Below are 57336 nucleotides of genomic sequence, written 5' to 3'. Positions count from 1 at the left end.
ACATCAGCAACCTGTGGTACCTGAACTACTCGGACCAACCCGCCGCGCGCATGACCGGAATGACCCGCTTTGCGACGTTCTGGGTCGAAGACGGCGAGATCAACGCCCCGGTCAATACCATGCGTTTCGACGACAGCGTCTACAGTTTGCTGGGCACGCAGCTGGAAGCCCTGACCGTGGAGCGCGAGTTGATTTTGTCGACCAGCACCTATGGCGAGCGCCAGACATCCTCGACTCATCTGCCGGGGGCGTTGCTGAGTCGGTTGACCTTGACCCTCTGACATCTGCCTCACTCTCTGCAGGAGCCAAGCTTGCTTGCGATAGCTTCGACGCGGTAAATCAGCCAGACCGCGCGGCCATCATCGCCGGCAAGCCGTACTCCTACAGTTCCAGCTGACGCTGCTGGGCGGCTCGACAGACGGAAGGCGTGCTTCTCGTCCGGAACCGGAGATCGAGGCTTAGGGCGAATGGCCATGAGGCTGGTACACTGCGCGACATTTTGTTTTGCAGGCCCGCCTCGTGACCACCATCGCCACCGCTTTCAACACCTTGCCTCTGTCCGCCGCCATGCTGGCTAACCTGGACTCCCTCGGTTATGCCCAAATGACGCCGATCCAGGCGCAAAGCTTGCCGGTGATCATCAAGGGGATGGACTTGATCGCCCAGGCCAAGACCGGCAGCGGCAAGACCGCCGCCTTCGGCATCGGCCTGCTGAACCCGATCAACCCGCGCTACTTCGGTTGCCAGGCGCTGGTGCTGTGCCCGACCCGTGAGCTGGCCGACCAGGTGGCCAAGGAAATCCGTCGCCTGGCCCGCGCCGAAGACAACATCAAGGTGCTGACCCTGTGCGGCGGCGTGGCCCTGGGCCCGCAGATCGCCTCGCTGGAGCACGGCGCGCACATCATCGTCGGCACCCCGGGCCGCGTTCAGCAGCACCTGCGCAAGGGCACGCTGGTCCTTGATGGCCTGAACACCCTGGTGCTGGACGAAGCCGACCGCATGCTCGACATGGGCTTCTACGACGCCATCGCCGACATCCTCGGGCAAACCCCGGAGCGCCGCCAGACCTTGCTGTTCTCGGCCACCTACCCGACCGGCATCAAGCAACTGGCCTCGGCCTTCATGCGCAACCCGCAACAGGTCAAGGTCGAGACCCTGCACGCCGACAGCCAGATCGAGCAGCACTTCTACGAGATCGACCCGGAGCAACGCCTGAGTGCCGTGGTCAAGGCACTGAACCATTTCCGTCCGCAGTCGTGCGTGGCTTTCTGCTTCACCAAGCAGCAGTGCCAGGAAGTGGTCGATCACTTGAGCTCCAAAGGCATCTCGGCCGTCGCCCTGCACGGTGACCTGGAACAGCGTGACCGTGACCAGGTCCTGGCGATGTTTGCCAACCGCAGTACCTCGGTGCTGGTGGCCACTGATGTTGCCGCCCGCGGCCTGGACATCGACTCGCTGGACATGGTGATCAACGTCGAACTGGCCCGTGATTCGGAAATCCACATTCACCGCGTAGGCCGTACCGGTCGTGCCGGTGAAAACGGTCTTGCGGTCAGCTTTGTAGCGCCCGCCGAGGGCCACCGCGCCCAAGCCATCGAAGTGCAGCAGAAAGCCCCGCTGAACTGGAAGCAACTGGACAACCTGACTCCCAAGAACGGCACCCCGCTGTGGCCGCCGATGGTCACTCTGTGCATCGGTGCCGGGCGCAAGGACAAGGTTCGCCCGGGCGACATTCTTGGCGCCCTGACCGGTGAAGCCGGCATCCCCGGTACCCAGGTCGGCAAGATCGCGATTTTCGACTTCCAGGCCTATGTCGCGGTCGAGCGCAGCATTGCCCAACAGGCCCTGCAACGCCTGAGCAATGGCAAGATCAAGGGTCGTTCGCTGCGGGTACGGATTATCTGATGCGCTCCACCGACGTAATCATCATTGGCGCCGGCGCGGCCGGCCTGCTGTGCGCGTTCACGGCCGCCAACCGCGGCCGTCGGGTGATGCTGATCGACCACGCGAACAAGCCCGGCAAGAAGATCCTGATGTCCGGTGGTGGACGCTGCAATTTCACCAATATGTACACCGAGCCTGGCAATTTCCTCTCGCAAAACCCGCATTTCTGCAAATCGGCACTGGCGCGCTACACCCAGTGGGATTTTATCGAGAGGGTCGGCAAGCACGGCGTGCCGTACCACGAGAAGAAGCTCGGCCAGCTGTTCTGCGACAACAAGTCCAGCGACATCCTCGGCATGCTGCTCAGCGAGTGCGAGCAGGCCGACGTCGATCTGCGCATGGACACCTCGGTGCAACACATCGAGAAACTGGAGCAGGGTTACCTGTTGCAGACCAGCGCTGGCCAACTGCAATGCAGCTCGCTGGTGATCGCCACCGGCGGCCTGTCGATCCCGACCCTGGGCGCCACCGGCTTCGGTTACCAGATCGCCCGCCAGTTTGGCCACAGCGTGTTGCCGACCCGCGCGGGGCTGGTGCCCTTTACCATCACCGACCAGCTCAAGGCCCTGTGCACCGAGCTGTCCGGGACGTCCGCCGATGCCCTGGTCAGCTGCAACGACCAGAGCTTTCGCGAGAACATCCTGTTCACCCATCGCGGCCTGAGCGGGCCGGCGATCCTGCAGATTTCCTCGTTCTGGGAAGCGGGTGACACGGTCGAGATCAACCTCTTGCCCGACCATGACGCCCTCGCCTGGCTGCAACAGCAACAGGCCGAGCGCCCCAACAGCGAGCTGAAAACCCTGCTGGGCGAGTTGTTCACCAAGAAGATGGCGACCTTGCTGGCCGAGCAGTGGTTCGTTTCCAAACCGATGAAGCAATACACCCCGGCAGAACTGGCCGAGGTGGCCGACAAGCTGTCGCGCTGGCAGCTCATCCCGGCCGGCACCGAAGGCTACCGCACCGCGGAAGTGACCCTGGGCGGCGTCGACACTCGCGAAGTGTCATCCAAGACCATGGAATCGCTGAAAAGCCCGGGGCTGTATTTCGTCGGTGAGGTGCTGGATGTCAGCGGCCATCTGGGCGGCTTCAACTTCCAGTGGGCCTGGGCATCGGGGCACGCGGCGGCGCAGTTCGTCTAAGCCGCTGTTGGGTACAGAATTTGCTGGGCTTTTGTAGGAGCCGGGCTTGCCCGCGATAAGGACGCCGCGGTTTTTCAGGGATTGCGCGTCATCGTTCATCGCGAGCGAGCTCGGCTCCTACAGCCTTGGCGCGGCCACCATAACCCGCTAAATTCGACCCATCGCCCAGCAGGCCTGCACCCTTTCATGGCATCGACCTCGTTTCGTCACTCTCTGCGGCGCTTGTGGGCGCTGGATAAATTCAGCTACAGCGTACGGGTCTTTGTCGCCCTGACCGGCGCCATGGCGCTGTGCTGGTTCCAGGACCAGATGACGCTGCTGATTCCCTTGTTCCTGGGCATCATCGCCTGCGCCCTCGCCGAAACCGACGACAGCTGGCAAGGCCGGCTCAACGCGCTGGCAGTGACGCTGGTGTGCTTTACCGTCGCCGCGCTGTCGGTGGAGTTGCTGTTCCCCTACCCGGTCATTTTTGTCTGCGCTCTGGCGCTGGCCAGTTTCGGCCTGACCATGCTCGGCGCGCTCGGCGAGCGCTACGGTGCGATTGCCTCGGCCACCTTGATCCTGTCGGTGTACACCATGATCGGTGTGGACCAGCGCGGCGGCCAGGTCACCGATTTCTGGCATGAGCCACTGCTGCTGGTGGCCGGCGCGGCCTGGTACGGGCTGCTGTCGGTGCTCTGGCAGGCGATGTTCTCCAACCAGCCGGTGCAGCAGAGCCTGGCCCGGCTGTTTCGCGAACTGGGCCGCTACCTCAAGCTCAAGGCCATGTTGTTCGAGCCGATCCGCCAACTGGATGTGGAGGCCCGGCGCCTGGAGCTGGCGCGGCAGAATGGCCGGGTGGTGGCGGCCCTCAACAGCGCCAAGGAAATCATCCTGCACCGGGTCGGCGACGGTCGCCCTGGCGCCAAGGTCAGCCGCTACCTGAAGCTGTACTTTCTGGCCCAGGACATCCACGAACGCGCCAGTTCCTCACACTACCCCTACAACGCCCTGGCCGAGGCGTTTTACCACAGTGATGTGCTGTTCCGCTGCCAGCGCCTGCTGCGCCAGCAAGGCCGCCTGTGCCAGCAGTTGTCCGTGTCGATCCAGCTGCGCCAACCCTTCGTCCATGACGCCAACGTCGGCGAGGCGCTCAATGACTTGCATGCCTCTCTCGAACACCTGCGCAACCAGAGCAATCCGGCCTGGAGAGGCTTGCTGCGTTCCTTGCGGGCACTGGCCGCGAACCTGGGGACCCTCGACCGGCTGCTGAGCGATGCCAGCAACCCCGACGCGCTCGCCGATGCGTCCGACAGCAGCCTGCTGGACCGCTCGCCACGCAGCCTGGCCGATGTCTGGAGCCGCTTGCGGCTGCAACTGACACCGACCTCGCTGCTGTTTCGCCACGCCTTGCGCCTGCCGCTGGCGCTGGCGATCGGCTACGGCATGGTGCACCTGATCCACCCGACCCAGGGCTACTGGATCATGCTCACCACCCTGTTTGTCTGCCAACCCAACTACGGCGCCACCCGCCTGAAGCTGGTGCAACGGATTATCGGCACCGTGATCGGCCTGACCATGGGCTGGGCACTGTTCGACCTGTTCCCCAACACCACCGTCCAGGCGTTGTTCGCCGTGACCGCCGGGGTGGTGTTCTTCGTCAACCGCACCACCCGCTACACCCTGGCCACCGCCGCGATCACCTTGATGGTACTGTTCTGCTTCAACCAGATCGGCGACGGTTACGGGCTGTTCCTGCCGCGCCTGTTCGATACCCTGATCGGCAGCCTGATCGCGGGCCTGGCGGTGTTCCTGTTCCTGCCCGACTGGCAGGGCCGCAAGTTGAACAAGGTGCTGGCCAACACCTTGAGCTGCAACAGCACCTACCTGCGCCAGATCATGCAGCAGTACGCCAAGGGCAAAAGCGACGACCTGGCCTATCGCCTCGCCCGGCGCAACGCCCACAACGCCGATGCGGCACTGTCCACCACACTGTCGAACATGCTGATGGAGCCCGGCCACTTCCGTAAGGAGGCCGATGTGGGCTTCCGCTTCCTGGTGCTGTCACACACCTTGCTCAGCTACCTGTCAGGACTGGGCGCGCACCGCGACACGTCGCTGCCGGAACCGGTACGCGAACAGTTGCTCGACGGTGCCGGCGAGCGCCTGGCGCGCAGCATCGACGAAATCGCCAGCAGCCTGGCCAGCAAGCAACCGGTGGCGATCCACAGTGACGAGGAGGAGGCGCTGGCCAATGCGCTGGAACAGATGCACGACGAGATCGACGAAGGCCAGCGGCTGGTACAGACCCAGCTCGCGCTGATCTGCCGTCAGCTCGGCCCGTTGCGGACCCTGGCCGCGCACCTGATCAAGGAACCGGCGAGCTGATTCACATGCTGCAACATGCCATTATTTTTTGTCGCACGAACCCGGGTCCATAATTGCCTGATCCACTCATGCCCAATCAGGAAGACACATGCCTATCAGCTGGTTATGCAAACATCACACGGACCTTGGCAAGGAACAGCTCTACGAAATCCTGCGGCTGCGCACACAAGTGTTCGTGGTCGAGCAGAAATGTCCCTACCTGGAAGTCGATGGGCTTGATCTTGAAGGCGACACCCATCACCTGATGGCCTGGAAAGACGACAAGCTGGTGGCTTATGTTCGCCTGCTCGACCCCGAATCACAGGGCGGCGATGTGGTGATCGGCCGTGTGGTCATCACCGAGGATGTACGAGGCCAGGGGCTTGGCCACGGTCTGATGGTCAAAGCGCTGGAGCAAGCCGAGAAGCGCTGGCCGGGCGTGCCAATCTACCTGTCCGCCCAGGAGCACCTGCAACGTTACTACGGTCGCTACGGATTCAAGGTGGCGGGCGAGGAATACCTGGAAGACGGCATCCCGCACATTGGCATGCGTCGCGAAGCCGATCAGGGGTAACCCAAGACCTGCTTGATCTGGCCCAGGTGGCTGGCGATCCACTGCTTGTCGATCGCGCCCCAGTCGCGAATGCGATAGCTGCCCGCATGGTTGCGCAGGCCTTGCTCTTGCTCGAATTCGCAGTGCACATCCAGATCAGCCAGCGCCGCGATGGTGTCCTGGGCCGTGCGCCGGGGCATGCCGGTGTGCTCGGTGATCGCCGGCACGCTGGTGGCGGTCTGGCTGTCGATCAGCCAGGCCACATAAAGGCGACGGTAGAAGCTGCTTTTGGTCTTGCTGACTTCCATGAGGCATTCCTTGTCAGTCGATGGGCAGGTCACGCCAGGTCAGGTAGACGCGCAGGTCGAATTCAAGCTGATGGTAGCCCGGCTGCATGTGTTCGCAGAGTTGGTAGAAGGCCTTATTGTGCTCGGCCTCCTTCAGGTGCGCCAGTTCGTGCACCACGATCATGCTCAGAAACTGCGGCGCGGCGTCCTTGAACAGCGACGCGATGCGGATTTCCTTCTTGGCCTTGAGCTTGCCGCCTTGCACGCGTGACACCGCCGTGTGCAGGCCGAGCGCGCGGTGAGTCAAGTCCAGGCGGTTGTCGAAAAGGACCTTGTCGAGGTTTGGCGCGTTGCGCAGGTGCTGCTGCTTGAGTGCTTGCACATAACTGTAGAGCGCCTTGTCGCTCTGTACCGCATGGCGCTCCGGATAGCGCTCTTGCAGGTAGTCGCCCAGACGCTTTTGCGCGATCAGCTGTCGCACCTGATCTTGCAAGGTGGGCGGGTAGGCTTGCAGGTACTTCAGCGCAGTCATGGACAAGTGTCGGTTCGGTAAAGCCGTCAGTCTACCGAACCTGGTTCCGCCAAACTACCGCGTCGCCCAGTCAAACTGCGCCGAAAACGAGCTGACCTCCTGCGGCGCCAACGGCTGCGACACCAGTGGCCCCTGCGCAAACTGGCAGCCATTGGCCCGCAGCCATTGGGCCTGGGCCCGATTTTTTACCCCTTTGGCGATGACCGTGATGCCGTAGGCGCGGCACAGCTCGATGATGCAGCGGGCCAACACCGCATCCTGCGACGAGTCGGGCAACCGCGCAATCAACTGCCGGTTGAGCTTGACCGTGTCCAGCGGCAGATCGCGCAACAGGGTCAGGGAGCAGTTACCGACGCCGAAATCATCCAGTGCCACGGTCACCCCCAGCTCGCGCACCAAGTGCATCTGCTTGCGGGCGTCAGCGAGGTTGTAGAGCAACGAGCTTTCGCACACGTCGACTTCCAGCTGTCGGGCCAGCAACTGATGGCGGGTCATCACCTCACGCAGTTGCTCGACCAGGTTGGGCATGGAGAACTGCACGTTGCTCAGGCTCAGGCTGAGCCGCACGTCACTGTCGACGCTGGCCTGCCAGGCGTGGCGATGCATGGCGCTCTGGTGATAGATCCAGCTGGCCAGGCGGGTAATCAGACGGTTCTCTTCGAGCAGCGGAATAAACAGCGATGGCGGCACGTCCCCGACGCTCGGGTGCTGCCAACGCAGGAGCGCTTCGAAGCCGCGCAGGCGGCCATCACTCAAGGCCACCTGGGGCTTGAACAGCAAGGTGAAATCCTTGTGCTCAATGGCGGTTCGCAAGCTGCTCTCAAGCATCATGCGCGAGCGCGCGCGGCCGTCCAGGTCTTTGTCATAGAAACGGTATTGCTGGCGGCCGGCTTTCTTGGCCGCGTACATCGCTGCGTCCGCAGCGCGCAGCAAGCCTTCCAGGTTGGCCCCGCAGTCAGGGTAAGTGGCGATGCCGATGCTGACGCCCAACACCACTTCAAGGCCATCGATCTGCTGACAGATCGACATGCGCTCGATCAGCTTTTCCGCCACCTTGGCGGCTTGCTCGGGGTACTCGAGGTTTTCCAGCAAAGCGGTGAATTCGTCCCCGCCCAGCCGCCCGATAACGTCGTAGGGGCGCAGGCAGTCCTTGAGCTGTTCGGCCACCCAACACAGCACCCGGTCACCGGCGGCATGACCGAGGGAGTCGTTGACACGCTTGAAACCGTCCAGGTCCAGGTACAACAGCGCCTGCGCAGTGTCCTGACGCTCGGTGCGCACCAGCACGCTTTCGACGGCCTGAGTGAATCCGCGACGGTTCAACAGGCCGGTCAAGGGATCGGTGACCGCCTGAACCTCCAGCTGCTCGTGGCGGTTGCGTACCACCGACATATCCAGCACGGTGACCACCATCGCCCGCTGCTCGCCGGGCAACGGTGCACACGAGAGCGCCACCGGAACCTGCTGGCCAGCGCCAGTGCGAAGGATCGCATCGTGAAGACGCAAAATGCTCTGTTGGCTGAAGGCACGATAGAAATCAGACTCACGCCAATCAGGCACCGCTGGCGTGTGAACGAAACTCAGCAGGTTGGCGCCTTGCAGTTGCTCGACCGGCGCACTGAGCAGCCGCGAGATGGCCGCGTTGGCGAAGTTGATGCGGCCGCTCTCGTCGACCACCAGAATGCCTTCGGCGGCGCTCTCCAGCACCGAAGCATTGAACGCCCGGGCCGCTTCGAGCTCATGGGTCAGCTGCTGCAGGGCCCGGCGGTTGCGCTGCTGCTCCAGCAGAGTTCGCACCTTGGGCCGCAGAATGTCCGGGTCAAAGGGCTTGAACAGGTAGTCCACCGCGCCACTGGCGTAGCCCTTGAGCACGGCAGCCTGAGACTGCTCGTTGGCGGTGAGAAAGATGATCGGGGTCAGGCGCGTGCGCTGGCTGCCGCGCATCAGCTTCGCCACTTCGAAGCCATCCATGCCGGGCATCTGCACATCCAGCAGGACCAGATCCACATCATGCTCGAGCAACGTACCCAGGGCCTCCAGCCCCGAGCTCGCCGTCAGCACCCGCCAATCATGGCGCTCCAGGAGAGCGCGCATGCTCAGCAGGTTTTCCGGGTAATCGTCGACCACCAATAGAACCGAGCCGCTGTCAGACGGCTGAGGGTAAGCACGTTCCATGCTGCTTCTCGTCTATATCGCGCACACCGTGCATCGAAGTGAAATCTGAAGCGTAACTCTAGACGGGAAATATGAAACAAGAGCAAGGCACGTTGCCATCACTGAACAAACATCTCCCCTCCCCGACTAACGGTGGGCCCGCAGCAGCATGCCAATCCCTTGGCGTGCACTAATTAGCCAGTATGTTGGCGTCAACCTTTCGACGAAATGCCGTTAACAGGCGCAGGGCCAGGCGCTATAAAGAGTCCCGAAACGGTCCGAGCCTTATTGCTCGCGTCTGATGTCCGGCCCTGGGGGCCGCTTGCCTGGAAGCTGAAATGATCGACCTCGCCACCTGGAACCTGAGCATTCCCACGGGCAACCCGCCCGCCACCATCGACACCCCTCGCCTGGTCAACGGGTACAAGGACAAGTATTTCCACTCCGACACCGGCACGCTGTTTTTCTGGGCGCCGGTGACCGGTTCGAAAACCGAAAACGCGATCTACCCGCGCACCGAGCTGCGGGAAACCTACTCCAACGGCAAGCTGCACAACTGGACCTACCCCAGCGCCGACAACTTCCTGCGCGCCACCCTGGCGGTCAACCAGGTGCCCTCCAGCGGCAAGATCGTGATCGGCCAGATCCACGCTTATAAAAGCACCAAGCCGTTGCTCAAGGTCGAGTACCAATACAAGGCCACCAAGAAGACCGGCAATATCGTCGCCAAGGTCCGGATCCGCCCGGACGATGATGATAGCCGCGTGATTATCGTGGCCGAAGGGGTGCCGCTGAATCAGGCGTTCAAATACATCATCCACTTGAGCCCCGGAGGCGCCTTGGGGGTTTCGGCGGCTAACGGGCACTGGGACAGCGCGATCAGCAAGACCTGGCGCACTAAGCTGCTGTATTTCAAGGCGGGGGTGTATACCCAGGACAATACCGGGTACACCAGCGAAGGTGGGAAGGCGACGTTTTCGAAGCTGGATATCGATCACGACAAGATCTGAGATCGGTGTAGGCCGCCGATAAAAAAACCCGCATCTCTGCGGGTTTTTCACATCCACCAGGCCTTAGTTGACCTTGGCGTTCAGATCACCTTTCAAGTAACGCTGGTACATGCCTTCCAGCGAGATCGGCTTGAGCTTCGAGGCGTTGCCAGCGGTGCCGAAGGCTTCGTAACGGGCGATGCAGACATCACGCATGGCAGTCACGGTGGCGCCGAAGAATTTACGTGGGTCGAATTCACTCGGGTTGGTAGCCATCAGGCGACGCATGGCACCGGTGGATGCCAGACGCAGGTCGGTGTCGATATTGACCTTGCGCACGCCGTACTTGATGCCTTCAACGATTTCTTCAACCGGCACACCGTAGGTTTCTTTGATGTCGCCGCCGTACTGGTTGATGATCGCCAGCCACTCTTGCGGAACCGAAGAAGAACCGTGCATCACCAGGTGGGTGTTAGGGATGCGCTTGTGGATTTCCTTGATGCGGTCGATGGCCAGCACGTCACCGGTAGGCGGCTTGGTGAACTTGTAGGCGCCGTGGCTGGTGCCGATGGCGATGGCCAGGGCGTCGACCTGGGTCTTTTTGACGAAGTCGGCTGCTTCTTCCGGGTCGGTCAGCATCTGGCTGTGATCCAGAACGCCTTCGGCGCCGATACCGTCTTCTTCGCCAGCCATGCCGGTTTCCAGCGAACCCAGGCAGCCCAGCTCGCCTTCAACCGAAACGCCGCAGGCGTGCGCCATGGCGACGGTCTGCTGGGTCACACGGACGTTGTATTCGTAGTCGGTCGGGGTCTTGCCGTCTTCGCCCAGCGAGCCGTCCATCATTACCGAGCTGAAGCCCAGTTGGATGGAGCGCTGGCAGACGTCAGGGCTGGTGCCGTGGTCCTGGTGCATGCACACCGGGATATGCGGGAATTCTTCGATGGCGGCCAGGATCAGGTGGCGCAGGAAGGGGGCACCGGCGTATTTGCGCGCACCGGCCGAAGCCTGGACGATGACCGGGGAGTCCGTCTTGTCAGCCGCTTCCATGATGGCGCGCATCTGCTCAAGGTTGTTGACGTTGAAAGCTGGAACGCCGTAGCCAAATTCAGCGGCGTGGTCCAGCATCTGGCGCATGCTAATGAGTGCCATTTTTTGTGTCTCTCCCGAACGAAGGTCGTTAATTTGCAAGCCTGCCGCAGCGGCGGCCGCTATTCAAGTCAGTAGACAGGCTAACGCCTGTCTGTGAATTTCTGTGTAGCCACCTCGGCTCACGGACAACCGCGCGCCTGCTGTTGATGCTCGGCATCGTATTTATCAAGGCTCTCGGGCCCCGCCCGCTTGTTGATGACTGGCGCGGTTTCCGCCTGCCATTCGGACTGGTAGCAACCACCTTGCGGCCGCCCATCGTCCTTCTGTGGCGCCGGCTGCGAAGACCCGCAGCCGCCCAGCAAGCCGATAACGATTAACAGCGGCAATGCCTTGAACATCAGGACGCTCCCTTTGCCGTGGGTCGATCGAATCAGGCCTTGGCCCGTTGTTCCAGAACTTCAACAGCCGGCAGCACCTTGCCTTCGACGAACTCGAGGAACGCACCACCACCGGTGGAAATATAGGAAATGTCGGACGACACGCCGTATTTGTCGATGGCCGCCAGGGTGTCGCCACCGCCAGCAATGGAGAACGCGGAACTATCGGCAATGGCCTTGGCCAAGGTCTTGGTGCCGTTGCCGAACTGGTCGAATTCGAACACGCCGACCGGGCCGTTCCACAGGATAGTCTTGGACGACTTCAACAGTTCGGCGAACTGCTCTGCGGTTTGCGGGCCGATGTCCAGGATCATGTCGTCATCGGCCACATCAGCGACCAGCTTGACGGTCGCCGCAGCGCTTTCAGCGAATTCCTTGGCAACCACCACGTCAACCGGCAGCGGCACGTTGACCTTGGCAGCAATGGCCTTGGCGGTTTCGACCAGATCCGGCTCGTACAGGGACTTGCCGACTTTATGACCGGCAGCGGCCAGGAAGGTGTTGGCGATGCCGCCGCCGACGATCAGCAGATCGCAGATCTGGCTCAGGCTGTTGAGCACATCCAGCTTGGTCGACACCTTGGAGCCGGCAACGATCGCGGCCATTGGCTTGGCCGGGGCACCCAGGGCCTTGCCCAGTGCATCCAGCTCGGCGGCCAGCAGCGGGCCTGCGGCAGCAACCTTGGCGAACTTGGCCACGCCGTGGGTCGAACCTTCGGCGCGGTGAGCGGTGCCGAAGGCATCCATCACGAACACGTCGCACAGCGCAGCGTATTGCCGGGCCAGTTCGTCGGCGTTCTTTTTCTCGCCCTTGTTGAAGCGCACGTTCTCGAACAGAACGATGTCACCTGCCTTGACCTCGACACCGTTCAGGTAGTCGGCCACCAGTGGAACGTCACGGCCCAGGGCCTTGCTCAGGTAGTCAGCGACGGGCTTGAGGCTGTTCTCGGCACTGAACTCGCCTTCAACAGGACGGCCCAGGTGCGAGCACACCATTACCGCCGCGCCTTTTTCCAGCGCCAGCTTGATGGTCGGCAGCGAAGCAAGAATCCGCGCATCGCTGGTCACCACACCGTCCTTCACAGGCACGTTGAGGTCTTCGCGAATCAATACGCGCTTACCTTGCAGATCGAGGTCGGTCATCTTCAACACGGTCATAATGCAGTCCTTCGGGGCCGTTACGGTTTTTGCAAGCTGGGTTGATGAATGACGTGCAGATAGTGCTCTGCTACGTCGAGCATGCGGTTGGCGAAACCCCATTCGTTGTCGAACCAGGCCAGCAGGTTCACCAGCCGAGGGCCGGAGACCAGTGTTTGGCTCGCATCGACGATTGCCGAATGTGGGTCATGATTAAAGTCACAACTGGCGTGTGGCAACTCAGTGTAGGCCAGCAAGCCCTTTAGCGGGCCACTGGCGGCCGCCTCGCGGAGCACCCGGTTGACTTCGACCGCGTCAGTGTCGCGGGCGGTCTGCAGGGTGATGTCCAGGCACGAGACGTTCACGGTCGGCACACGTACCGCTTTGGCCTGAATTCGCCCGGCAAGTTCCGGAAGCAGTCGTTCGATGCCACGCGCCAGACCAGTGGACACCGGAATCACCGACTGGAAGGCCGAACGCGTGCGGCGCAGGTCCTCGTGGTGATAGGCATCGATCACCGGTTGATCGTTCATCGCCGAGTGGATGGTGGTGATCGACACGTACTCCAGGCCAAAGGCCCGGTCGAGCACGCGCAACAGCGGTACGCCGCAGTTGGTGGTGCAGGATGCGTTGGAGACCAGCCGCTCCTGGCCAGTCAGGCAATCCTGGTTAATGCCGTAGACGATGGTGGCATCCACGTCGGCCTCGCTGGCCATGGGCTGCGAGAACAGCACCCGTGGAGCACCGGCATCAAGAAAACGCTGGCCATCTTCGCGGGTGTGGTAGGCGCCGGAGCATTCCAGCACCAGGTCAACACCCAGGGCGGCCCAGTCGATGCCTTCGGGGGTGGCGCTGCGCAAGACTTTGATGGAGTCGCCATTGATATGCAGGCAGTCACCCTCGATTCGCACCTCGCCGGGGAACCGGCCATGGGTGGAGTCGAAGCGTGTCAGGTATTCGAGGCTGGCCTGATCGGCCAGATCATTGAGCGCGACAATTTCAAACCCGGCCTTCGCCCCGCGCTCGACCAACGCACGCAAGACACAACGACCGATGCGGCCGTAGCCGTTCAGAGCAACTTTGTAGGGACGCGGTTGGGGCATTGGGGGTCTCGATTACCGGTGTAACACTTCAGGATTGTGGTGTCTGTGATATCGCCATCGCGGGCAAGCCTTGCTCCCACATTCCCCGCTCCACATCTGTGGGGTGGCTTTTGTGGGAGCAAGGCTTGCCCGCGATGACAATGGACCAGACGACACAAGGTCCGGACTTAGTCTTCCAGCAGTTCTTCAGCCTGACCCAGGATGTTCTCCAGGGTGAAACCGAACTCTTCGAACAGCGCCGAAGCAGGTGCCGACTCGCCAAAGGTGGTCATGCCGATGACGCGGCCTTCCAGGCCCACGTACTTGTACCAGTAGTCGGCGTGGGCTGCTTCGATGGCAATCCGCGCACTGACCTGCAGCGGCAGGACCGACTGCTTGTAGCCCGCGTCCTGGGCATCGAACACCGAAGTGCAGGGCATGGAAACCACGCGCACCTTGCGGCCTTGCTCGGTCAGTTTGTCAAAGGCCTGAACGGCCAGACCGACTTCCGAACCGGTTGCGATCAGGATCAGCTCCGGCTCGCCAGCACAGTCCTTGAGTACGTAGCCGCCGCGGGCGATGTCGCCCAGCTGCAGCGCGTTACGGCTCTGGTGCGTCAGGTTCTGGCGGGAGAACACCAATGCCGACGGACCGTCGTCACGTTCGATAGCGTACTTCCAGGCCACGGCCGATTCGACCGCGTCGCATGGACGCCAGGTGTCGAGATTCGGCGTGCAGCGCAGGCTGGCCAGTTGCTCGATTGGCTGGTGAGTCGGGCCGTCTTCGCCCAGACCGATGGAGTCGTGGGTGAACACATAGAGCACGCGCTTCTTGATCAATGCGGACATGCGCACGGCGTTGCTGGCGTACTCCATGAAGATCAGGAAGGTTGCGCCGTACGGTACGAAACCACCGTGCAGGGCCACGCCGTTCATGATCGCGCTCATGCCGAACTCGCGCACGCCGTAGAACATGTAGTTGCCGCTGGCGTCTGTAGCGCTGACGCCCTTGCAACCTTTCCACAGGGTCAGGTTGGAACCGGCCAGGTCAGCCGAACCGCCGAGGAATTCCGGCAGCAGCGGGCCGAATGCGTTCAGGGCATTCTGGCTGGCTTTGCGGCTGGCGATGTTTTCGCCCTTGGCCGCGACTTCAGCGATGTAAGCGTCGGCTTTTTCCGAGAAGTCGGCCGGCAGGTCGCCGCTCAGGCGACGAACCAGCTCGTTGGCCAGCTCAGGGAAGGCCGCGGAGTAGGCCGCAAAACGCTGGTCCCACTCGGCCTCGGCGGCAGCGCCGGCTTCCTTGGCGTTCCACTCGGCATAGATATCGGCCGGGACTTCGAACGGGCCGTGGTGCCAATTCAACGCTTCACGGGCCAGGGCGATTTCCGCGTCACCCAGCGGCGCACCGTGGCAGTCTTCCTTGCCCTGCTTGTTGGGCGAGCCGAAGCCGATGATGGTCTTGCAGCAGATCAGCGTCGGCCGATCGCTCTTGCGCGCGGTTTCGATGGCGGTCTTGATTTCGTCGGCGTCATGGCCGTCGACATTGCGGATCACCTGCCAGTTGTAGGCTTCGAAACGCTTTGGCGTGTCATCGGTGAACCAGCCTTCGACTTCGCCATCGATGGAGATGCCGTTGTCATCATAGAAGGCGATCAGCTTGCCCAGACCCAGGGTACCGGCCAGGGAACTGACTTCGTGGGAAATGCCTTCCATCATGCAACCATCACCCAGGAACACATAGGTGTGGTGATCGACGATGTTGTGGCCTTCGCGGTTGAACTGGGCCGCCAGCACCTTTTCCGCAAGGGCGAAGCCCACGGCGTTGGCCAGACCCTGACCCAGGGGACCTGTGGTGGTCTCGACACCCGGGGTATAGCCGTATTCCGGGTGGCCCGGGGTACGGCTGTGCAGCTGACGGAAGTTTTTCAGGTCGTCGATCGACAGGTCGTAACCGGTCAGATGCAGCAACGAATAGATCAACATCGAGCCGTGACCGTTGGACATGATGAAACGGTCACGGTCGGCGAACGCCGGGTTGCCTGGGTTGTGCTTGAGGTAGTCACGCCAAAGTACTTCGGCGATATCCGCCATGCCCATCGGGGCACCCGGATGGCCGCTGTTGGCTTTTTGCACGGCATCCATGCTGAGGGCACGAATGGCGTTGGCACGCTCACGACGGCTGGGCATCGCTTATCTCCTGGGGCTTAAAAGTAGTACGACAGAAAAAAGACGCGCATTTTCGCCCACTCCGAGCCCTCTGGGCAATGACGGATAGTCGCAGGCGCACTATTTTCCTGCACCGATGGCGCGAATCACCAAATTGTCTGTGATTTGGACCGTCCGACAGCAGATTCGGCTCCGTCCATCGTGCAATATCAAAAAGTTTTGATATTGCCCTTGCGGGTCAGGCGCCCCCTCACTAGACTGCCGCCCCATGAACCTGCGCGTACCCTCGATTGGCCACGAACACAGCGATCAGCTGGCTGCCCTGTGCAAGGCCGGCGGCGACCCGCTGCGGCTCAATGTGCTGCGCGTACTGGCCAGCGATTCGTATGGCGTACTGGAGTTGGCGCAGATTTTTGCCATTGGTCAGTCCGGCATGAGCCACCACCTCAAGGTCCTGGCCCAGGCCGAGCTGGTGGCAACGCGCCGTGAAGGCAATGCGATTTTCTACCGCCGTGCGCTGCCCGACACCGTCAATCTGGGCGGCAAGCTGCACACGGCGTTGCTCGAAGAAGTCGACGGCCTGCACCTGCCACTGGACGTGCTGGCCCGCATCGGCCAGGTCCAGCAGCAACGCGCCGCGGCCAGCCAGGATTTCTTCTCGCGGGTCGAGGAAAAATTCCGTGCTCAGCAAGACCTGATCGCCGGATTGCCGCAGTACCGCGAAAGCCTGCTGGCGCTGCTCGACAAGCTGAGCTTCGGCCCTGAGGCTTGCGCCCTGGAAGTCGGCCCCGGTGACGGCGGCTTTCTGCCGGAGCTGGCGCGCCGCTTCAATCAGGTCTGGGCCATGGACAACAGCCCGGAGATGCTTGAACTGGCCCGGCAGGTCTGCCAGCGCGAAGCATTGACAAACGTCACCCTGCAACTGGCCGACGCACTGGGCGAGTTGCAATTGCAGGCCGATTGCGTGGTGTTGAACATGGTCCTGCACCATTTCAGCGCACCGGACCAGGCCCTGCGCCAGCTGGCCAACCGGGTCAAACCCGGCGGCAGCCTGCTGGTCACCGAGTTGTGCAGCCACGACCAGAGCTGGGCCCGACAGGCCTGTGGAGATCTCTGGCTGGGGTTTGAACAGGAAGATCTGGCCCGTTGGGCCACAGCCGCCGGACTGATTCCCGGTGACAGCCTTTATGTGGGCTTGCGTAACGGTTTCCAGATACAGGTTCGCCATTTCCGGCGGACGGCTGGCGACACTCACCATCGGTAAATTTAGGAACCCGTCGAGATGAGCGAATATTCCCTTTTCACCTCCGAGTCCGTGTCCGAAGGGCATCCAGACAAAATCGCCGACCAGATTTCTGATGCGGTGCTGGACGCCATCATCGCGCAAGACAAATTCGCCCGCGTCGCCTGCGAAACCCTGGTGAAAACCGGTGTCGCGATCATCGCTGGCGAAGTCACCACATCGGCTTGGGTCGATCTGGAAGAAATCGTTCGTAAAGTCATCGTCGACATCGGCTACAACAGCTCCGACGTCGGCTTCGACGGCGCGACTTGCGCGGTGATGAACATCATCGGCAAGCAGTCGGTCGACATCGCCCAGGGCGTGGACCGCAGCAAGCCTGAAGATCAGGGCGCCGGCGACCAGGGCCTGATGTTCGGCTACGCCAGCAACGAAACCGACGTGCTGATGCCAGCGCCGATCTGCTTCTCGCACCGCCTGGTCGAGCGTCAGGCCGAAGCGCGCAAGTCCGGCCTGCTGCCATGGCTGCGCCCGGATGCCAAGTCCCAGGTCACCTGCCGTTACGAGAATGGCCGCGTTGTCGGGATCGACGCCGTTGTTCTGTCGACCCAGCACAACCCGGAAGTGTCCCAGAAAGACCTGCGTGAAGCCGTCATGGAGCTGATCGTCAAGCACACCCTGCCTGCCGAACTGCTGCACAAGGACACCCAGTTCCACATCAACCCGACCGGTAACTTCATCATCGGTGGCCCGGTGGGCGACTGCGGCCTGACCGGTCGCAAGATCATTGTCGACACCTACGGCGGCATGGCCCGTCACGGTGGCGGTGCCTTCTCCGGTAAAGACCCGTCGAAGGTTGACCGTTCGGCGGCCTACGCCGGCCGCTACGTGGCCAAGAACATCGTTGCCGCGGGCCTGGCCGAGCGTTGCGAGATCCAGGTTTCCTACGCCATCGGTGTTGCTCAGCCGACGTCGATCTCGTTGAACACCTTCGGCACCGGCAAGCTGTCCGATGACAAGATCATCCAGCTGGTGCGCGAGCACTTTGACCTGCGCCCGTACGCGATCACCACCATGCTCGACCTGCTGCACCCGATGTACCAGGCGACCGCTGCCTACGGCCACTTCGGTCGTACCCCGGTTGAAGTGACTGTTGGCGACGACACCTTCACCACCTTCACCTGGGAACGCACCGACCGCGTCGAAGCACTGCGCGCATCGGCTGGCCTGTAACAGGCTGCTGCTGCTGAAAAAGCCCCGACCGGGTGACTGGTCGGGGCTTTATTTTTGGTTTGGAGAAAAGGACTACCAACTGCCGTAGGGAATGCCGAAGCGCTCGATATAGCGCCTGGATCTTTCGCTGACCGGGTAGGCGTAGCGGCCTTCGTTCTTGCCCAGGAAGGGGCCCAGCGGTACCACATCGCCTTCCGCACGCGCGATTTTGATCGGCTTATAGCACTCATCAAAAGTCCAGGCCTGGACAATACCGCCGGGGGCAAGCCCCAGCGTCAGACTGGCGTAATACGGCGACTCTCTATCTGGATAGTTGGGACATCGTCTGGATGTGGTTTTTTTCATGATTTGCCGTGCTTCGTCCGGGATTTCGACCCAGGCATCGTAAGTTTGCGGTTCGGCCAAGGACTGCCAGCGCACATAAATACGCTGTGGGAGCTCCGCTCCAGTTACGAGGTGGCTCTTAGCCCCGAACCCGGACCAGTCCGTTGCAGACACCCCCTCTCTTTTCGGCTCGCCTCCATGTAAGCCACCGCCGCGACGATGAAACACCCTGTTCGAGGTATCAACGACCGCACTGTGCTCCACATAAGCGTGCATGTAGAAAGGCGCGGTAAATTTCAGATCCCACCAAGGTGAATGGGGATCTCGCTCTGCCGATAATGGGTCCAATACCCGACAGCCAGTACTCAGTAGAATACTCACCAATATAAGTAGTGCTCGCATCACCAGTACCCTCCCACGGGTGCATGCGGATGAAGTACGCGTTTGGAGTTCTTGCTGGGGGCATTAACGTAGAGCAGCAGCCCTGTGCGAGGTTTACTCCCCTGTAAAGCAGTGGGTGGGTTCCAATGAGCAGAGGCGTGAATGTAGCGGAGCTTGAGCAGGTGCGCTTCTTGCGAGGTCATACGATATTCACCTCGCACAAGGCGCTCGCAGTAGGGGCGAAGCTCGTCTGGAATGATGAGATCTGGATCTTCGGATATGTCCACGAAGGGTACCCCTTTCTGTTTCGCCAACGCATGCATCACCCTCAAATACACCCTCGACAGCTCGCCTTGGACTTGGCGCCTGAGTTCAAGACCGACAAATACCTGCTTTTGGCGAATGCCCAGCCGGTCCTGCGAATCAACTGGCAAAAGCTTCGAAGCCGGCGTGACTATCTCAAGCATCTCGGCGGGCCAACCTGCGGCGCGATATTCGTCATAAGCCCGAAGGGCGAATTTGTAGATGCTGGTATGTTCCAGCGGCGTATCAACGCTTACTGACTCTGCCAACATCGGCGATATCAGCACCCGCTCCTCTGCGCTCGCGTGGTAACCGCCGCCTATATCCGAATGCACGCCAGGAAACACAAGTTCCTCATGGTCGGGGCCGACCCGATTCAGTGCGAAGTTCACGCGAACTTCATCACGAGCGACCAGATGCACCACATTCGGGAACCGATTACGCGGCAGGTGAAGATTTATCCCTGGCGCATGAGGACTGCGGACATAACCGAAATTGGTCCAGCCGCCAACCGAAGCAACGGTGTCGAACAGGCCAATGAAACCGACTTCAAGATCGCGCTGGTAATCAACTTCGAATGATTGAGTGAACGCCATCTTATTATTTTTCAATACCGCTTGCAGCGGCCCATTTCCGCCGAGGGCGATTTCATTGGCGAAGTGGCGAGCGGCAGCAGCACCTCGGCTGAACCCAAAGATATCAAAAATCAGATGACTAATTTTGCATGACGGATTTTTCCCCTTAAACGTTTTAACTTCAGTGCTAACTCGCGCAATGGCATGCTCCACACGGCCCGCAACGCCAGTCTTACCGCGCCCCATAGCGGCTCCCAGCAGACTGTCCTTTTCGCCTGCCACAGTACCAATGCCACCAACATAAATGGATAGGAAGCCCTGCGCCCCACCCTCTTCAACCTTATCTAGTGCGTAGTACAGGTCACTCAACTTCTTGATATTCGTCACATCATTCCCATAACTGCTGTCCGGATCGCTCATATAGGGCTTGCACACAACAGCCGCCTCATCAGCCGACACCGCCATCTCCGAGTTGCACTGCGCTCCCAACATCGAGTTAGTGGCGTTATTCCCCGTCCCATCGAAGAACACCCCAATGCGCAGGGTAACCGCTACCACCGCCTCATCTTCCATCTCGACTTCTTCCTCTTCCTCCTCGTATTCCTCTGTTTGCATCGAATCGCGATAAGTCCTGCCAGGTCGGAGCACCGCAGGTGGACTCAATGCCCGATCCTCGCCTGACGAATGCCCCGCAGCCCGCACCGTCGCACCCTCGATAGAAGAAATACGCTGGCTGGAGACCAGACGATGGCTACCCGGTGCACAGCCGCAAGCGACTTCATGCCCGTCATGCGCGGCAGGCTGACCGTCGATGATCCAATAGGGGTTGCCTTCGATGATTTGCCCTTCAAGCCCACACGCCGGGCAGAAGACCGGCGTGCCGAGTACCGCCACGGGAACATTCTCGATGATGTACAGCGGCGACCCGCTCAGCACTTTGCCGCCGGTCGTGGTGGTATCACCCTGGATAACGAAATAACACGTAGCCATGCCGACCTCCTTCTCACAATGGAAGGGAGCATGGGACGGCTAATCCGACTGGGGGCGAAAGCAGACCGATCTGCAAGAAACGAAGAAATATCCGAAAACGCTGTGTCGGCGGGATGGCCTGCTGGTACCGGTCATCAAGAACGTCGACCAGAAGAGCCTGCTGCAACTGGCTGGCGAAGCGGCGGCCCTGGCTGAAAAAGCCCGGACCAAAAAGCTGTCGGCTGACGACATGCAAGGCGCTTGCTTCACCATTTCCAGCCTCGGCCACATTGGCGGCGCTGGCGATCCTGGGTGTCTCCAAGGCAACCATCCAGCCGGTCTGGGACGGCAAAGCCTTCCAGCCGAAGCTGATGCTGCCCCTGTCGCTGTCGCTGTCCTACGATATCCGCACCATGCTGCTGTAATGCTGTGCTGGCTCCCTGCCCTGCGGGGAGCCACGCCACACCGTTTTCGAGCTGCCACGCTCGTACCTCAACCCCGCCTAGGCGGGGCTTTTTTTGCGTGCGCCACCGCGATCTCCCGCCCTACAAGCAAGGCTGACAACCCCAATCTCACAGGCCATGGCACGTTGCAACAAATGTGGGAGCGGATTTATCCGCGAAGCGCCGCGCGGGCGGCGCTCGATTTCGGCAGCGCCGGAAAACCCCAGGCAAGCGCTTGGAAGCCTTGATACGGTCCTCAGGCAACCCTCTTCATTCTGATGGAGGAGGCGAGGGGGCCTGCCAGCAGATCGCAAGAGCCGTGGGAGGTGCCTACCTTGGTTTTTCCATTGTTCTTGAGATCGAGCGCCGCCCGCGCGGCGCATCGCGGATAAATCCGCTCCTACATTTGTTGCAACGTGCCATGGCCTGTGAGACTGGGGTTGTCAGTCTTGCTTGTAGGGCGTGAGATCGCGGTGGTGCAGGGGCCGCTGCGCGCCCCATCGCGGCTAAAGCCGGCTCCTACCGGAGGGAGAGGGTGTGCATACATATCTGCTCACCAAGTTCCAGCGCACCATCGCGCTTCCATTTCTAGGCTACGAGTTCCCTCTTCGTCGAGTAAGGACACTCGCCATGCCAAGACCCTGGATCGGTCTGCTGTTGCTCTGCTGGATACTCACCGCCCAGGCCGCTCACTGCCCAAACTGGTCAGCACCCCAGGCCCGGCAGGAAATCACCCGGCTCAGCGAGCGCCTGAGCGAATGGGACGACCATTACCATCGCCTTGGCATTTCGCTGATCCCCGACGAGCTCTACGACCAGAACCGCACACGACTCACCACCTGGCTGCGTTGCTTTCCGGATACCGGCCAGGTGCCGCCCGAACCCCTGAAGACAGCGGCTGGCCCTATCCCGCACCCCTTCGCCCACACCGGTTTGAAAAAGCTTGAAAACGCCAAGGCCGTCGAAGACTGGCTGCGTCATCGTAGCGAGGTCTGGATTCAGCCCAAGGTCGATGGCGTGGCCGTCACCGCGATTTATCGCAGTGGCCGGCTGACGCAACTCATCAGCCGCGGCAATGGTCGCCACGGCCATGACTGGAGCACTCACATCCCCACCCTCTCAGGCGTTAATCGAGAGCTGCCGCAAGCGCTCGATCTGGTCCTGCAGGGTGAGCTGTACTTGCAGCTGGACAGTCATGTCCAGGCCGAGGCTGGCGGGCTCAATGCACGCAGCAAAGTAGCCGGACTGATGGCGCGCAAACAGCTGACAAATGACGAGGGTGCGACGCTGGGCCTGTTCATCTGGGGTTGGCCGCAGGGCCCTGAAACCCAGCTCGAGCGCCTGCAACGAATGGAGCAATTGGGCTTCGTCGAACCCGTACTGTTCAGCATCAAGGTCGACGATCTGTTTGAAGCGGCAAGGTGGCGCGATCGCTGGTACCGCTCACCCCTGCCCTTTGCCACCGACGGCGTGGTGTTGCGCGAAAGCCGTCGTCCGCCCGCCGAGCGCTGGCGGGCCGCTGCGCCGTACTGGATCGCGGCCTGGAAGTACCCGTTCGCGCAGGCGCAAACACGGGTCCGCGAGGTTCAGTTCAATGTCGGGCGTACCGGTCGGATCACGCCGATGCTGACCGTGGAGCCGGTACAGTTGGATGACCGCCAGGTTCGCCAGATCAGCCTCGGTTCGCTTAAACGCTGGCAACAGCTGGATATCCGCCCGGGCGATCAAGTCAGCATCAGCCTGGCCGGCGCCACCATCCCACGGCTGGATACGGTGCTCGAGCGCCGCGAACCCCGGCCCGAGATCAAGCCGCCCCAGGCTGGCACTTACCATGCCTTGAGCTGCTGGGAACCGAGCGCCGGGTGCGAAGGCCAGTTCCTCGCCCGCCTGAACTGGCTGGGCGGCAAACAGGGCCTGGCGATCCCCCACGTCGGGCCGGGCACCTGGCAAACCCTGATCGACAGCGGCCGGATCAAAGGGTTGGCTGATTGGGTCAGGCTCGAAGTCGATGACCTGATAGACATTCCCGGCATCGGTGCGCTGACCCGTACGACGCTGGCAGACGGGTTTCGCAATACTCGGCAACAACCTTTCCAGCGTTGGCTGACCGCGCTGGGTGTGCCGGCCCCACGGGGGCTCGATCTCGGTAACTCGTGGTCTACACTGGCTGCGCGTACGCCGCTGCAGTGGCAGGCTGAACCAGGTATAGGCCCGGGGCGCGCCACACAATTGGTGGCATTTTTTCGCGACCCTCAAGTTATTCGGCTTAGCGAACAATTACGCCGTGCCCAAATCGAGGGTTTCTAATTTTGCGTTATCCCGGCACCATCTCCACCAGAGACGCCAATCCAGCAGGAGCGGCCGAATGAACAACCGCAAGTGCCACGCCCCCCCATGAGCGTGGCCTTGTCAGTATGGAGCCACCATGACCCTGTTTCCCCGCCTTGCCTTGATTGCCGCCTGTGGGCTGCTGGCCATGCATGTGTCTGCCGCCGAAGAACAACCCGGCCTGACCGGGTGCGCCGCCAAGCGCCAGGCCATCAGCACGCAACTCGAGCAAGCGCGTGCCCACGGCAACAGCGAACAGCAGGCTGGCCTGGAGAAGGCCCTCAGCGAAGTCACCGCCAACTGCACTGACGCCTCCCTGAAAAAGGAGCGTGAAAACAAGGTGCTCGAGGCTCGCCACGAAGTCGGCAAGCGTCAGGCGGACCTGGACAAGGCGATGAAAAAAGGCGACGCCGAGAGGATCAACAAGCGCAAGGACAAACTCGCCGAGTCGCGCAAGGAGCTGCAACAGGCACTGGACGAGCTGGACAAGTAAGCCGTAGCTGGCTCAATGGTCGCGAAACTCCTGGTGGCAGGCCTTGCAGCTGTCTTCGACCTTCTGCATGGGCGCCGCCAGCGCGCTGGCCTTGAGCGGCTGGCCGCGGGACGCAATCACCAACTCACCGGTGGTCGACTCCAGCGCCTGGGCCAGTGCTTGAAAGCGCGCCTGCTTCTGCCAGACGTCGGCCTTGGCACTGGTATGATCGGCCTCTTGCACCTGCGGGAAATGCTTCCACGGCTCGCGAGACAAACTGTCCAGCTTGACCGCGCCATCGGCGAATGTCTGCCCGTCGAAGGCCAGCCGCCCACGCAGCATGCCACCCAGGTCTTCGCTGGTCTTGAGCATCTGCTTGAAGATGGCCTTGCGTTGCCCCAGCGGCGAATTGGGATCGACTCCGCCGCAGGCGGTGAGGGTCAGGCAGGCCAGCAAAAGGATGGAAAGTCTTTTCAAGGTCATGATGGCGTCTGTTTCATGAATCGGCCGCCAGTATCCCCGTGTCACCCCTAAAGACCAATAGCCTTATTAATATCAAGGGCTGCACGCGGTAGACAGCCGCCAGCCCGGCGAGGAACCACGCCCATGAATACCCCGATGCGCCGCCTGCTCTGGGCTGCCCCGATCATCGCCTTGCTCGCTGGCTGCAATGGCGGCGATGACAAACCTGCCACCCACGCCATCGCCACCTACAAGCAAGGGGCCTGGGCAGATTTGCCAGCCGTTGCCGACAACGACCTGATGGCCGGCTTCGGCGCCTGGCGCAGTGCCTGTGCCCGCTTGAAGAGCGACCCGATCTGGGCCGCGCCCTGCAGCGCGGCGGCGGGCGTGCCGGAAACACCGGCGGCGATTCGCGACTTCCTCAAATCGCAACTTCAGGTCTACGGCCTGCAATCGGCCGAAGGCAACGCCAACGGCTTGATCACGGGTTACTACGAGCCGGTCTACAAGGGCAGTTTGAGCGCCACAACCGAGGCGTCGGTGCCGGTCTACGGCGTGCCGGACGACCTGGTGGTGGTCGCCCTCGACAGCGTTTATCCGGAACTCAAGGGCAAGCGCCTGCGTGGTCGGCTCGAAGGCCGCACGCTCAAGCCTTACGACGACGCAGCCGCCATCAACAGCAACGGTGTGAAGGCGCCGGTACTGGCCTGGTTGACCGACCCGATGGACCTGCAATTCCTGCAAATCCAGGGCTCGGGCCGCATCCAGCTCGACAGCGGCCGCCAGTTGCGCATCGGCTATGCCGACCAGAACGGCCACCCCTACCGCCCGATCGGCCGCTGGCTGGTGGAGCAAGGGCAGTTGAAGAAAGAAGAAGTGACCATGGGCAAGATCCATGACTGGGCGACCGCCAACCCGAGCCGGGTTCCGGAGCTGCTGGCCAGCAACCCGAGCTACGTATTTTTCAGCACCCGCCCGGACAGCAACGAAGGCCCGCGCGGTTCGTTGAACGTGCCGCTGACCGCCGGTTACAGCGTGGCGATCGATCGCAAGGTGATCCCACTGGGCAGCCTGTTGTGGCTATCCACCACCCGGCCTGACGGCAGCAGCCTGGTTCGCCCGGTGGCGGCTCAGGACACCGGCGGCGCCATCACCGGCGAAGTGCGTGCGGACCTGTTCTGGGGCACCGGCCACGCCGCTGGCGAATTGGCGGGCAACATGAAGCAGCAGGGGCAGATCTGGATGCTGTGGCCCAAAGGTGCAGCGTTGCCGCAGGTGGCGCAGGTGGCGGCCAATCCCTGAGTGAGCCGCTGCGACCTGCCCTCACCCTAACCCTTTCCCTCAGGGAGAGGGGACTGGTTTGTGGTGTATCGGGGTTGAATGCGCGGCCGTCAGATCGAGACGACGAAAAAACTGACAATCAACCCCAACCCCACAAACCACACCAACGAGCGCAACGTCGCCCAATCAGCCAGGTAGCAGATGATGTACAGCAGGCGGCTGGTGATAAACATTACCGCCAGCACATCCTGAGTCACCTGTTCGGCATTGCCGAGGATATCGGCAATGATCACCGCCGCGATGAACGCCGGGAGGATTTCGAAGCTGTTCAGCTGCGCCGCGTGGGCACGCTTGGGAAAACCCTGTAGTCCTTCCAGAAAGGTGCGCGGGTCGTGGTTCTGGCGCAGGCCGAACCCACCGCCAAGCTTGGCGGTCAGGGCGCACACATAGGGCAGAAACAGAGCGATCAGCACACACCAGAAGGCAACGGTCATCAGAAGATTCCTTTTTCGATTGGGGGGTTAAAGCTTCATGATCAGCATGCCGACCAGCACCAAACCACACGCCAGGAGCCGTGGCCGGCCAAAGGGTTCTTTGAGGTAGCGCATGCCCATCAGCACCACCAGAATCACGCTGACCTCGCGCAATGCCGCCGCTTCTGCGACCGAGCCCAGCTGCATGGCCCACAGCACCAGCGCATAGCTGAACAGCACGCAAAAGCCGACGCCGAGCCCCAGACGCCACTGGGTTTTCCAGAACAAAACGAACGGATTGCGCCGCGCGACCACCGCCAGCAGCGGGTAAGGCCAGGCGCTGATCAGGGTCAGCCAGACCAGGTAATCCAGCGGCTGCGACCAGCGCCGGATGGCCTGGCCATCGAGCCAGGTGTAACAGCCGATGCACAGGCCGATCAGCGCCACCACCGGTAGCATCGACCAGGGCAAGCGATCACCGCCTCCGCCCTGCCAGAGCAGGCAAAGCATGCCGAACGGGATCAACAGAATGCCGATGATCTGCGTAGTGGTGAGCACTTCGCCGGCAAAAATCAGCGTCAGCGCCAGCACCACCAACGGCGACAGCCCGCGCATCAAGGGATAGACCAGCCCAAGGTCACCGACCCGATACGCCTGGATCAGCAAGTAGCGATACAGTAATTCGAACGCCGTCGAGGCCAGCATCCACGGCCAGATTTCCTGCGGTGGCACCTGAACAAAGGCCACCATGCAGACCGCAAACAGCAGCGCCACCGCGTCCATGCTGGCGATCACCAGCAGGCGCTCGGCGCTGAATTTGATCAGGGTATTCCAGGTCGCATGCAAAAGTGCCGCGACCAGCACAAGCCCGGTTGCTTCCACGCCACAATCCTTAGTGAAATCGGTCAAAAGCCATCAAGGGGTTTCGAACTCTACCGATCTTTTTTGCTGCTGGCTGCAACGACGTGGACTTGGGCGCATCGCATTGGCCGACGGGTGCGCGGTGTTTCAGAACCCGCCTGACATCAAGCTTCGATGTCGAACTGGTCCTTGATGTACTTGATTTCAGTTCGACCATGAGGGGCCGGCAAGCCATCCTCACCGAGGTTCACAAACACCATTTTGTCGACGGTAAGGATGCTCTTGCGGGTGATCTTGTTGCGCACTTCGCACATCAGAGTGATCGATGTGCGGCCGAATTCGGTGGCGGTGATGCCCAGCTCGATGATGTCACCCTGGCGCGAGGCGCTGACGAAGTTGATTTCCGAGATGTACTTGGTCACCACCCGCTGGTTGCCCAACTGAACAATGGCATAGATGGCCGCTTCTTCATCGATCCAGCGCAGCAGGCTGCCGCCGAACAGCGTGCCGTTGGGGTTAAGGTCTTCAGGCTTGACCCATTTTCGGGTATGAAAATTCATGTTCACTCCTGACCAGCTTTACCATTGATGCCCTGAATAATGGCAGACGTTGGGCTATCGCTCCATTGGTCATCGACTATGGTCTGAAAACGCAGGCGCGGCTATAATCGGCACCGTTTCAAAACGGTCATCACCACTTGATACCGTTCCCGCCACCTGTCCGAGGGGCGCTGCAGCAGGTCAGACCTGTCAGGCTCGGATGGGGCGTTGTCCGCTCAGGCTTGCCTGGCGGGCCTCAAACGCACAACGGCGCCCATTCGCACACTACGAATGGAGGCTCTTCATGAGCGCTGTAAACACGCCTGCAGGTTTTACCGATTACAAAGTCGCCGACATGTCCCTGGCCGCCTGGGGCCGTCGCGAAACCATCATCGCCGAATCGGAAATGCCTGCGCTGATGGGCCTGCGCCGCAAATACGCAGGTGAGCAACCGCTCAAGGGCGCGAAGATCCTTGGCTGCATCCACATGACCATTCAGACCGCCGTGCTGATCGAAACCCTGGTTGCCCTGGGTGCCGAAGTGCGCTGGTCGTCCTGCAACATTTTCTCCACCCAGGACCAGGCCGCTGCCGCCATCGCTGCTGCCGGCATCCCTGTGTTTGCCTGGAAAGGCGAGACCGAAGAAGAGTACGAGTGGTGCATCGAGCAGACCATCCTCAAGGACGGTCAGCCATGGGACGCCAACATGGTGCTGGACGACGGCGGTGACCTGACCGAAATCCTGCACAAGAAATACCCGGCCATGCTGGAAAAGATCCACGGCGTGACCGAAGAAACCACCACTGGCGTGCACCGCCTGCTGGACATGCTGGCCAAGGGTGAGCTGAAAATCCCGGCCATCAACGTCAACGACTCGGTGACCAAGAGCAAGAACGACAACAAGTACGGTTGCCGTCACAGCCTGAACGATGCCATCAAGCGTGGTACCGACCACCTGCTGTCCGGCAAGCAAGCGCTGGTTATCGGCTACGGTGACGTGGGCAAGGGCTCGGCCCAGTCCCTGCGCCAGGAAGGCATGATCGTCAAGGTCACCGAAGTTGACCCGATCTGCGCCATGCAGGCTTGCATGGACGGTTTCGAAGTGGTTTCGCCTTTCAAGGGCGGCATCAACGACGGCACCGAAGCCAGCATCGACGCGGCCCTGCTGGGCAAGATCGACCTGATCGTCACCACCACCGGTAACGTCAACGTCTGCGACGCCAACATGCTCAAAGCGCTGAAGAAGCGTGCCGTTGTCTGCAACATCGGCCACTTCGACAACGAAATCGACACCGCTTTCATGCGCAAGAACTGGGCATGGGAAGAGGTCAAGCCGCAGGTCCACAAGATCCACCGCACCGGCGCTGGCGATTTCGACCCGCACAACGACGACTACCTGATCCTGCTGGCCGAAGGCCGTCTGGTCAACCTGGGCAACGCCACTGGCCACCCGAGCCGGATCATGGACGGCTCCTTCGCCAACCAGGTGCTGGCGCAGATCCACCTGTTCGCCCAGAAGTACGCCGACCTGTCGGCTGCCGACAAGGCCGAGCGCCTGACCGTAGAAGTGCTGCCCAAGAAGCTGGACGAAGAAGTGGCCCTGGAAATGGTCCGCGGCTTCGGCGGCGTGGTCACTCAGCTGACCCCGAAACAGGCCGAGTACATCGGCGTGACCGTGGAAGGCCCGTTCAAGCCGAACGCCTACCGCTACTGATCGGTTGCTTTCTGTGTAGGAGCAAGGCTTGCCCCAATGCCGGTCAGTTAAGGCGAGATCCATGTGGGAGCGGATTTATCCGCGAATGAAGGCACCGCGCAATGCCAGAAAAACCGCGGTGAATGGATTCGCGGATAAATCCGCTCCCACAGAGTCTGTGCTTAACTGACCGGCATTGGGGCTTGCCCGCGATGGGGCGCGCAGCGGCCCCAGGGTCTGCGTCGACCCCATCGCCGGCAAGCCGTGCTTCCTACACACAAAAGCAAGCATTCGGCCTTTGAGCTTCCAAGGATACGACCATGTCTCAAGAACGTCGCTACAGCTTCGAGTTCTTCCCAACCAAGACCGACGCTGGCCACGAAAAACTGCTCGCCACTGCCCGCCAGCTGGCCAGCTACAACCCCGACTTCTTCTCCTGCACCTACGGTGCCGGTGGTTCGACCCGCGACCGCACGCTCAACACCGTGCTGCAGCTGGAGAGCGAAGTGAAAATCCCGGCTGCTCCGCACTTGTCGTGCGTGGGTGACAGCAAGGCCGACCTGCGCGCCCTGCTGGCCGAGTACAAGGCTGCCGGCATCCGCCGCATCGTTGCCCTGCGCGGCGACTTGCCGTCGGGCATGGGCATAGCCAGCGGCGAGCTGCGCCACGCCAACGACCTGGTCAGCTTCATTCGTGAAGAGACCGGCGATCACTTCCATATCGAAGTGGCTGCCTACCCGGAAATGCACCCCCAGGCCCGCAACTTCGAAGACGACATCAACAATTTCGTCCGCAAGGCCCAGGCTGGCGCCAACAGCGCGATCACCCAGTACTTCTTCAACGCCGACAGCTATTTCTACTTCCTGGAGCGCGTGCAGAAGCTGGGTATTGATATTCCGGTTGTACCGGGGATCATGCCGATCACCAACTACAGCAAGCTGGCCCGCTTCTCCGATGCCTGCGGTGCGGAAATCCCGCGCTGGATCCGCAAGCAGCTGGAAGCCTACGGCGATGACGTGAAGAGCATCCAGGCCTTTGGTGAGCACGTCATTACCGAAATGTGCGAGCAACTGCTGCAAGGCGGCGCACCGGGGCTGCATTTCTACACCTTGAACCAGGCGGAACCGAGCCTGGCGATCTGGAACAACCTCAAGCTGCCGCGCTGACCTGCTGTAGGTAGGAGCAAGGCTCGCCTGCGATGGGGCGCGCAGCGGCCCTGGTTTCTGCGTCGGCCCCATCGCAGGCAAGCCTTGCTCCTACAGTCGAATTCAGCAGGTAGATTTGGGGGTCGTCAGCCACCTGAAGCCCCGGCATTTTGCCGGGGCTTTTTTGTGAGCCCCCTCCGGCAGTTAACGCTTCTATCTCATCCTTTACGTTTCACCACTGGTTTTTTACCGGCGGCTCGGCGTACTCTCAGACTCATGCCTGTTCTCTTCCGGTTTCTGACAGCGTTGCTCTTCGTGTGTCTGAGCGCTACTGCTCAGGCCGAAAAACTGCGCATTGTCACCGAACCCTGGGCGCCCTATGTCTACCTGGAGGACGGCAAGCCCAAAGGCATCGACTATGAGGTGACCGCCCTGGTGTTCGAACGCCTGGGGATCGAAGTCGAATGGCAGTTCCTGCCGTGGCGACGTTGCCTGGCCATGCTCGAAACCGGCCAGGCGGACGGCGTGCTCGATATTTTCCGTACCGCCCAGCGCGAAGATCAGCTCTACTACCCCAGCGAGCCGCTCTCGGACGTGGAGTTCGCCCTGTTTCAGGCCAATGATCGCCCTCACCGCGTCGACCGCCTGGAGGACTTGCGCGGGCTCACCGTCGGCACCTCGCCGGGGTACACCTACAGCCAGGCCTTTCGAGAGTCGACCCTGTTCAAGCGCGAGCCGGCGCCCACCCACGAAGCCAACTTCGGCAAGCTCGAACGCGGCCGGATCGATCTGTTGATTACCGACCGCCGCGTCGGCCGCCTGGCAATCAAGACCCTGGGGCTTGAAGGCCGGATCAGCGAACTGCCCATCGTCATGAGCCGGGAAAAACAATACCTGGCCGTGCGCCGTAATGTCGGCATGGACCTGCTGGCCCAGCGCTTCGCCGCCGAGCTCAAGCGGTTCAAGCGCGAGCCGGCCTACGCCACGCTCAATGCCCGTTATTTTGGTGGCGAACTCAGCGACCTCGACGCACAAGCCCCTGCTCCAGCGCACGAGGCTGAAACCCTCGGCAAAACCGTTGAGCAGCGGGAAAGCAGCGCACGTTGATTGCTCTGTTATACTCCAGCCTTCCCGCCAGGCTTACGCCCGGACGCCCCGTCTTGCAAAAGGCATCCCGACCCGCTGAAACGTAGGCCTTCGCCCATTCAGCCGCCTCGGTTGCGCATTGAAGACCCGGCTGGACCGGACGCGACAGCATACCCATGCGTTCGTCGCGCCAGGCACGATCATCCCATCGGGCAAAGCCCTAACTAGAACAGGATTTCCCATGTCCTTTGCTTCCCTCGGTCTCTCCGAGGCTCTAGTCCGCGCTATCGAGGCAGCGGGCTACACCCAGCCCACTCCAGTGCAACAGCGGGCGATTCCCGCCGTGTTGCAAGGTCGCGACTTGATGGTCGCGGCGCAGACAGGTACCGGCAAAACAGGCGGTTTCGCGCTTCCGATCCTCGAACGTCTGTTCCCCAACGGCCATCCGGACAAATCCCAGCGTCACGGCCCGCGTCAACCACGCGTGCTGGTACTGACCCCAACCCGCGAACTGGCCGCCCAGGTGCATGACAGCTTCAAGGTCTACGCCCGCGACCTGAACTTCGTCAGCGCCTGCATTTTCGGCGGTGTCGGCATGAACCCGCAGGTACAGGCCATGTCCCGCGGCGTCGACGTGCTGGTCGCCTGCCCGGGGCGTCTGCTGGACCTGGCCGGCCAGGGCAGCGTCGATCTGGCCCACGTTGAAATCCTGGTGCTCGACGAAGCCGACCGCATGCTCGACATGGGCTTTATTCACGACGTGAAAAAAGTCCTCGCGCGCCTCCCGAGCAAGCGTCAGAACCTGCTGTTTTCGGCAACTTTCTCCAAAGACATCACCGACCTTGCCGACAAGCTGCTGCACAACCCCGAGCGCATCGAAGTCACGCCGCCGAACACCACGGTCGAGCGTATCGAGCAACGCGTTTATCGTCTGCAAGCCAGCCACAAGCGTGCCCTGCTGGCGCACCTGATCACCCAGGGTGCCTGGGAACAGGTGCTGGTGTTCACCCGCACCAAGCACGGCGCCAACCGCCTGGCCGAGTACCTTGAAAAGCACGGCCTGACCGCCGCCGCCATTCACGGCAACAAGAGCCAGAACGCGCGGACCAAAGCCCTGGCCGACTTCAAGGCCAATAACGTGCGCATCATGGTCGCCACCGACATTGCTGCCCGCGGCCTGGACATCGATCAGCTGCCGCACGTGGTCAACTTCGAACTGCCGAACGTCGAAGAAGACTATGTGCACCGCATTGGCCGTACCGGCCGTGCCGGTCGCAGCGGCGAGGCGATCTCGCTGGTGGCCCCGGACGAAGATAAACTGCTCAAGAGCATCGAGCGCGTCACCCGGCAAAAAATTGCGGATGGCGACTGGATGGGCTTCGACGCTTCTGCCGTCGAGGCTGAAAAGCCCGAAGTGCGCGAGCGCCCTGCCGCCAACCCGCGTAACAGCCGCACCCCTCGGGGTGAAGGCGCCGCTGCCAATGCTGGCGGTCGCAAGGACAAAGGGAAAGACAAAGGCAAGGAGAAACCAGCCGCAGCCGCTCGCCCGGAGCGCCAGGGTCGAGAAAAAAAGCCTCGTCCAGCCAGGACCGCACAAGCCAGCGCACCCGCTACGCCGCAAAACCGTGATCCGGAAGAGTTTCTGGATGATGAAGTCGACAACTTTGGTAACCGCGCTGACTACGTAAGCCCGTACCAGAACAAACCGGGCCAGGGCAACCGCAACCGTCGTCCGGGCGCGCCTGCCGCGGCAGGTGGCGCTGCTGCTCCAGGTGCCCGCCCGCAAGGCCGTAGCACCGGCCCGCGCAAGGAAGGCGCAGGTACTGGCGAAGGTGCCAAGCGCAGCGGCCCACGCAGCGGTGGCGGCAGCAGTCAGCCACGTCGCGACGGCGGTGGTGGTGGCGGTGCACGCAACCGGCGCCCGGCGCGTGACGATCAGCCGCGTCAGGAGCCTGCAGTCGCCAACCCGCGATCCGGCCAGAAGCAGCCAAAGATCGTGCACAAGGAATCGAAAGTCGATCGTTTCCCGACGCCCGAGCAACTGGACCAACTGCCAAGTCGTCCGCGTGGTGAAAAGCCGGCCTTGCTGACTCGCAATCGCTGATTTTTCCTCGGCATAACAAAAACGCCGCCCCTCGGGGCGGCGTTTTTGTGGGTGCGTATCGCTTACTTGTTCTGGACGCCTTCGAACGAGATGTCCAGGTCCAGGGTTTGCGAAGCCGAGCCTGGGGCCTTGATGCCGAAGTCGGCCAGTTTGATGGTCGAGGTGCCGTTGAAGCCAGCACGGTAGCCGCCCCATGGATCATCACCTTCGCCATTGAAGGTGGCCTTGACCACGATTGGCTTGGTGACGCCGTGCAAGGTCAGGTCGCCGGTCACGTCAGCAGTTTTCTCGCCGGTGGATTTAACCGAAGTCGACACAAATTTGGCTTCCGGGAATTTGCCGGCGTCGATGAAGTCCTTGCTCTTGATGTGCTTGTCGCGCTCGGCGTGCTGGGTGGTCAGACTCTTGGTCTTGATGATCACTGCAACTTTGCTGGCCTCAGGGGCTTTGGCGTCGAAACTGAAGGTGCCGTCGAAGTCCGCAAAGGTACCGGTGATGAAGCTGAAGCCCAGGTGATTGATCTTGAAGTTGAAGAATGCGTGGTGGCCTTCCTTGTCGATGGTGTAGTCGGCAGCCATCGCCTGGCCAGCCGACAGCAACGCCGTTCCGAGCGCCAGAGCGGCAAGAGTCTTTTTCAACATGCTTTATATTCCTTGGGAGTTGAGGATAAACATCAAGCTTTGCGGCCCAGCATTCGCGTCAGGGTCGCGTCACGGTCGATAAAGTGGTGTTTCAAGGCGGCCAGGGCGTGCAGCAAGGCAAAGATCACCAGGCCCCAGGCCAGATACAGATGAATCTCGCCGGCCACATCGGCCTGATCAGGCAGGTCACTGATCAGTGCTGGAACATCGAACAGGCCAAAGACCGAGATCGGGTCGCCCTCGGCAGTGGAGATCAGGTAACCGGCGATCATCACCGCGAACAGGCCAACGTACAGCAGCCCATGGCCGATCTTGGCGGCCATGCGGGTCAGCGGACCATGATTGGGAGGGGATGGCGGCGGTGGGCTGATGAAGCGCCAGATCACGCGCAATACCATGACCGCCAGCAGAATCAGGCCAATGCCCTTGTGCAAGTCGGGTGCGGTATGGCGCCATGAGCTGTAGTAGTCGAGCCCGACCATCCACCACCCAAGCCCGAACAAACCGAACACCACAAGCGCCACGCCCCAGTGCAGGACAATGCTGACCAGACCGTAACGAGAAGCAGAGTTGCGCAGTTGCATGAGCATCATTTCCTGTAAGAACTGTGTTCAAGACTAACTTTTTAAATATCGAATTAAAGCGGAAAATTTCGCTTTGAAATATCGAGAAATACGAACAGTAGTTTTTTCACACGGTCGTTAAGGAAACATTAACGCAGCATCGGGGCTAGCGCGTCCCAATGGCCGGAGATTCTATATTTGGGGGCAAACCCGAGAAGCTGAGCCGCACACTTGTGGGAGCGAAGCTTGCTCGCGATGCAGGCGCTGCGGTGTACCTGACACCTAGCGGTGATGCCATCGCAGGCAAGCCTTGCTCCTACACAAGGCCGCCAACGCATGGATTTATTGAGCAGTCGTGGTCTTTTTCTTCACAGGCTCTGCCTTGGCGGTGGCCTTCTGGGCTGGAGCCGGATGAGCTGCCGCTTTCTTCGCCGCTTCAGTCTTGGCTGCTGGCTGTTTGACCGGCGGCGCTTTCACCGAAGCTTTTTTCACAGGCTCTGGCTTGGCGGGAGCCGGGGCGGGTGCAACAGCCGGTGCCACCACCGGCGCGACTACAGCAGCCGTCGGGATCACCGGAGCCACAACAGGTGCTTGCGTTTTCGCCACAGGCTTGGCCGCGTCTGCATCGCCACCCCAACCAAACAGCCGCGCGAAGAAGCCAGGTTTGCTGTCTTTGGCGGCTACCGCCGCACCCGCTACCGCTGCACCGGCTGCCGCCGCCGCTGCGACCGGGGCCGCCTTGGCCACGTCAAACGACTTGCCGGCGGCCAGGTCCTGAACCTGGCTGGCAGCACGCTGACCGCTGCGCAGAGCGCCTTCCAGCGTGCCTGGATGCAGGGCGTCGGTATGCTCACCGGCAAAGGTGATGCGTTGCACCGGACGCTCCCACAGGCGCCAGTATTTGCTGATCTGGCCCGGGCCGTAAGCCAGGTAGGCGCCGCCGGTGCCGGCATCGGTGCTGTAACGACGCACCTCGTAACCGGTGAACGCACCGCGAGCTTGCGGGTAAAACGCGTGCAGACGGATCAACACTTGGTCAACCATCTGCTTGTCGCCAAAGGCTTGCAGCAGTCGAGCGTTGTCACCCGACAGGTTGATCACCACGTTGGCGCCGCCCTTGAGCGCTGGCTCGATCCAGAGCATGCCAAGGCCGGCGTTGCTATAGATCTCGCCGGACATCCGCGCACGGCTTTCCCATACCGGGTTCTTGAACTTGAGCATCATCTGGTCACGCCAGCCGTAGTTGGTGCCCTTGATGGCATTCATGTGCTGCGCATCAAGGCCCGGCGTCAACTGGATCCGGCTCAGGGCACGCAGCGGCACCGCCACCACCACGTAATCGGCCTTGTAGTCTGCGGTGCCAACCTTCACGCTCACGCCGTCCTTGTCCTGGCTGATGCTGGATACCGGCGAGCTGGTCTTGATGGTCTTCAGTTGCTTGACGAATGCCTGGGCCAGTACCGGGCTGCCGCCTGGCAGACGGGCGGCGCGCAGGTCACGGTCGTTAACGCCGCGATAAACGCGAGTCTGCTGGGCGAAGTAGAGCAGCGACAGACGCGACGGTTCGTCATAACGGGTGCGAATCTGCTGGTTGATCAGCTGACGCGCGGTCGTAGGCAGCTGCAGTTTGTCCAGCCAGGTCGACACGTTGATCTGGTCAAGGGCGAACAGGGTGCTGTTGGCCTGCGGGTTCAGCGGGTCCTCGATGGAGCGAGCCAAGTCGTCCAGGGTTTTTTCGTAGCGCTTGATCGCTTCGGCCGTGGTCGGCTGCTTGGTCGCCAGGTCCGCGACGGTGAAGTGCTCGCCGTCGATCAGGTAGCTGTGCGTGCGGACGAATTCCGGCGCGGGCAGTGTGGTCAGCTTGAAGGTGTCCAGGTAACGGTTGAGCACCGGCTGGGTCTTGCTGTTGCCGATCCACTCGCTGGTGGCCATGCCCGAACGCCCGCCCATGCCGGGCTTGGCCTCGAGCAGCGTGACCTGCCAGCCCTTGTTCTGCAGTTCATAGGCAGCCGTCAGGCCGGCCAGGCCGCCACCGACGACGATCGCCGTCGGTGGCTTGTCCTTGGCCAGCGCCGACACGCTGAACAGTCCTATCATTACCAGCGCAGACGCGCGCAGCCATCCAGCAGACATTCTAGAGAACTCCGGATCAAAGGCAGAAAATGGAAGTCGTCCCAAAGCCGGGACTGACATGAAGGATACGCCACGCCTGCGGGGCCTGCCAGTAAACAACCATGATGTTTTGCAGCACCAATCACCGCCCATGGGTTGTCCCATGAAGGCGCATTGCATAGGCTTGCGCGATTGTTTGCCGGGCACGTCGCACGCATTGGCGTCAGGAGAAAGAAAATGGGCCTCAATAATCAGTGGATGCAACGCGACCTCGCGGTCCTGTGGCACCCCTGCACGCAGATGAAAGACCACGAACAACTGCCGTTGATCCCGATCAAGCGTGGCGAAGGCGTCTGGCTTGAGGACTTCGAGGGCAAGCGCTACCTCGACGCTGTCAGCTCCTGGTGGGTGAACGTGTTCGGCCATGCCAACCCGCGCATCAACCAGCGCATCAAGGATCAGGTCGATCAGCTGGAACATGTGATCCTGGCCGGCTTCAGCCATCAGCCGGTGATCGAGCTGTCCGAGCGCCTGGTACAGATGACGCCTGCGGGCCTGAACCGGTGCTTCTACGCCGATAACGGCTCTTCATGCATCGAAGTGGCGCTGAAAATGAGCTTTCACTACTGGCTCAACCGCGGCCAGCCGGCCAAGAAGCGCTTTGTCACCCTGACCAACAGTTACCACGGCGAAACCATTGCGGCGATGTCGGTCGGCGACGTACCGTTGTTCACCGAAACCTACAAGGCCTTGCTGCTCGACACTCTCAAAGTGCCGAGCCCGGACTGCTACCTGCGCCCTGAAGGCATGGGCTGGGAGGAGCATTCGCGCAACATGTTCGCGCACATGGAGCAGACCCTGGCCGAGCACCATGAAACCCTCGCGGCGGTGATCATCGAGCCGTTGATCCAGGGCGCGGGCGGCATGCGCATGTACCACCCGGTGTACCTCAAGCTGCTGCGCGAAGCCTGCGATCGTTACGGCGTGCACCTGATCCATGACGAAATCGCCGTAGGCTTCGGCCGCACCGGGACGATGTTCGCCTGCGAACAGGCCGGTATCCGCCCGGACTTCCTCTGCCTGTCCAAGGCCCTGACCGGCGGCTACCTGCCGCTGGCCGCCTGCCTGACCACCGACGAGGTCTACAGCGCTTTCTACGACGACTATCCGACCCTGCGCGCCTTTCTCCACTCGCACAGCTACACCGGCAACCCGCTGGCGTGTGCGGCCGCGCTGGCGACCCTGGACATCTTCGAACAGGACAACGTCATCGAGAACAACAAGGCGCTGGCGGCGCGCATGGCCAGTGCCACGGCGTACCTGGTCGATCACCCGCATGTATCGGAAGTACGCCAGACCGGTATGGTGCTAGCCATCGAGATGGTCCAGGACAAGACCACCAAGGCCGCCTACCCATGGCAGGAACGCCGTGGCCTGAAGGTATTCGAGCACGCGCTGACGCGCGGCGCCTTGCTGCGGCCATTGGGCAGCGTGGTGTATTTCCTGCCGCCGTACGTGATTACCCCGGAGCAGATCGATTTCCTCGCCGAAGTCGCCAGCGAAGGCATCGACCTGGCGACCCGCAGCGGGCCAACCGTGCAGGTCCAGGCCGACTTTCATCCCGGTTTCCGCGACCCGGGCTAAAAAGCTTCGCGGGCAAGCCTCGCTCCCACATTCCCTGCTCAATGCCAGAGATGTAGGAGCCAGGCTTGCCTGCGAGAGGCCCACCCAGACACCACATTCCTATTTACCCGAGTCAAACCATGAGACTGTCCCGCTTTTTCATTGATGCGCCGCTGACCCTCGGCGAACACGAACTGCCCGAGGCCCAGGCCCATTACATCGGCCGGGTGCTGCGCATGGCCGAAGGCGATGCGGTGCAGCTGTTCGATGGCAGCGGCCAGGAGTTTCTCGGCCAACTGCTGGAAGTCGGCAAGAAGCGCGTGCGCGTGCAGCTCAACGAACAGTTCGCCGGCCAGGCCGAGTCCAGACTGCGGATCCACCTGGGCCAGGGGCTGTCCCGTGGCGAGCGTATGGATTGGGCAATCCAGAAGGCCACCGAATTGGGTGCCAACGAAATCACCCCGATCGTCAGCGAGCGCTGCGAAGTGCGGCTCAAGGATGAACGTGCCGACAAGCGGCTGGCCCACTGGCGCCAGGTGGCGATCAGCGCCTGCGAGCAATGCGGTCGGTCACAGGTGCCGGTGATTCATCCACCGCAGCTGCTGGACGAGTGGCTCAAGGCCTGCGACAGCGATCTGAAGCTGGTGCTGCACCCGGTGGCCGAGCCGCTGACCAGCCACCCGGTCCCTGCCAGTCTGGCGTTTCTGATTGGCCCTGAAGGCGGTTTGTCGGAGCCCGAAGTGCAGCAGGCCAACGCTGCCGGCTTCCACCCGGCGCGCCTCGGTCCGCGGGTGTTGCGCACCGAAACCGCGCCCGTGGTGGGGCTGGCGGTGGCCCAGCAACTCTGGGGCGATTTCTAAGCCAGAAAAGGCTAAAGCACGTAGCGGCAGATGGCGACGAAGTGCAGCAGGCTGCCGGCGATCACAAACAGGTGCCAGATGCCGTGCCAGTGACGAAAACGGCTGTCGTAGGCAAAGAAAATGATGCCCACGGTGTAGAGCACTCCGCCTGCGGCCAGCCAGGTAAACCCGGCCTGGCCCAGCGCCGCCAGCAATGGCTTGACCGCCACCAGCACGATCCAGCCCATCAGCGCATAAATGATGACCGACAGTACCCGCGCTTCCGAGCGCGGCTTGATCTCTTGCAGCATGCCAATCACTGCCAGCCCCCAGACCACCCCGAACAGGCTCCAGCCCCAGGGCCCACGCAGGGTCACCAGACAGAACGGCGTGTAGCTGCCGGCGATCAACAGATAAATCGACAAGTGATCGACCTTGCGCATGACCACCTTCGCCCGACCACGCACGCTGTGATAGACCGTCGAGACGCTGTAGAGCGCCAACAGGGTCAAGCCGTAGATGGCCATGCTGACGATCTTCCATGGATCGCCCTGAACGCTGGCCGCCACCAGTAGCCAGATCGCCCCGACACAGGCCGCAATGGCACCGACCAGATGCGTCCAGGCGTTGAAACGCTCCCCCTGGTACATACACTCACTTCCTTAAATCAGCTGCTCATCCAGCAGCAACTGCTCCAGCGCGATCAGGTCCGGCACCCGTGGCACCTGCTCGCCCACCTGCACCGCCGCCAGTTCCAGCGGCCCGAGCGGCACATCGACGTAGTTGAGCTGGTTATCGATTTTGCAGGAGCGCGGAATGCCCTGGACCAGCAACGCGATAAATCCGATGCCACTGTCGCCCAAGGCATTGAGCACGACGATGCGCGCCCGTTCCCCGACATGGGTTGAACCACCACTGGCCGCCTCGAAGCTGACCAGCGGAATGCTCAGGTCGCGCCAGATGATGCGCCCCAGGCTCCAGGCCGGTTCGTCTTCCCGGGTGACACCCGCCTGATAGCCGATCAGCTCGGCGACCGCGACATTGGGCAGCAACAGGCTGCGATCGCCCAGCGGCAACAGCAGCCCGGTCAAGCTGTTACGCCGCCCCGGTGCAGCACGAGGGGTATGCTCAAGCATGGGTTTTGCTCCATTGCGCAATGCTTTCCAGCAAGACCGACTCCTGATACGGCTTGCCCAAGTAATCGTTGACACCGATGGCCATGGCCCGGTCTCGGTGTTTTTGCCCCGTGCGTGATGTGATCATGATGATCGGCAAATGTTTCAACCGCGGATCCTGGCGAATCTGGGTCGCCACTTCAAAGCCGTCCATGCGCGGCATTTCGATGTCGAGCAAGAGCACGTCGGGCAAGTGCTCCTGCAACAGCGTCATGGCATCGACACCGTCCTTGGCGGTCAGCACCGTCATACCGTTGCGCTCAAGCAGCCGCCCGGTGACCTTGCGCACCGTCACCGAATCGTCCACCACCATCACCAGCAGCGGCCTGCCCTGTAGCGGCGTGGCACGCTGCAGCGGCGCCAATGCCTGCGCCTGAGGCTGCTGTGGGCGACGCGTCTGCAGCAGCCGCAGCTGCGCGTGCAAGTCCAGAATCAGCACCACCCGCCCATCGCCCAGGATGGTCGCCCCGGAAAGCCCCGGCACTGCCGCGAACTGCGGACCCAGGCTCTTGACCACGATCTCGCGCGAGCCCGCTACCGCATCGACCTGCACCGCAAAGCGCTGGTCGTGGGAATGCATCAGCATGACCGGCAGTGGCAGGCTTTGGCCCAAAAGTTTCGGGGGGGGACTGTTCTGCAGCAACTCGCCCAGGTACAGCAGCTCGTAACGCTGCCCCGCGTAGTGATAGGTCGGCGGGTCGAGCTGGTAATACGCTTCCAGCTCGTTGGGCAATACCCGCACGATACCTTCGATGCTGTTGATCGGGATTGCGTATTGCTCGGCGCCGCCTTGTACCATCAAGGCCCGGTTAACCGAAACGGTAAACGGCAAGCGAATCAAAAAGCGCGCGCCCAGTCCTGGCCGCGAGTCGATGATCATCTCGCCGCCCAGTTGCTTGACCTCTTCGTGGACCACATCCATCCCCAGCCCACGCCCGGATATCTGGGTGATTTTCTGTGCGGTGGAAAACCCGGGCTGGAGGATGAACTGCATCACCTCGTGATCGCTCAGGTCGCTGGCAGGGTCCAGCAACCCGCGCTTGATCGCCTTCTTGCGCACCGCCTCCAAGGGAACCCCCGCACCGTCGTCGGCCAGTTCGATGATGATTTCGCTGCCTTCGTGCAACAGGTTCAGGGTGATTCGCCCTTCGGCCGGCTTGCCCGCGGCCAGGCGCACCTCACGCGGTTCCAGGCCATGGTCGACGGCATTGCGCAGCATGTGCTCAAGCGGTGCGACCATGCGTTCAAGCACGCTGCGGTCCATCTCGCCTTCGGCGTTGCCGACCACGAACTCCACTTGTTTGTCCAACTCGCTCGCCACTTGCCGCACCACCCGCTGCAAGCGCGGCACCAGCCGCTCGAAAGGCACCATGCGGGTCCGCATCAAGCCTTCCTGCAAGTCGGTGTTGACCCGCGCCTGTTGCTGCAACAGCAACTGCGCTTCGTGGTTGCGGGCCGACAACGTCTCCTTCAGGTCCAGCAAGTCGGAGGCCGATTCGAACAGCGCCCGCGACAACTGCTGCAGCTGCGAATGGCGGTCCATCTCCAGCGGATCGAATTCTTCGTAGCCGGCCCGCTCACCATCAACCTGCTGGCGACTGAGAATTCGCCCCTGGGTCTCGGTGTCGAGCCGGCGCAACTGATCGCGCATGCGCTCGATGGTGGTTTCCATTTCATTCAGGGCGATCTGCGCGTCATTGACCTGCTGCTCGATGCGCCCGCGAAAGATCGAGGTCTCGCCGGCCAGGTTGCCGAGGTCGTCGAGCAGTTCTGCCGCCACCTTGACCAGGTCGGCCGGTGCCCGCTCCGAGGCTTGCGCGTTGGCTTGCGCCTCGGTCGTCGGCTCGTTGCGCGGTGCCTGCTCGTCCTGCCCGCCGGGCGGCAGATTGAAACTGCGAATGGCGTCGATCAAGGCCGTCGCCGGCTTGACCGGCTGACGCAGGCGCACCGCATCGAGCATATGCGCCAGACGGTCATGGCAGTTCTGCAACAGGCTGAACAACTCCGGCCCCGGCTGCAGCAAGCCGGCCGAGAGGTTTTCGTAGAGAAACTCCAACTCGTGGGCGAGGTCGCCAATGACGGCAATCTCGACCATCCGCGCGCCACCCTTGAGGGTGTGCAGGTCACGCAGCAGGTTCTCGACTTCGAGGATATTGCGCGGCTCGGCCTGCCAGCGCGCCAGCGCCGCACCCGAGCTTTCGACGATGTCGAAGCCTTCTTCGAGGAAGATGTCCAGCAACTCGTTGTTGCCTTGCGCCTCTGCAGGCGCCGAATCCGACGTTGCTTCAACGGCGCTCACCAAGCCGTTGCCCTGGCGGAACGCGCGAATGGCATCGATCAGGGCCGCTGGCGCGCTGAGGGATTGGCGATTGCGCAATTGGTCGAGCATCTGCGCCAAACGGTCGTGGCTCTGGCGCAACAGCCGCGCCAGGTCTGGCGAAAAACTGTAGCGGCGATCGACCAGCCCTTCGTACAAGTGTTCCAGTTCATGGCCCAGATCGCCCAGCGGACCGATCTGCGCCAACCGCGCGCCGCCCTTGAGGGTGTGCAGGTCGCGTTGCAGCGCGGACAGCGGCACGCCGTTGTCCGGGTCCGCCAGCCAGCGCTCCAGCGCCTGGCCCGCGCTGTCGAGGATATCCACCGCCTCTTCGAGAAACAGGTTCACCAGTTCATCGTCGAGCTCGTCGGCCTGGGCAGTGGCCGCTGACAGTTCCCGGATACTCAGCGACTGGTCCGCATCGCGGCGGATCAAGCCGGTCGCCGAGGGCGGCAGGCCTTCGTCGAGCAAGGCACGCAAAGCCTTGAGCTGATCAGGGCGGGCATCGATTTCCTGGCCTGCGGCCAGCTGGTCGAGCATGTCGATCAAGGCCTCATGGGCGCCTTCAACCACCGCGAAGAAGCGCGCACTGACCACCAGGCTGCTTTCTTCGACGGCGCCATAGAGATCGAGCAAGGCTTCGCACAGATCATCGATCGCGACCAGATCGGCCAAGTGCGCGGCCTCGCCCAGGCGTGTCAGCTCATCGAGCAGCGACGACAGCTCATCGCGCTGCGCCGGGTATTGCTGCCAGCGTTTGAGCAGTGATTCGGCATCGAGCAGGATATCCATGCCCTGGGCCAGGAAGGTCATGATCAACTGCGGGTCGCGCTTGAGCCGCCGACTGTTGGCAGCACTCAGCGCCGCGACCAGACGGGCCGAGACCACCTGATCGACCTGGGCGATCAGCGCCTGGGCGCCGCTGATCGGGGCCAGCGGGTGTTCTGCCAGTTGCTGCAAGCCACGGCGCAGCAGGGTTTCGCCGGCCTGCAGGAGGTAAATTTCGTCCAGGTCAAAGTCCAGCAAATGGGCCTTGAATTCACGCGCCAGGCGGTCAAGGGCGGTGGCCAGCGAAGCGATAGGCATGACCCCGGCCATGGACGCGCTGCCTTTGAGGGTGTGCAGTGCGCGCTGCAGTTCGTCACTCACCGCCAGCGGCAAATGCTGCTCGGCCTGCTCCAGGTAACGGTCGACACTGGCCAGGTGGGTCAGCGCCTCGTTGCGGAAGATCTCCAGCAGTTGCGATTCGATTGCCGCTTCATCGGGTGCCGGCGCCGCGACCGGATCGGCCAGCACCTGGGCGAGGGAGTGCACCACCTGCGGGTCATCCAGCGCCTGCATGTCTTGCAGCACCAGCAGCTCAGTGGCACTGAGCACGTCGTCGAGCATGGGCACCTGCGCCATCTCGCCGGGGTAGCCCAGCGCAGCGAGGCTCCGGGCGGCCAGGTCGAGGAAGCGCTCGCCGGGGGATTGCGGGTCCTTGTTCAGCCGCTCGAGGAAGTAATCAATGGCCGTCAGCGCATCGGCCAGATGGTCGAGCTGCTCCCAGGCCGGTCGCGTCTGGGCCGGCAGCAGCTGCGCCTGGATGCATTCATTGCAGGCCTGCAGCAGGCTCGCCGCGCGGTCCAGCGGGATCATCGACAAGGCCCCGCGGATTTGAGTCAGCAATTCAGGCAGCGGCCGCAGGCGCTGTGGGTCCCAGCCGACATCGATGCAGTCGAGGATATAGTCCTTGACTTGCTGCAAGCTGAAGCGGGCTTCCTTGATGACCAGCTGGTGAATCTGGCTCAGGTCGGTCGGCGCACCGCGATTAAGATCAACACCCGCCGGTTCCGGCGGCCCGGCCATGCCCGCCAGGCTCGACTCGACATACAACAGAGCGCCGGCGATATCCATCAGTACCGCATCGCTCGGCGCGCGCAGGCCCTGGGCCAGGCTTTGCACCAGCGTTTGCTGATTGTTGATGACCTTGCGCGGCTGGCCAAAGCCGAGCACCGCCAGGGTGTCGGCAATGCGCCGCAGCGGTGGCAACAGCGACCCCAGCTCATCCACCCGCGAGCGGTCGCCATGAACAAACAGGTCCAGCCGCGCCTTGACCCGCACCAGCTCGTCACACACGGCGGTCATTACCGAATGCAGGGCATCGCGATCGGGGCCCACCAGGCGGTTACGTTCCTCCTCGGCCAGGCTGCGCTCATTCAGCACGTCGCCCAGTTCATAGCGCTCGCGAATCACCCGCATCTTTGCGCAGTCGCCTTCAGCCTTGGCGATATAAAACAGCAGGCTTTTGAGCAGGCCATTCGGTGCGGGCTGATTGACCCCGGCCACGCCTTGCTCGATCAGGCGCTTGAGCTCCTTGTCGGCTTCCTTGAACAGGCTGCGCAGCGCCGGGCTGTTGGCGATGATACCGGTGGCCATGCCTTCGACCAGCGCGCCCGCCACTTGCCAGAGCGGGCTGATGGGCGCATTGCGGCACAGCTGTTCCAAGCGCTCGAAGACTTTGCCCAGATGGGTCAGGTTGGTGGGTTCGTCCTGCTCGCGGAGCAACCCGGCCAAGGCCGCGTGCCAGGTTTGCCGCAGGCTTCGCAACAGCCCGGGCAACTCGGCAGAGTCCAGTTCGACCAGCGCGTTGACGTCCAGCGCCGGCGGCAGCTGCAAGGGTGGGTCGAACAGGCTGGTTTCACTGAGCAAACGCTCGCCGCGCGCACTGCGCAGCTCGTTGAGCAGCGGCAATACGACCAACGGCAGGTCACGGCGGGCGGCATGTACCCGGTCCAGGTAAAGCGGCAGTTGCTCAACCGCAGCCAGCAACCACTTCAGGGCCTCGGCGGGCTCGCCGACCCGCGCCTGCTGCAGCGCCAGGGCCAGTTGTTCCATCTCTTCGGCCAGCAGGGCGGCGCCGTAGAACTCGACCATCTGCAAGCTGCCATGCACCTGGTGCAAGCCTTCAAGGCACGGCTCGAAAGCCGCTGCGGGAAGGGTTTCAAGGTCTTGTCGGACCTGTGCCAGGGTGTCGGCGATTTCGCCTTTGACCCAGGCCAAGGCAACATAATCGTGCCGATCGGCCATAACGACTCCAGTAGGGCTGATCCCGGTATTCAGCGCGGCTCAGGCGGCTGCGGCAAGGTAAAACCCGACACCGAACGACGCATTTCGCTGGCCATGCGCGCCAGGTTGCCAATGCTTTCGGCGGTGGCGGTCGAACCGAACGAGGTTTGCGAAGTGATCTGCTGAATCACTGTCATGGTATGAGAGATCTGCCCGGCCGATGAGGTTTGCTGCTGCGCGGCGTTGGAGATGATCTGGATCAGCTCGGCAAGGTTTTGCGACACGCCCTCGATTTCCTCCAGCGCCACGCCTGCATCCTGCGCCAACCGCGCGCCGCGCACCACTTCGGCGGTGGTCTGTTCCATGGAGATGACCGCTTCGTTGGTGTCGGCCTGAATCGCCCGCACCAGGGTTTCGATCTGGCGGGTGGCCGACGACGAGCGTTCGGCCAGGCGCTGCACTTCATCGGCGACCACGGCAAAGCCACGGCCGGCTTCACCGGCCATGGACGCCTGGATGGCGGCGTTGAGGGCGAGGATGTTGGTCTGGTCGGCAATGTCATCGATCAGGCTGACGATGTCGCCGATTTCCTGGGACGACTCGCCCAGGCGCTTGATGCGCTTGGCGGTGTCCTGGATCTGTTCGCGGATGTTGTCCATGCCATGGATGGTGTTGTGCACCACTTCATTGCCCTTGTTGGCAATCGCCACCGAGCGCTCCGCCACCTTGGCCGAGGTGTAGGCGTTGGCGGACACCTGGTCGATCGACGTGGCCATGTCACTGATCGCCACCGACGCTTCGCTGATCTGCTGGGCCTGATGCTCGGAGGCACGCTCAAGCTGCCGGGCCGTGGCCTGGGTGTCCTGCACCGCCGTGGCCACGGCCTCGGCGCTGGCATTGATGGTCGCTACCAGGTCGCGCAGCTGGTCGACCGAATAATTGATCGAGTCGGCGATGGTACCGGTGAACTCTTCGGTCACCGAGGCGTTAACCGTCAGGTCGCCATCGGCCAGGTCTTCGATTTCATCCAGCAGGCGCATGATCGCGTGCTGGTTGCGTTCGTTCTTTTCCGCCGTTTCACGCAGCTGCCGGTGGGTTTCGCGGACCATCACCAGGCCAATCAGAATGATCGATGCCAGCGCCACGAAGCCCAGCACGTAGCCACCGACGTTATCCAGCCAGCGCCCGCTGGCCAGGTTCTCGAAGCCGTTGGCCAAGTGTGAGGCCTCGTCCAGCAGGCTCTGCGACTGGTTGAAGATGCTCCCGGCCGCCGCCCGCACCTGGAACAGTTCCGGTGAGGTTTCGAGGATTTCATCCACCGAGCCCGAGACGAACTGGAACAGCTCGGCGATTTCGGCCAGGCGGGCGCGTGCATCGCGGTCCTGCACCTGGGTGATCTGAATCGCCGGGTTGCCGCCGAGCATGGCAGCGAGCACCTGGCCGAAGCGGTTGGCGTCCCGGCCAAACACGTCGGCCGCCTGCCCTGAGGCTTCATCCCCGGACAACACCGTATTCACCGAACCGAGAATCCGCTCCGCCAACAACGATTGGCGCTGGGCCACGGCCACCTGGCTGGCCGGCGCTGCGCGCTGCAGCAGAATCTCGACGACCTTTTCATATTCGACTTGCAGCTGCGGCACGGTTTCGGCCAGCGTAGCGGCCACCTGATGCAATGACAGCACGGTTTGTTCGCTGGCCAGAATCGCATCGGCGTTTTTGCGCAGGTCTTCCCAGTCGAGCTGCACGGCCTGCATTTCGTCGCTGACCGCCGCCGGCGCCGGTGGCAACCCGGTGCTCGGGTCGCCCTTTTTCAGGTAACCCCAGCGCTGCTCGAAATCGTTGCGTGCATCGGTCAACAGCTTGAAGGCCTGAGGCTTGCCGGCAGCAGCCTCGGTGGCGTTCTTGGCAATGCGCTGGGATAACACGCGCAACTCGCCGGCGTGGCCAATGTACTGCTTGTCGTAATTGGACTGGGTGTTGAGGTAGGCGAAGTTGGCAAACAGCAGAATGATCGAGGTGATCAGGGCGATAAACAGCCCCGCGATTTGCGCGCTGCTGCGTGAGCCGAGCAGCGAGGTGCCGGTAGTTGCCTGGGTCATTGAACGGTTCCCGTCACCAAGGGGCCGCGCCCGTCATGCTGGCGCGCGACATCGAGAAAATCCGGCGCCTGGGCCAGCGCGAAAGAGCTGAACACACCCCAGACCTGTTCACGTTGGAAATAGCCCTGAACGAAGGGGGCGATGGCCGCCGGCAGCCCGGGCGGCGGCGTCATCACCAGGCTGTCGAGCTTGAAGTGCTGCAAACCCTGCACTTCATCGACCATCAAGCCGGCGAAAATGTCATTGTGATCCAGCACCAGCACCCGCCGCTGGCGGCGCTGGCTCGACAGCTCATGGCCGAGAAAACCGCACAGGTCGAACACCGGCAACAAGCGACCACGCAGGTTCGACACGCCCATGACCCACGGCTTGACTCCGGGAATGGCGCTCAAGCGCGGTTCGTGCAGCACCTCGGCAATTTCACCCATGGGCGCCACGTACCAGTGTTCGGCGATGCGAAAGCCGATCCCGCTCCAGTTTTGCAGGCGGCTTTCCTGGGAAGGCAGATCGGCAGCCAGCAAGCGGCAGCGTCGGTCGATTTCCAGCAGCAGTTCGAATGCGGTTTGCGACGCCTCCATAAAGTTCGGCCGTCAGCCTGCCAGTACCGAATTGAGGACCTGGATCAGGTTGTCTTCTTCGAACGGCTTGGTGAGGAAAGCCTTGGCTCCCTGGCGGGTGGCCCAGATCTTGTCCGACTCCTCACCCTTGGTCGTAATGACGATAACCGGAATGTGGCTGGTTTGCGGGTCCTTCGTCAGTTGGCGAGTTGCCTGGAAACCGTTCAGATTGGGCATGACGATATCCATCAAGACCGCATCGGGCTTTTCCTGACAGGCCAGCGCGACGCCGTCGGCGCCGTTTTCTGCGGTCAGGACTTCATGACCGTGCTTTTTCAGCATCTGGGTCAAGGTATAAATTTCGGTCTGCGAATCGTCAACGATCAAGACTCGAGCCATGCTCTTCCCCACTCTCAAAAAGACGCCACGGGCAAAGGCCCGCACGTCAGGGTGCGTATTGTTCTTCTGCGGCGAAACCCGGGACGTGCGCCCGAATGGCGCTCAGCAGCTCTTCCTTGCTGAAAGGTTTGGTCAAAAACTGTTCCGAGCCGACGATCCGGCCCTTGGCCTTGTCGAACAGATCATCACGCGATGACAGCATGATCACCGGTGTTGCCTTGAAGGCCGGGTTGTTCTTGATCATTGCGCAGGTTTGGTATCCATCCAGGCGCGGCATCATGATGTCGATGAAGATGATGCTGGGGTGGTGATCGGCGACCTTGGCCAGAGCGTCAAAGCCGTCGATGGCCGTGAGCACTTCGCAGCCGACGTCCTTCAACAGCATTTGTGCCGTGCGGCGGATTGTCTTCGAGTCATCGATGACCATGACTTTCAATGCCGGGGAATGCTGTTCCATGTTCACTCGATCATCGTCTCGGGAGCCGGAGCCGGCCAGCGCGCTAAAGACAGCGGCGCAAAGCCCGTGCCGAGACTTTGTAGCACACTCTGGCAGTGCGTTCCATCAACCACTGCCGGGCTGCGGCGCGGCGCCTGCGACGCGTGTTTTTTCTTGACCGCATCGCGTGCTGGCGCCACCCTGACGCCACTTTATTTCGCCGCCCAGAGGATAGACCCCCATGAGCATTCGCCTCGGGATTGTCATGGACCCCATCGCGCGCATCTCCTATAAAAAGGACAGCTCGCTGGCCATGCTGCTCGCCGCCCAGGAGCGCGGCTGGTCGTTGTTCTACATGGAACAGCACGACCTCTACCAGAAAGACGGCCAGGCCCGCGCGCGCATGCGCCCACTGGAAGTCTTCGCCGACCCGAAACGCTGGTTTGAACTCGACGCCGAAAGCGACACCGCCCTGAGCGATCTGGACGTGATCCTGATGCGCAAGGACCCGCCCTTCGACATGGAGTTCGTGTATTCGACCTACCTGCTCGAGCAAGCCGAGCGCGATGGCGTACTGGTGGTCAACAAGCCCCAGAGCCTGCGCGACTGCAACGAAAAGCTGTTTGCCACGCTGTTCCCGCAGTGCACTCCGCCGACCGTTGTGAGCCGCCGCGCCGACATCCTTCGCGAGTTCGCCGACCATCACCACGACGTGATCTTCAAGCCGCTGGACGGCATGGGCGGCGCGTCGATTTTCCGTCATCGCCGCGATGACCCGAACCTTTCGGTGATTCTCGAAGCCCTGACCGTGCATGGCACCCAGCAGACCATGGCCCAGGGCTATCTGCCGGCCATCAAGGACGGCGACAAGCGCATCCTGATGATCGACGGTGAGCCGGTACCCTATTGCCTGGCGCGGATTCCGGCCGCTGGCGAGACCCGCGGCAACCTGGCCGCCGGCGGCCGTGGCGAAGCCCGCCCGCTGACCGACCGGGATCGCTGGATCGCCGAACAGGTCGGCCCGACCCTGCGTGAAAAGGGCCTGCTGTTCGTGGGCCTGGACGTGATCGGCGAGCACCTGACCGAGATCAACGTCACCAGCCCGACCTGCATCCGTGAAATCGACAACGCCTTTGGCACCCAAATCGGCGCCCAGCTGATGGACGCCATTGATCGCAAGCTCAAGGCCCGCTGACGCAGAACACGGGGAAACATCGCGCAGTGCGTTATGATGCACGCCCTTTTTACTCGGGACGTGCTCACTGCCGGGTTTTCCCGTGTTGCAGGCCTGCTGGATAATCGATGACCGTTTTTGCCGACATCCCACCTGAACTCTCCCACTCTGGCGTACGCCCGGCGGACAGGCTCGGCTTTACCCTGTTTTTGGCGGCCCTGCTGCACCTGGCGCTGATCCTCGGGGTGGGCTTCTCGTTCAGCAAGCCGGAACAGATCAGCCGCAGCATGGAAATCACCCTGGCCACGTTCAAAAGTGAAGTGGCGCCGAAAAAGGCCGATTTCGCTGCCCAGGAAAACCAGCAAGGCAGCGGTACGCTGGACAAGAAGGCAGTGCCGAAAACCACCGAAGTGGCACCGTTCCAGGACAACAAGATCAACAAGGTGACACCGCCTCCGGCCCCCAAGCCCGAGGTCAAGCCTGAGCCGCAGCCGCCCAAGGCCGCCGTCACCACGCGTGCACCCAAGCCGCAAAAGGTCGAAACCAGGCCACAACCGACCAAGCCGGCCCCCAAGCCACAGGCCGTGACGCCGGATTTCGACAGCTCGCAACTGTCGGACCAGATCGCCAGCCTTGAGGCCGAACTGTCCAACGAACAACAGCTGTACGCCAAGCGCCCGCGCATCCATCGCTTGAGCGCGGCCTCGACCAGCCGAGACAAGGGCGCCTGGTACAAGGACGAATGGCGCAAGAAGGTCGAACGCATCGGCAACCTCAATTACCCCGACGAAGCCCGCCGCCAGCAGATCTACGGCAGCCTGCGACTGCTGGTGTCGATCAACCGCGACGGCTCACTGTACGAAGTGCTGGTGCTCGAATCGTCCGGCCAGCCACTGCTGGACCAGGCTGCCCAGCGCATCGTGCGCCTGGCGGCGCCATTTGCACCGTTTACTGGTGACCTTGCCGATATCGACCGGCTGGAAATCATCCGTACCTGGCGCTTCGCCCGTGGCGATCGCTTGTCCAGTAACTGACTCCAAAACGCCCCCGCTGAGGGAAGCCGGTGTCGGCGCGACCTCGTGGGAGCGGATTTATCCGCGAATCCAGACACCGCGGTTTTTCAGGAATTGCGCGGTGTATCTATTCGCGGATAAATCCGCTCCCACATCTTTGTGATCGCAGGAGAGGAGATTGCCCTCACCTACGCTTGTCAGGCTGCCAAGCCAAAGCCACACTAGTACTCATGAAGAACGTCAGCCCGAGTTACCTCAAGCATCAATTCCTGATCGCCATGCCGCACATGGCCGATCCGAATTTTGCCCACACCTTGACTTACATCGTCGAGCATACCGAGCGCGGGGCCATGGGCCTGGTGGTCAACCGACCGCAGGACCTGAACCTGGCCGATATCCTCGAGCAGCTGCGTCCGAACGTCGATCCGCCGGCACGCTGTCAGGGCGTGCCGATCTACATCGGCGGGCCGGTGCAAACCGATCGCGGCTTCGTGCTGCACCCCACCGACCCGAACCATGTCTATCAAGCCACGGTCGACCTGGGCGGGCTGTCGTTGTCCACTTCCCAGGACATCCTCTTCGCCATCGCCGATGACATCGGCCCCAAGCAAAGCCTGATCACCCTCGGCTACGCCGGCTGGGAAGCCGGGCAACTGGAAGCGGAGCTGGCCGATAACGTCTGGCTCAACTGCCCGTTCGATGCCGAGATCATCTTCGGCACGGCCAGCGATTTGCGCCTCAATGCCGCCGCCAAACTGTTGCATGTGGATTTGAGCCTGCTCACCAACCAGGCAGGGCACGCCTGATGGCCGCGGTTCGTTTATTGCTGGGTTTTGACTACGGCAGCCGGCAGATCGGCGTCGCCGTCGGCCAGGTCATCACCGGTCAGGCCCGCGAGTTGTGTACCCTCAAGGCGCAACAAGGCGTGCCGGACTGGAGCAAAATCGAAGCCCTGGTCAAGGAATGGAAGCCAGACGCAATGGTCGTCGGCCTGCCGCTGAACATGGACGGCACTCCCAGCGAGATGAGCGCCAAGGCCGAGAAGTTCTCGCGCCAGCTCAATGGCCGCTTCAACCTGCCCGTGCACACCCACGATGAACGCCTGACTACCTTCGAAGCCAAGGGCGAACGCATGGCCCGAGGCGGGCAGCGTGGCAGCTATCGCGACAACCCGGTGGACGCCATCGCCGCCGCCCTGCTGCTGCAAGGCTGGCTGGATGCCAATATCGGCCAACTGCAATCCTGATAACCGCTTTCAAGCCGGGCACGCCTGATGCCCGGCGTCTCGAGGAGCAAGCATGAGCCTACCCAACCCCGCCGAACTGATCGTTCGGATGGCCTCTGACCTCACGGCCCATCTGGCCCGCCGCAACATCACCGAGCCGCACTACATCGGCATTCGCACCGGCGGCGTATGGGTTGCCCAGGCCTTGCTGGAGCAACTGGGCAGTGACGCTGCGCTCGGCATCCTGGATGTATCCTTCTACCGCGACGACTTCAGCCAGAACGGCCTGCACCCGCAAGTGCGGCCCTCCAAGCTGCCGTTTGAAATCGAAGGCCAACACCTGGTGCTGGTCGATGACGTGCTGATGAGCGGTCGGACTATCCGCGCCGCGCTCAACGAACTCTTCGATTATGGCCGCCCGGCCAGCGTCACCCTGGTCTGCCTGCTCGACCTGGACGCCGCCGAACTGCCCATCCGGCCAAATGTGGTCGGCGCAACGCTGTCATTGCAACCCACCGAACGGGTAAAATTGTCCGGCCCCGCACCGCTCACCCTTGAGCGCCAGGACTACGCCTGCTCTTCCGCCTTTTAAGAGTCCCCCGCGATGACGCCTATCGACGCCAAGCGCCCGCTGCAGCTCAATGATCAGGGCCAGCTGCGCCACTTCCTCTCGCTCGACGGTTTGCCCCGTGAGCTGCTCACCGAAATTCTCGACACCGCCGACTCGTTCCTCGAAGTCGGCGCACGGGCGGTGAAGAAAGTCCCGCTACTGCGCGGCAAGACCGTCTGCAACGTGTTTTTCGAGAACTCCACGCGCACCCGTACCACCTTCGAACTGGCGGCCCAGCGGCTGTCGGCCGACGTGATCACGCTGAACGTCTCGACCTCCTCGACCAGCAAGGGCGAGACCCTGTTCGACACCTTGCGCAACCTTGAAGCCATGGCCGCCGACATGTTCGTGGTCCGCCACGCCGACTCCGGTGCTGCCCACTTCATTGCCGAACATGTGTGCCCGCAAGTGGCGATCATCAACGGTGGCGACGGCCGCCACGCCCACCCGACCCAGGGCATGCTCGACATGCTGACCATTCGTCGGCACAAGGGCAGCTTTGAAAACCTCTCAGTGGCCATCGTCGGCGACATCCTGCACTCGCGGGTCGCGCGCTCGAACATGCTCGCGCTCAAGACCCTGGGTTGCCCGGATATCCGCGTGATCGCACCGAAAACCCTGCTGCCGATCGGTATCGAGCAGTATGGCGTGAAGGTTTACACCGACCTGGAACAAGGTCTGAAGGATGTCGACGTGGTGATCATGCTGCGCCTGCAGCGTGAACGCATGCAGGGTGGCCTGCTGCCGAGCGAAGGCGAGTTCTACCGCCTGTTCGGCCTGACCACAACGCGCCTGGCCGGCGCCAGGCCGGATGCCATCGTCATGCACCCGGGGCCGATCAACCGCGGCGTGGAAATCGAATCGGCAGTCGCCGATGGCGCCCACTCGGTCATCCTCAACCAAGTTACCTACGGCATTGCCGTGCGCATGGCGGTGCTGTCCATGGCCATGAGCGGGCAGACCGCGCAACGCCAATTCGAGCAGGAGAACGCCCAGTGAGTCTCAGCATTCTCGGCGCCCGCGTCATCGATCCGGCCAGCGGCCTGGATAAAATTACCGATCTGCATATCAGCGAAGGCAAGGTTATTGCCATGGGCGCGGCCCCGGCCGACTTCAAGCCGACCCAGAGCCTGGACGCCAACGGCCTGATCGCCGCCCCTGGCCTGGTAGACCTCAGCGTGGCCCTGCGCGAGCCCGGCTACAGCCGCAAGGGCAGCATTGTCAGCGAGACTCGCGCAGCGGCGGCCGGTGGCGTCACCAGCCTGTGCTGCCCACCGCAGACCAAGCCGGTACTGGACACCTCGGCAGTGGCCGAACTGATCCTCGACCGCGCTCGCGAGGCCGGTCACTGCAAAGTCTTCCCGATCGGTGCCTTGAGCAAAGGCCTGGGCGGTGAACAACTGGCCGAACTGGTTGCCCTGCGCGACACCGGTTGCGTCGCGTTCGGCAACGGCCTGAACAGCTTTCGCAACAACCGCACCCTGTGCCGCGCGCTGGAATATGCCGCGACCTTCGACCTGACGGTGATCTTCCACTCCCAGGACCATGACCTGGCCGAAGGCGGCCTGGCCCACGAGGGCCCGACCGCCAGCTTCCTCGGTTTGGCCGGCATTCCGGAAACCGCCGAAACCGTGGCTCTGGCCCGCGACCTGCTGCTGGTCGAGCAAAGCGGCGTGCGCGCACACTTCAGCCAGCTGACCAGCGCCCGTGGCGTCAAGTTGATCGAACAGGCCCAGGCCCGTGGTTTGAAGGTGACGGCGGATGTGGCGTTGTATCAGCTGATCCTCACGGACGAAGCGCTGATCGACTTCTCCAGCCTCTATCATGTCCAGCCGCCGCTACGCACCCGCGCTGACCGCGATGCCTTGCGCGAAGCGGTCAAGTCCGGGGTGGTTCAAGCGATTTCCAGCCATCATCAGCCCCATGAGCGTGATGCCAAGCTGGCGCCCTTCGGCGCGACCGAGCCTGGCATCAGCAACGTCGAATTGCTGCTGCCACTGGCCCTGACCCTGGTGGAAGACGGCGTGCTCGACCTGCCGACCCTGCTGGCGCGCCTGAGCAGCGGCCCTGCCGCCGCCCTGCGCCTGCCTGCCGGGCAACTGCAGGTCGGCGCTCCGGCGGACATCGTGCTGTTCGACCCGAAAGCCTCGACCGTTGCCGGTGAACAGTGGCTGTCCAAAGGCGAGAACTGCCCGTTTATTGGCCACTGCCTGCCGGGCGCGGTGCGCTACACCCTGATGGATGGGCATATCAGCTATAACAGCTGATCTCTCCCTTGCAGGAGCGGCGGTCCGCCGCTCCTACTACCTCCGCTGGGCATTCTTCAGTGAAATCTGGTCGTTCATCGTCCAGAAGTCGTACAGCACCCCAATCAGGAACAAACCGCCAGTGAGCAGGTAGATGATCCCGCTGATCCATTTGCCCTGATACATCCGATGCACCCCGAATATCCCCAGGAACGTCAGCAGGATCCACGCCACGCTATAGTCCGTGCTGCCCGTGTTAAAGCGCAGGTCGGCTTCGCGATCCATGGACGGGATCAGGAACAGGTCGATCAACCAGCCTATGCCCAGCAAGCCCAGGGTGAAGAACCAGATCGTCCCCGTCACCGGCTTGCCGTAATAGAAGCGGTGCGCCCCGGTAAAACCAAAAATCCAGAGCAGATACCCCAGCACTTTGCTGTGGGTGTCATGGGTGTGAGCCCCATGCTGATAACCATTCATTCAAGACCCCTGCCGGCTGATAAAGAAATTTTCTAAAGAAAAATGTGACTTCCTGATGGCAATCCGACGTGTGGCTTTCTCGGGAACAAATCCCGCAAACGCTTGTCCTGTCTGGTCCGAACGCCGAAAAGCCGCCTGTTAGACGCATTTTGCTCACTTTTCCCCGCTTGTTCGAATCGATGAACGGGACAAAAAATGATCGAAAAGCTGTTATAAAGTTGCGCGCCAACCAACCAAGAGCCCTGCCTATGCGTCCTTTTTTCAAGACATGGCTGACTATTTGTCTGTTATTGCCACTGGCTGCCCACGCCACCAACCGTGAGCAACGTTTACCCAGTTATTCCTCCAAGCACATTTCGGCACCCTACACCAAAAAAGGATCCACTGCCGTCAAGCTCGCGCCTCACCGCGGTACAGGCCGTATCGCTGCTGCCGTGCAACCGTCGGCCAGACAGAGCAGTAATGTTCTGAGCCGCGCGGTGAACGTGCTCGGCACCCCGTATCGCTGGGGTGGCAGCAGCCCGAGCAAGGGTTTTGATTGCAGCGGCCTGGTCAAGTACGCCTTCAACGGCATCGAAGAAGTCGACCTGCCTCGCACCTCCAACGCCATGGCCAGCGGCCACGGCCAGAAGGTCGACCGCAAGGACTTGAAGCCTGGTGATTTGATTTTCTTCAATATCAAGAGCCGCCGCGTCAATCATGTTGCCATCTACCTGGGCAACGATCGCTTCATCCACGCGCCGCGCACGGGCAAGTCGGTGACCATCGACACGCTGAACAAGCCGTACTGGCAGAACCACTATGTGGTTGCCAAGCGGGTGTTGCCGGCTGAGCAGGATTCGACCCTGCGCCTTAGCCAGCGCTAAGATCAAAAACATCGCGGGCAAGCCCCAACATGTAGGAGCGGACCCGGCCGCGATGGGCTGCGAAGCGGCCCCGGCGATTCTGAAACCGCCGGCACTCGCAGCTGATTGGCAGATGTCACAGGCCCAAGGGGCCGCTTCGCAGCCCATCGCG

General features: G+C 62.0%; 50 protein-coding genes, 1 pseudogene and 1 riboswitch (1 of these 52 only partly in view). Of the genes and pseudogenes, 26 read left to right on the top strand and 25 right to left on the bottom strand.

Annotated features, from left to right (window positions below; translation table 11 throughout):
* From GUY40_RS17355 to GUY40_RS17335, 5 genes are all read left to right on the top strand, one after another.
* Positions 1–281: the 3' end of a TldD/PmbA family protein gene (locus GUY40_RS17355; RefSeq protein WP_166570139.1), read on the top strand. The gene continues 1057 nt to the left of window position 1, outside the view; only the last 281 of its 1338 coding nucleotides appear in the window; its start codon lies off the left edge, out of view; it ends in the stop codon at positions 279–281.
* A 286-nt stretch (positions 282–567) separates the two neighbouring features.
* Entirely contained in the window at positions 568–1905 is a 1338-nt protein-coding gene (gene dbpA, locus GUY40_RS17350) for an ATP-dependent RNA helicase DbpA (protein ID WP_256675782.1), read from the top strand.
* Entirely contained in the window at positions 1905–3083 is a 1179-nt protein-coding gene (locus tag GUY40_RS17345) for an NAD(P)/FAD-dependent oxidoreductase (RefSeq protein WP_166570137.1), read from the top strand. Before dbpA ends, GUY40_RS17345 begins: the two co-directional genes overlap by 1 nt.
* Positions 3084–3269: 186 nt before the next feature.
* A complete protein-coding gene (yccS, locus tag GUY40_RS17340) occupies positions 3270–5450 on the top strand; it encodes a YccS family putative transporter (RefSeq protein WP_166570136.1) in 2181 nt (726 codons plus the stop codon).
* 88 nt (positions 5451–5538) lie between these two features.
* Positions 5539–6003 (top strand): GNAT family N-acetyltransferase, encoded by a 465-nt coding sequence (locus tag GUY40_RS17335; protein ID WP_166570135.1) that lies wholly within the window; start codon positions 5539–5541, stop codon positions 6001–6003.
* Here the strand turns inward: GUY40_RS17335 and GUY40_RS17330 are convergent.
* The 3 genes from GUY40_RS17330 to GUY40_RS17320 are packed head-to-tail and all read right to left on the bottom strand — an operon-like array spanning position 5994 to position 8976.
* The gene (locus GUY40_RS17330) at positions 5994–6290 is read right to left on the bottom strand and encodes a helix-turn-helix domain-containing protein (protein ID WP_166570134.1); all 297 of its coding nucleotides are present in this window, start codon (positions 6288–6290) and stop codon (positions 5994–5996) included. The genes GUY40_RS17335 and GUY40_RS17330 overlap by 10 nt on opposite strands.
* Before the next feature lie 13 nt (positions 6291–6303).
* Entirely contained in the window at positions 6304–6801 is a 498-nt protein-coding gene (locus GUY40_RS17325) for a YgjP-like metallopeptidase domain-containing protein (protein WP_166570133.1), read from the bottom strand.
* A 54-nt stretch (positions 6802–6855) separates the two neighbouring features.
* Entirely contained in the window at positions 6856–8976 is a 2121-nt protein-coding gene (locus GUY40_RS17320; RefSeq protein WP_166570132.1) for a bifunctional diguanylate cyclase/phosphodiesterase, read from the bottom strand.
* A gap of 317 nt (positions 8977–9293) precedes the next feature.
* Between GUY40_RS17320 and GUY40_RS17315 the strand changes: the two genes are divergently transcribed.
* Positions 9294–9965 (top strand): polysaccharide lyase family 7 protein, encoded by a 672-nt coding sequence (locus GUY40_RS17315; RefSeq protein WP_166570131.1) that lies wholly within the window; start codon positions 9294–9296, stop codon positions 9963–9965.
* 63 nt (positions 9966–10028) lie between these two features.
* Here the strand turns inward: GUY40_RS17315 and fba are convergent, their stop codons facing one another.
* From fba to tkt, 5 genes are all read right to left on the bottom strand, one after another.
* Positions 10029–11093, bottom strand: a complete 1065-nt coding sequence (fba, locus tag GUY40_RS17310; protein ID WP_166570130.1) for a class II fructose-bisphosphate aldolase — start codon at positions 11091–11093, stop codon at positions 10029–10031.
* A 119-nt stretch (positions 11094–11212) separates the two neighbouring features.
* The gene (locus GUY40_RS17305) at positions 11213–11431 is read right to left on the bottom strand and encodes a hypothetical protein (RefSeq protein ID WP_166570129.1); all 219 of its coding nucleotides are present in this window, start codon (positions 11429–11431) and stop codon (positions 11213–11215) included.
* 32 nt (positions 11432–11463) lie between these two features.
* On the bottom strand, positions 11464–12627 hold the full coding sequence (locus GUY40_RS17300) for a phosphoglycerate kinase (protein WP_166570128.1): 1164 nt from the start codon (positions 12625–12627) through the stop codon (positions 11464–11466).
* Positions 12628–12647: 20 nt separating this feature from the next.
* On the bottom strand, positions 12648–13709 hold the full coding sequence (epd, locus tag GUY40_RS17295; protein WP_166570127.1) for an erythrose-4-phosphate dehydrogenase: 1062 nt from the start codon (positions 13707–13709) through the stop codon (positions 12648–12650).
* A 167-nt stretch (positions 13710–13876) separates the two neighbouring features.
* Positions 13877–15874 (bottom strand): transketolase, encoded by a 1998-nt coding sequence (gene tkt, locus GUY40_RS17290; RefSeq protein ID WP_166570126.1) that lies wholly within the window; start codon positions 15872–15874, stop codon positions 13877–13879.
* Positions 15875–16121: 247 nt separating this feature from the next.
* Here tkt and GUY40_RS17285 point away from each other — a divergent pair, with 247 nt between their 5' ends.
* On the top strand, positions 16122–17117 hold the full coding sequence (locus tag GUY40_RS17285; protein ID WP_166570125.1) for a metalloregulator ArsR/SmtB family transcription factor: 996 nt from the start codon (positions 16122–16124) through the stop codon (positions 17115–17117).
* 18 nt (positions 17118–17135) lie between these two features.
* Positions 17136–18326: a methionine adenosyltransferase gene (metK, locus tag GUY40_RS17280; protein WP_166570124.1), complete on the top strand. Its 1191-nt coding sequence runs from the start codon at positions 17136–17138 to the stop codon at positions 18324–18326.
* 72 nt (positions 18327–18398) lie between these two features.
* On the opposite strand, the gene GUY40_RS17275 is transcribed toward metK, so the two are convergent.
* Both GUY40_RS17275 and GUY40_RS17270 read right to left on the bottom strand, forming a co-directional pair.
* Positions 18399–19052, bottom strand: coding sequence for a DUF2931 family protein (locus tag GUY40_RS17275; protein WP_166570123.1), 654 nt, complete (start codon positions 19050–19052; stop codon positions 18399–18401).
* The gene (locus tag GUY40_RS17270; protein ID WP_166570122.1) at positions 19052–20899 is read right to left on the bottom strand and encodes a PAAR domain-containing protein; all 1848 of its coding nucleotides are present in this window, start codon (positions 20897–20899) and stop codon (positions 19052–19054) included. Before GUY40_RS17270 ends, GUY40_RS17275 begins: the two co-directional genes overlap by 1 nt.
* Before the next feature lie 112 nt (positions 20900–21011).
* Here GUY40_RS17270 and GUY40_RS17265 point away from each other — a divergent pair.
* The 3 genes and pseudogenes from GUY40_RS17265 to GUY40_RS17255 all read left to right on the top strand — a co-directional run.
* Positions 21012–21294: pseudogene (locus GUY40_RS17265) on the top strand (2-oxo acid dehydrogenase subunit E2); the annotation flags it as partial.
* 657 nt (positions 21295–21951) lie between these two features.
* The gene (ligB, locus tag GUY40_RS17260) at positions 21952–23628 is read left to right on the top strand and encodes an NAD-dependent DNA ligase LigB (RefSeq protein WP_166570121.1); all 1677 of its coding nucleotides are present in this window, start codon (positions 21952–21954) and stop codon (positions 23626–23628) included.
* A 118-nt stretch (positions 23629–23746) separates the two neighbouring features.
* Positions 23747–24142, top strand: coding sequence for a DUF1090 domain-containing protein (locus GUY40_RS17255; protein ID WP_166570120.1), 396 nt, complete (start codon positions 23747–23749; stop codon positions 24140–24142).
* 12 nt (positions 24143–24154) lie between these two features.
* Here the strand turns inward: GUY40_RS17255 and GUY40_RS17250 are convergent, their stop codons facing one another.
* Positions 24155–24604 (bottom strand): cytochrome c, encoded by a 450-nt coding sequence (locus GUY40_RS17250; RefSeq protein WP_166570119.1) that lies wholly within the window; start codon positions 24602–24604, stop codon positions 24155–24157.
* A 123-nt stretch (positions 24605–24727) separates the two neighbouring features.
* Between GUY40_RS17250 and GUY40_RS17245 the strand changes: the two genes are divergently transcribed.
* Positions 24728–25885, top strand: coding sequence for a murein transglycosylase A (locus tag GUY40_RS17245; protein ID WP_166570118.1), 1158 nt, complete (start codon positions 24728–24730; stop codon positions 25883–25885).
* 89 nt (positions 25886–25974) lie between these two features.
* Here GUY40_RS17245 and GUY40_RS17240 read toward each other — a convergent pair whose 3' ends face one another.
* From GUY40_RS17240 to GUY40_RS17230, 3 genes are all read right to left on the bottom strand, one after another.
* Complete coding sequence (locus GUY40_RS17240) at positions 25975–26358, bottom strand: MAPEG family protein (RefSeq protein WP_166570117.1); 384 nt, start codon at positions 26356–26358, stop codon at positions 25975–25977.
* Between the two features lie 27 nt (positions 26359–26385).
* A complete protein-coding gene (locus GUY40_RS17235) occupies positions 26386–27219 on the bottom strand; it encodes an EamA family transporter (protein WP_166570116.1) in 834 nt (277 codons plus the stop codon).
* Positions 27220–27362: 143 nt separating this feature from the next.
* Positions 27363–27758, bottom strand: coding sequence for an acyl-CoA thioesterase (locus GUY40_RS17230; protein WP_166570115.1), 396 nt, complete (start codon positions 27756–27758; stop codon positions 27363–27365).
* A 156-nt stretch (positions 27759–27914) separates the two neighbouring features.
* A riboswitch (S-adenosyl-L-homocysteine riboswitch) is annotated at positions 27915–28020 on the top strand.
* Positions 28021–28041: 21 nt separating this feature from the next.
* On the opposite strand from GUY40_RS17230, the gene ahcY reads away from it, so the two are divergent.
* The 4 genes from ahcY (at position 28042) to GUY40_RS17210 (ending at position 33765) form a co-directional block, all read left to right on the top strand.
* Positions 28042–29451: an adenosylhomocysteinase gene (ahcY, locus tag GUY40_RS17225; protein ID WP_166570114.1), complete on the top strand. Its 1410-nt coding sequence runs from the start codon at positions 28042–28044 to the stop codon at positions 29449–29451.
* A gap of 299 nt (positions 29452–29750) precedes the next feature.
* Entirely contained in the window at positions 29751–30596 is an 846-nt protein-coding gene (gene metF, locus GUY40_RS17220) for a methylenetetrahydrofolate reductase [NAD(P)H] (RefSeq protein WP_166570113.1), read from the top strand.
* Between the two features lie 255 nt (positions 30597–30851).
* Entirely contained in the window at positions 30852–31682 is an 831-nt protein-coding gene (locus tag GUY40_RS17215; protein WP_166570112.1) for an ABC transporter substrate-binding protein, read from the top strand.
* A 220-nt stretch (positions 31683–31902) separates the two neighbouring features.
* Complete coding sequence (locus tag GUY40_RS17210; RefSeq protein WP_166570111.1) at positions 31903–33765, top strand: DEAD/DEAH box helicase; 1863 nt, start codon at positions 31903–31905, stop codon at positions 33763–33765.
* A 62-nt stretch (positions 33766–33827) separates the two neighbouring features.
* On the opposite strand, the gene GUY40_RS17205 is transcribed toward GUY40_RS17210, so the two are convergent.
* The 3 genes from GUY40_RS17205 to GUY40_RS17195 all read right to left on the bottom strand — a co-directional run bounded on the left by GUY40_RS17205 (position 33828) and on the right by GUY40_RS17195 (position 37102).
* Positions 33828–34406 (bottom strand): YceI family protein, encoded by a 579-nt coding sequence (locus tag GUY40_RS17205; RefSeq protein WP_166570110.1) that lies wholly within the window; start codon positions 34404–34406, stop codon positions 33828–33830.
* 32 nt (positions 34407–34438) lie between these two features.
* On the bottom strand, positions 34439–34990 hold the full coding sequence (locus tag GUY40_RS17200) for a cytochrome b (RefSeq protein ID WP_166570109.1): 552 nt from the start codon (positions 34988–34990) through the stop codon (positions 34439–34441).
* Positions 34991–35311: 321 nt separating this feature from the next.
* Entirely contained in the window at positions 35312–37102 is a 1791-nt protein-coding gene (locus tag GUY40_RS17195) for a flavin monoamine oxidase family protein (protein ID WP_166570108.1), read from the bottom strand.
* A 216-nt stretch (positions 37103–37318) separates the two neighbouring features.
* On the opposite strand from GUY40_RS17195, the gene GUY40_RS17190 reads away from it, so the two are divergent.
* Positions 37319–38725 (top strand): adenosylmethionine--8-amino-7-oxononanoate transaminase, encoded by a 1407-nt coding sequence (locus tag GUY40_RS17190; protein ID WP_166570107.1) that lies wholly within the window; start codon positions 37319–37321, stop codon positions 38723–38725.
* Between the two features lie 119 nt (positions 38726–38844).
* Positions 38845–39564 carry a 16S rRNA (uracil(1498)-N(3))-methyltransferase gene (locus GUY40_RS17185; protein ID WP_166570106.1) on the top strand — a complete coding sequence of 240 codons (720 nt, stop codon included), beginning with the start codon at positions 38845–38847 and terminating at the stop codon, positions 39562–39564.
* A gap of 11 nt (positions 39565–39575) precedes the next feature.
* On the opposite strand, the gene GUY40_RS17180 is transcribed toward GUY40_RS17185, so the two are convergent.
* From GUY40_RS17180 to pilG, 7 genes are read right to left on the bottom strand one after another with little or no spacing between them, the layout of a single operon-like run.
* Entirely contained in the window at positions 39576–40193 is a 618-nt protein-coding gene (locus tag GUY40_RS17180) for a hemolysin III family protein (RefSeq protein ID WP_166570105.1), read from the bottom strand.
* Between the two features lie 12 nt (positions 40194–40205).
* Complete coding sequence (locus GUY40_RS17175; protein ID WP_166570104.1) at positions 40206–40679, bottom strand: chemotaxis protein CheW; 474 nt, start codon at positions 40677–40679, stop codon at positions 40206–40208.
* Positions 40672–46104 carry an Hpt domain-containing protein gene (locus tag GUY40_RS17170; RefSeq protein WP_166570103.1) on the bottom strand — a complete coding sequence of 1811 codons (5433 nt, stop codon included), beginning with the start codon at positions 46102–46104 and terminating at the stop codon, positions 40672–40674. The genes GUY40_RS17175 and GUY40_RS17170 overlap by 8 nt, the downstream gene beginning before the upstream one ends.
* 29 nt (positions 46105–46133) lie before the next feature.
* Positions 46134–48182 carry a methyl-accepting chemotaxis protein gene (locus GUY40_RS17165; RefSeq protein WP_166570102.1) on the bottom strand — a complete coding sequence of 683 codons (2049 nt, stop codon included), beginning with the start codon at positions 48180–48182 and terminating at the stop codon, positions 46134–46136.
* On the bottom strand, positions 48179–48760 hold the full coding sequence (locus GUY40_RS17160) for a chemotaxis protein CheW (protein WP_166570101.1): 582 nt from the start codon (positions 48758–48760) through the stop codon (positions 48179–48181). Before GUY40_RS17160 ends, GUY40_RS17165 begins: the two co-directional genes overlap by 4 nt.
* Positions 48761–48772: 12 nt before the next feature.
* Positions 48773–49138 (bottom strand): twitching motility response regulator PilH, encoded by a 366-nt coding sequence (gene pilH / locus GUY40_RS17155; protein WP_166570100.1) that lies wholly within the window; start codon positions 49136–49138, stop codon positions 48773–48775.
* Between the two features lie 46 nt (positions 49139–49184).
* Entirely contained in the window at positions 49185–49595 is a 411-nt protein-coding gene (gene pilG / locus GUY40_RS17150; RefSeq protein WP_166570099.1) for a twitching motility response regulator PilG, read from the bottom strand.
* 220 nt (positions 49596–49815) lie between these two features.
* Here pilG and gshB point away from each other — a divergent pair, with 220 nt between their 5' ends.
* The 7 genes from gshB (at position 49816) to GUY40_RS17115 (ending at position 55863) form a co-directional block, all read left to right on the top strand.
* Positions 49816–50769, top strand: a complete 954-nt coding sequence (gene gshB / locus GUY40_RS17145) for a glutathione synthase (RefSeq protein WP_166570098.1) — start codon at positions 49816–49818, stop codon at positions 50767–50769.
* Between the two features lie 107 nt (positions 50770–50876).
* Positions 50877–51782 (top strand): energy transducer TonB, encoded by a 906-nt coding sequence (locus GUY40_RS17140; RefSeq protein WP_166570097.1) that lies wholly within the window; start codon positions 50877–50879, stop codon positions 51780–51782.
* Positions 51783–51991: 209 nt separating this feature from the next.
* Entirely contained in the window at positions 51992–52567 is a 576-nt protein-coding gene (locus GUY40_RS17135) for a YqgE/AlgH family protein (protein ID WP_166570096.1), read from the top strand.
* On the top strand, positions 52567–53007 hold the full coding sequence (gene ruvX, locus GUY40_RS17130) for a Holliday junction resolvase RuvX (RefSeq protein WP_166570095.1): 441 nt from the start codon (positions 52567–52569) through the stop codon (positions 53005–53007). The genes GUY40_RS17135 and ruvX overlap by 1 nt, the downstream gene beginning before the upstream one ends.
* A gap of 52 nt (positions 53008–53059) precedes the next feature.
* Positions 53060–53578, top strand: coding sequence for a bifunctional pyr operon transcriptional regulator/uracil phosphoribosyltransferase PyrR (gene pyrR / locus GUY40_RS17125; protein ID WP_166570094.1), 519 nt, complete (start codon positions 53060–53062; stop codon positions 53576–53578).
* A 12-nt stretch (positions 53579–53590) separates the two neighbouring features.
* Positions 53591–54595: an aspartate carbamoyltransferase catalytic subunit gene (locus GUY40_RS17120; protein WP_166570093.1), complete on the top strand. Its 1005-nt coding sequence runs from the start codon at positions 53591–53593 to the stop codon at positions 54593–54595.
* Entirely contained in the window at positions 54592–55863 is a 1272-nt protein-coding gene (locus tag GUY40_RS17115) for a dihydroorotase (protein ID WP_166570092.1), read from the top strand. The genes GUY40_RS17120 and GUY40_RS17115 overlap by 4 nt, the downstream gene beginning before the upstream one ends.
* Positions 55864–55899: 36 nt before the next feature.
* On the opposite strand, the gene GUY40_RS17110 is transcribed toward GUY40_RS17115, so the two are convergent.
* A complete protein-coding gene (locus tag GUY40_RS17110; protein ID WP_166570091.1) occupies positions 55900–56319 on the bottom strand; it encodes a TM2 domain-containing protein in 420 nt (139 codons plus the stop codon).
* A gap of 248 nt (positions 56320–56567) precedes the next feature.
* On the opposite strand from GUY40_RS17110, the gene GUY40_RS17105 reads away from it, so the two are divergent.
* Positions 56568–57185: a C40 family peptidase gene (locus tag GUY40_RS17105; RefSeq protein WP_166570090.1), complete on the top strand. Its 618-nt coding sequence runs from the start codon at positions 56568–56570 to the stop codon at positions 57183–57185.
* Positions 57186–57336 lie beyond the last annotated feature (151 nt).

The sequence above is a fragment of the Pseudomonas sp. R5(2019) genome (assembly GCF_009905435.1).
In the GTDB taxonomy this organism is placed as follows: Bacteria; Pseudomonadota; Gammaproteobacteria; order Pseudomonadales; family Pseudomonadaceae; genus Aquipseudomonas.
Note: the sequence above shows the minus strand (reverse complement) of the source record. Positions and strands in the feature narration are given on the sequence as shown.

Excerpts from the sequence above, each read along its gene's own strand:
- GUY40_RS17135 (WP_166570096.1), top strand. The coding sequence starts at position 51,992 with ATGAAGAACGTCAGCCCGAGTTACCTCAAGCATCAATTCCTGATCGCC.
- GUY40_RS17185 (WP_166570106.1), top strand. The coding sequence starts at position 38,845 with ATGAGACTGTCCCGCTTTTTCATTGATGCGCCGCTGACCCTCGGCGAA.
- GUY40_RS17320 (WP_166570132.1), bottom strand. The coding sequence starts at position 8,976 with ATGGAACGTGCTTACCCTCAGCCGTCTGACAGCGGCTCGGTTCTATTG.
- GUY40_RS17250 (WP_166570119.1), bottom strand. The coding sequence starts at position 24,604 with ATGACCTTGAAAAGACTTTCCATCCTTTTGCTGGCCTGCCTGACCCTC.
- GUY40_RS17105 (WP_166570090.1), top strand. The coding sequence starts at position 56,568 with ATGCGTCCTTTTTTCAAGACATGGCTGACTATTTGTCTGTTATTGCCA.
- ahcY (WP_166570114.1), top strand. The coding sequence starts at position 28,042 with ATGAGCGCTGTAAACACGCCTGCAGGTTTTACCGATTACAAAGTCGCC.
- GUY40_RS17200 (WP_166570109.1), bottom strand. The coding sequence starts at position 34,990 with ATGCAACTGCGCAACTCTGCTTCTCGTTACGGTCTGGTCAGCATTGTC.
- pyrR (WP_166570094.1), top strand. The coding sequence starts at position 53,060 with ATGAGCCTACCCAACCCCGCCGAACTGATCGTTCGGATGGCCTCTGAC.
- GUY40_RS17180 (WP_166570105.1), bottom strand. The coding sequence starts at position 40,193 with ATGTACCAGGGGGAGCGTTTCAACGCCTGGACGCATCTGGTCGGTGCC.
- GUY40_RS17315 (WP_166570131.1), top strand. The coding sequence starts at position 9,294 with ATGATCGACCTCGCCACCTGGAACCTGAGCATTCCCACGGGCAACCCG.
- GUY40_RS17170 (WP_166570103.1), bottom strand. The coding sequence starts at position 46,104 with ATGGCCGATCGGCACGATTATGTTGCCTTGGCCTGGGTCAAAGGCGAA.
- GUY40_RS17305 (WP_166570129.1), bottom strand. The coding sequence starts at position 11,431 with ATGTTCAAGGCATTGCCGCTGTTAATCGTTATCGGCTTGCTGGGCGGC.
- GUY40_RS17140 (WP_166570097.1), top strand. The coding sequence starts at position 50,877 with ATGACCGTTTTTGCCGACATCCCACCTGAACTCTCCCACTCTGGCGTA.
- GUY40_RS17255 (WP_166570120.1), top strand. The coding sequence starts at position 23,747 with ATGACCCTGTTTCCCCGCCTTGCCTTGATTGCCGCCTGTGGGCTGCTG.
- tkt (WP_166570126.1), bottom strand. The coding sequence starts at position 15,874 with ATGCCCAGCCGTCGTGAGCGTGCCAACGCCATTCGTGCCCTCAGCATG.
- GUY40_RS17120 (WP_166570093.1), top strand. The coding sequence starts at position 53,591 with ATGACGCCTATCGACGCCAAGCGCCCGCTGCAGCTCAATGATCAGGGC.
- GUY40_RS17285 (WP_166570125.1), top strand. The coding sequence starts at position 16,122 with ATGAACCTGCGCGTACCCTCGATTGGCCACGAACACAGCGATCAGCTG.
- GUY40_RS17190 (WP_166570107.1), top strand. The coding sequence starts at position 37,319 with ATGGGCCTCAATAATCAGTGGATGCAACGCGACCTCGCGGTCCTGTGG.
- GUY40_RS17205 (WP_166570110.1), bottom strand. The coding sequence starts at position 34,406 with ATGTTGAAAAAGACTCTTGCCGCTCTGGCGCTCGGAACGGCGTTGCTG.
- GUY40_RS17270 (WP_166570122.1), bottom strand. The coding sequence starts at position 20,899 with ATGGCTACGTGTTATTTCGTTATCCAGGGTGATACCACCACGACCGGC.
- fba (WP_166570130.1), bottom strand. The coding sequence starts at position 11,093 with ATGGCACTCATTAGCATGCGCCAGATGCTGGACCACGCCGCTGAATTT.
- GUY40_RS17110 (WP_166570091.1), bottom strand. The coding sequence starts at position 56,319 with ATGAATGGTTATCAGCATGGGGCTCACACCCATGACACCCACAGCAAA.
- metK (WP_166570124.1), top strand. The coding sequence starts at position 17,136 with ATGAGCGAATATTCCCTTTTCACCTCCGAGTCCGTGTCCGAAGGGCAT.
- GUY40_RS17165 (WP_166570102.1), bottom strand. The coding sequence starts at position 48,182 with ATGACCCAGGCAACTACCGGCACCTCGCTGCTCGGCTCACGCAGCAGC.
- GUY40_RS17175 (WP_166570104.1), bottom strand. The coding sequence starts at position 40,679 with ATGCTTGAGCATACCCCTCGTGCTGCACCGGGGCGGCGTAACAGCTTG.
- dbpA (WP_256675782.1), top strand. The coding sequence starts at position 568 with ATGCTGGCTAACCTGGACTCCCTCGGTTATGCCCAAATGACGCCGATC.
- pilG (WP_166570099.1), bottom strand. The coding sequence starts at position 49,595 with ATGGAACAGCATTCCCCGGCATTGAAAGTCATGGTCATCGATGACTCG.
- GUY40_RS17240 (WP_166570117.1), bottom strand. The coding sequence starts at position 26,358 with ATGACCGTTGCCTTCTGGTGTGTGCTGATCGCTCTGTTTCTGCCCTAT.
- GUY40_RS17245 (WP_166570118.1), top strand. The coding sequence starts at position 24,728 with ATGAATACCCCGATGCGCCGCCTGCTCTGGGCTGCCCCGATCATCGCC.
- GUY40_RS17160 (WP_166570101.1), bottom strand. The coding sequence starts at position 48,760 with ATGGAGGCGTCGCAAACCGCATTCGAACTGCTGCTGGAAATCGACCGA.
- gshB (WP_166570098.1), top strand. The coding sequence starts at position 49,816 with ATGAGCATTCGCCTCGGGATTGTCATGGACCCCATCGCGCGCATCTCC.
- ruvX (WP_166570095.1), top strand. The coding sequence starts at position 52,567 with ATGGCCGCGGTTCGTTTATTGCTGGGTTTTGACTACGGCAGCCGGCAG.
- GUY40_RS17230 (WP_166570115.1), bottom strand. The coding sequence starts at position 27,758 with ATGAATTTTCATACCCGAAAATGGGTCAAGCCTGAAGACCTTAACCCC.
- yccS (WP_166570136.1), top strand. The coding sequence starts at position 3,270 with ATGGCATCGACCTCGTTTCGTCACTCTCTGCGGCGCTTGTGGGCGCTG.
- metF (WP_166570113.1), top strand. The coding sequence starts at position 29,751 with ATGTCTCAAGAACGTCGCTACAGCTTCGAGTTCTTCCCAACCAAGACC.
- GUY40_RS17345 (WP_166570137.1), top strand. The coding sequence starts at position 1,905 with ATGCGCTCCACCGACGTAATCATCATTGGCGCCGGCGCGGCCGGCCTG.
- pilH (WP_166570100.1), bottom strand. The coding sequence starts at position 49,138 with ATGGCTCGAGTCTTGATCGTTGACGATTCGCAGACCGAAATTTATACC.
- GUY40_RS17195 (WP_166570108.1), bottom strand. The coding sequence starts at position 37,102 with ATGTCTGCTGGATGGCTGCGCGCGTCTGCGCTGGTAATGATAGGACTG.
- GUY40_RS17210 (WP_166570111.1), top strand. The coding sequence starts at position 31,903 with ATGTCCTTTGCTTCCCTCGGTCTCTCCGAGGCTCTAGTCCGCGCTATC.
- GUY40_RS17275 (WP_166570123.1), bottom strand. The coding sequence starts at position 19,052 with ATGCGAGCACTACTTATATTGGTGAGTATTCTACTGAGTACTGGCTGT.
- GUY40_RS17300 (WP_166570128.1), bottom strand. The coding sequence starts at position 12,627 with ATGACCGTGTTGAAGATGACCGACCTCGATCTGCAAGGTAAGCGCGTA.
- GUY40_RS17330 (WP_166570134.1), bottom strand. The coding sequence starts at position 6,290 with ATGGAAGTCAGCAAGACCAAAAGCAGCTTCTACCGTCGCCTTTATGTG.
- GUY40_RS17335 (WP_166570135.1), top strand. The coding sequence starts at position 5,539 with ATGCCTATCAGCTGGTTATGCAAACATCACACGGACCTTGGCAAGGAA.
- GUY40_RS17325 (WP_166570133.1), bottom strand. The coding sequence starts at position 6,801 with ATGACTGCGCTGAAGTACCTGCAAGCCTACCCGCCCACCTTGCAAGAT.
- ligB (WP_166570121.1), top strand. The coding sequence starts at position 21,952 with ATGCCAAGACCCTGGATCGGTCTGCTGTTGCTCTGCTGGATACTCACC.
- GUY40_RS17215 (WP_166570112.1), top strand. The coding sequence starts at position 30,852 with ATGCCTGTTCTCTTCCGGTTTCTGACAGCGTTGCTCTTCGTGTGTCTG.
- epd (WP_166570127.1), bottom strand. The coding sequence starts at position 13,709 with ATGCCCCAACCGCGTCCCTACAAAGTTGCTCTGAACGGCTACGGCCGC.